Here is a 57,671-nt window from a genome sequence, read left to right as displayed (position 1 = left end):
CGTTTTACAGCAGCCAGGGAATCCACTGCGGTCGACAGGCCGCTGCCATGGATACCGAAATTGTTATATTTATTTCCCAGGGAAATATCCTTCGCCTGTGAAATACATCCTTCCATCATCAAAGACATCACCGGAGACGGCTCCAGATACAGGTTTTTATATTTTGAAACCATCTGCGCACACTGTGCCCGGATCTTCCCATGCACCACCTGCATGAAGTCTTCAAACTTCGTGCAGTCCGTCAGGTGAGACAGGGATTTTACTACTATATCAGCAAAGGAGAGGCCGTCGATATTGGGAATATCCATACCTTTCCCGGGTATGATGAATTCCCAGCAGGCTGCCACCACATACTGATATGCGTCCTCCGGTTCATATCCCCAGCGCAGAAGGGCCGGTATGACCACGTCATCGTTGGAATACTGGGGAAAGCCCAGCCCCTGTTTAGTCATCCGGGTTCCCTTTTCATATAAGCTAAGCGGCGTATTCTTATGCACCCTCAGATTAATCTTCGGATCGATCAGCTTTAATTCCAGGCTGGCGTCCATACACAGATCTGACAGGAGATTATAGCAGTCGCTCCCGTCCTGGGCACAGCCGCCCAGCACCATACTCTGTCCATTGTCCCCCTGCTGCATTCCGGTGTACAGATCGCTGTCCCGGTTAAAACTGATGAAGAACTCCTCCAGCAGTTCAAATGCCTCCTCCTTGGTGAGAATCCCGTTCGCCAGATCTCTCTCCAAATACGGATACATATATTGGTCAAACCTTCCGATCGTATTATGGTAATTAAAGGTGCACCACAGACAGTAGTGAAGAAACCGGAAGAACTGAAGTGCTTCCTCAAAGCTTTGTGCCGCCTGTGCCGGAATTCTGCGGAAAGTCTCTGCAACTTTTAAGTTCCCGGCTTTCTCTGCCGCCTCCCGGTAACGGCGGGCAAATGAGAGCATCTCGTCCGTCATGCAGAGCATTGCTTCCAGATAGGTATACTCCTCCCGCTCCTTTCGTTCTTTGGCTGCCTCCCTTTTTTTCATTTCAGACCGAATTTCTTCCTGTTTTTTTAAGAGACCAGTTCCAATCACCTCAGCATAGCAGGGGTTGATATTGCAGACTTTCCCCTGCTCGTGAATATAGTGCTCCCTGCCAATCGTTTCCTGTTCTTTCGGAGTGTGTATTTCCGGCAGCGTCACTACCGTACGGATCATCGCGATCCGTTCCCAGGGATAGACTACCGGCTGCTCCTTTTCCAGTACATAGGAAAAACGCCGTACTACCCGCTCCAGATCTGAATAACCTTCCTTTTCAAATTCCCCGGCCAGCCGGAACGGATCTTCCTCCTGCCGGCGGAATGCGTGATGTTCCTTGTTCCGTATAAAATAATCCAGCTGCTTCCTGATATTTTCTGTCATAAAGTACCTCCTTTCTTCCTTCTGACTGCCTGATGTCATGGTAACTTACTATTTCCTGTCCATGGATTGGCATCTAGCCATGGGCTGGCATCTAGCCATACCCTGTCACATGATTTTATAGGGAATCCCTCTTTTTTCAAATGGGCCGGTATGACATATTGGCCTCTGTTCCGTCTGGAACCCGGGCTGATAGACTTTTCCCACCATGCCGTATTTTGCACCCGCTGTCTTATGATAGGGGAGCAGTTCCACCCTGACCAGCGGCCCGGCATTCGTAAGCAGAGCGGCTGTCTGCTCCATATTTTTCTCCGTATCATTGACTCCGGGTATCAATGGGACCCGGATCATATACGGGGTATTTCCTGATTTAAGCTGTTCCAGATTAGCCAGAATCTTCCGGTTGCTGACACCGGTATAATAGCGGTGCCTTTCATCGTCCACCAGCTTGATATCCATGATTACAAACTGCAGCAGCCCGACGATCCTTTTGAACCGTTCCCCTTCACAAAATCCACTGGTTTCCACACAGGTATGCAGACCGTTTAACTCACGGATACATGCTTCCAAAAATTCCGGCTGGGCAAATGGTTCCCCGCCGGAGAAAGTCACACCGCCTTCATTTTTCACAAGGAAATCCCGGTCTTTCAGAAGCCGGCCGGCCAGTTCCCGGGGAGTCACCGCCGTGCCGCAGATTTTCCGAAGACGCATGGGGCAGACTTCGATGCATTTACCACAAACCTGGCATTTTGAAGGAGAAGGGCATACCTGTGTACACCGTTTGCAATGCAGGCAGCCGTTCGGACTGGTCATCAGCTCCGGTGCAAAGCTCATGCCCTCCGGATTATGGCACCACATACACTGAAGCGGACAGCCTTTGAAAAAAACAGTGGTACGTATCCCTGGCCCGTCAAATACAGCAAACTCTTTGATATCAAAAATTATCCCGTTCATTCTGTTCTTTTATAATTCCAGAATCCGATGCTCTTCTTCCGGGATCTCCACCTTATGGCAGTCATTAAAATAAGTCCGTTCCGGCAGCAGCACGATCGAAGTCACCGGTTTATCCCCCACCGGCATCTGCGCATAATGCCATACTCCCGCCCGAATCCAGATCATTACGCCACTGGGGATGTAGAACGCCTCCAGTTCATTAAGCGGGATCTGTTCATCCGCCGAAGCCGGTGCAAAAGCCATCACCACATCCCCGTCGAGCATCATGAAAGCCTCTCCTGTATGGGTATGGTATTCCATGATCTTAACTTTCTTCTCTCCTGGAAGCGCCACCCCTGCAGAGATCGAGACCTGTCCCCCGGCCTGGATCTGCATAATATCCCGGTAAAAACAAACGGGATCTTCCTCCGTGCCCAGATGAGGCGTGTCAGGATTCAGAACTTTTGCATAGCTTCCAAATTTATAGAAGCTCTCTAGTGTCAAAGATTTTACCTTAACCGATTTCATTTCGCTCCTTCTTTCCAGTCTTATTCACAGAACCATTCTGCCGAACCCTATCCCAGAATCGCATCGATTCTGGCCAGTTCATCAGCGGTAAATTTCTGGTTCTCCAGCATTTTCACATTTTCGATAATCTGTTCCTTACGGCTGGCGCCTAACAATACGGATGTGACTCCGCCCTCCCTGACATCCCAGGCCAAAGCCATCTGCGGCAGAGACTGGCCGCGTTCCTTTGCCATCTCATTTAACCGTATGACCTTATCCAGAACCTCAGGAGTGATATCCGCGCCATTTAAGAACGGGCAGTTCTGATTGTCAGCCCTGGACCCTTTGGGAATCCCGGCGATATATTTGGTGGTCAGTAACCCCTGCTCCAGCGGGCAGAACGCCACGGAACCGATTCCTTCCTGTTTCAGCACATCGAAGAGGCCTTCCTCCGGAATACGGCAGAACATATTATACCTGGGCTGATGGATCAGCAGTTTTACGCCCATATCCTTAAGCATCCGGGAAGCTTTCCTTGTATCCTCCGCATTATAATTACTGACTCCCACATACAGCGCTTTCCCCTGCCGGACAATATCGGCCAGCGCGCCCATCGTCTCTTCTAACGGAGTATTCTCATCCCGCCTGTGATGATAAAAGATGTCCACATAGTCTAACTGCATCCGTCTCAGACTCTGATCCAGGCTGGCCATCAGGGATTTTCTGGAGCCCCAGTTTCCGTAAGGGCCGTCCCACATCTCATATCCGGCCTTCGTGGTAATCACCAGCTCATCCCGGTACCCCTTCAGGTCCCGCTTCAGTACCTCTCCCAGCACTTCCTCCGCGCTTCCCGGAGGAGGCCCGTAGTTATTAGCCGCATCGATATGATTAATACCCAGATTAAAAGCGGTCAGAATCATTTCCCTGCTGTTCTCGTACGGGTAAGCTTTCCCGAAATTGTTCCAGATACCCAGACAAAGCTTCGGCAGATACAGGCCGCTGTCACCGCATTTTACATAAGACATCGTTTCATAACGGTTTCCCGCGATCATCTATACTCACTCCTCCGTCATTTTCTTATAATCTTCCACAATCCGGATACCGGAACTGGTTCCGATTCTGGAAGCACCGGCATCGATCATAGCCAGCGCCGTCTGTACGTCCCGGATACCGCCGGCTGCCTTCACCTTTAATTTGTCTCCGGCCACGGACTTCATCAGACGAACATGCTCCACTTTAGCCCCGTACTCGCCGAAGCCCGTGGAAGTTTTAATAAAATCAATTCCGATCTCCAAGGCGATCTCAGCCATCTTAACGATTTCCTCCTCCGTCAGATAGCAGTTCTCGAAGATCACTTTCGATGTCACCTGATATTTCCGGCATATCTTAACGATCCCGTCCATTTCTCTGCGGAGGTAGTCATAATTCTTATTCTTAAGTTCCACCAGATTCGCCACATAATCGATCTCACCGGCCCCTTTGCGGATCGCATCCTCCGTCTCGAATACTTTCGTTTCCATCGTGGACTGCCCAAGAGGGAAACCTACGGCGCTGTCCACCAGTACCGGCGAATCCTTCAGCTGTCCGTAGCAGATTTCTGTCGTCGCACAATTAATCGCCACAGTTTTAAAATTGTATTGCTTCGCCTCATCACACAGCTTCACAAACGCCTCATTTGGCACATACTGTTTCAGATTCGTATGATCGATCATGTTCGCCAACTGCTGCCAGGTCAAATTTTTGTCACTCATCCTTTTCTCTCCTTATCCAGATCCTTTTTTCTCTTTATCCCATTACGGATTACAAAGCTTTTTCTATTTTCAAATTCATATGCGGTTCAATTGATGATAAACCTGTTCCAGCGCAGCATACGCCTCATTGAACAGACGGTACATCTTCTCATAAATCTCATAATTCTCCGGCTGTGGTTCAATCACCCGCTCCACCGGATTCAGTGTATGGATCACTCTGAAATCCGGAAACGCGCCGATCCCCACTCCTGCGCATACGGCTGCCCCCATGGAGGTCGCCTCCTCCACATATCTGGGAATCAGAATCCGCTTCTGCCAGATGTCCGCCAGCATCTGTGCCCATACGGTACTGGAAGCTCCGCCGCCGATCAGCGTCAGTTCGCCCGTCGGAAGATTCCTCTCTAAGATATCCAGAATCACCTTCAGATTATAACCCACACCTTCCATAACGGAGCGGATCATATCATCTTTCGTATGAATCGCACCTAATCCGATAAAAGTCCCTCTCGCGTCCAGATTCCATCTCGGACTTCTCTCCCCCAGTAAATAGGGAAGAAACAGCAAACGGTTCGCCCCGGCCGGCCGGGCCGCCGCCCGCTCATTCAGATATTCCGGAAGTTTCCGCCCTTCCCTCTCAGCGAAATCCTTTTCATAATCACAAAGAGTCCTCATCATCCACTGAAACGAATATCCCGCGGCCTGCATGGTCCCACAGGGCGTATATAGGTTCTCATCCAGCGCTGCCCAGTTAAAAGTCCGCATCTCCCCGTCAAATACCGGAACCTTCGTAGCATTGGAAATCCAGGACGAGGACCCCAGCACATTATACATCCGGCCCTCTTCCACCGCGCCTGCGCCTGCCGCCGCACAGCTGCCATCTCCGCCGCCCATGATCACCGGAGTCCCTTCCAGCAGCCCGGTCTGCGCCGCAGCCTCCTTCGTGATTCCCCCGATCTGGTGTGTAGACTTATAAAGCTCCGGCAGCAGATCCATCCGCAAGCCATACGCATCCACCATCCGCCGGGACCATTCTTTTTTCTCCAGATCCAGCAGGTTCGTTCCCGAAGCGTCCGAATAATCCGTAGCGAACTTCCCGGTCAGCCTGCAGATCACATAATCCTTCGCATTGAGCAGTTTAAACGCTTTCTCATAGACCTTGGGTCTTCTGTCCCTGATCCACCGGCATTTAGCCGCAGAATAAGACGCGCTGAGCCGGTGTCCCGTGATCCGGTAAGCCTCACGGCCGTCCACCTGCTCCTCCACCGAAGCCATAAGTCCATCCGCCCGGGTATCCGCCCAGATCAAAGCCGGATGCAGATGCCTGCCTTCCTCATCCACCAGCACGCATCCCATCATCTGTCCGCTGAATGTCACGCAGGCCACCTGTTCTCCCCCGATACCCGCTCGTTCCATCAGCTCCTTCCCCGATCCGCAGACTGCCTTCCACCATTCCCCCGGATCCTGTTCCACGAATCCGTTCTCCGGCGTCTGTGTCTCATAAGGAACCGTTAAACTGGCCGCCAGCCTTCCCTCCAGGTCATACAGCGTAGCCTTATTCCCGCTGGTTCCCAGATCATGGGCCAATATATATTCCCGCATCCCTCACCACTCCTTCCACAACTCTCACTGAATCACAATTCCTCCATCATGCCACCCCAAAAAGCAATAAAGAAGCTCTTATCATCAATCGCTATTCCCTTCCACAGCCCACACAACGCCAGAACCATCATCCTACTTTCGCCCCTTCCCACTCTGCCGGTACCAAAGCAGGCGGGAAATAGGGCGGGCCGAGGGGGGCCAGGGCTGTATGCGGCGAAAAACATTGAGGAGCGGGCTTAGAGCTCTGCGGGTGACGGGAAAAGAATCCCCGTTTTTCGGAGCCTGTCTGAGCGAAGCGAGTTGGCGTAGAAAAATGTAATAAGGGATTCTTTTCCCGTCACCCGCAGAGCTCTTAGTCCGCTCCGAAGTTTTTCGCCGCATACAGCCCTGGCCCCCCTCGGCCCGTCCTATTTCCCGCCGGCCCTCCTATCTCCCTGCAGCCCCGTCAGAAAGTAACCATAACCTTAAACGCCTCCTGGTTCGCAGTCATCGCAAATCCATCCAGGATCTTTTCAAAGGGTACCACATGAGAATAAAATTCCTCCGGATTCAGGATCCCGGTCTGGATCCAGTTCATCACCTGTTGATGTGCCTGTGCCTCTTCCCATTTGGTGGGCCACTGAACGAACTGCAGCTGCCAGTTATACTCTGAATTCGTCCAATCCAGCTCCATCGAATTATTAGGAGAGATTCCGTAGACACAGATCTTACCGTTAAAAGTCACCAGATTCATGGCCTGATTAATGATCTGGCTGCGGCCTACCGCATCCACCACATAATCCACACCCTGAGGGCAGATCTTACGGATCTTTTGGAGTAATTCCGGATCGGTACTGCAGAAGGTTTCATCCGCTCCCAGAGTCCTGGCTTTCTGCATCCGTTCTTCGGTCAGGTCACACACGATAATCGGCCCCAGTCCCAGGATCTTCGCAAACTTGGTAAAGGAAGCCCCCACCGGTCCGCAGCCATAGATCACAATGCTCTTATTAGGCTGTAATGCAAAGGTTTTCATAGCGCTCAAAACTTCCCGGAACGTGATCATCATAGAACCATGGACCGGGTCCATGGTTTTCGGAATCACCTTCTGGGTATACGCGGACACAGGAAAATCCGGGGAATCCTGTGAGACCCCGCTCTTTACCAGCGCTTTCCAGTCCCAGCAGACCGCGTATTCCGCAAATGCGCCCCATCCGGAATGGTAAGGTCCGTTCATTCCCTCCTGGAACGGGCAGAGCACATGATCTCCCAGCTTAAAATTTTCTACATAACGTCCCATCTCCACCACTTCGCCGACACCTTCATGGCCCAAAATGGCCGGATATGTATGAAATCCTTTAAACTTACCATGAATGATTTTGGCATCGGTACCGTTACAAATTCCTCCGGCCAGCATCTTCACTAACACCTGATAATCATTTATTTTCTGTTTTTCTATCTCTACGATGTGAAGCGCACCGTTTTCTTCTACCGATAATGCTTTCATAACCATGCCCTCCAATGCCGCAATTTTACGGCCTGACAATCTATCTGATTTTTCTTGTTCCTATTATTCCGTATAATTCCGGATCACTTCCTCCGGAATATAGGCTGATTCCCGGATCACGATCTTCTGGGGCAGCACCTCATGGGCCGTCCGCTTCTTGCCCTTGATCACACTCTTGAACAGCTGATAGCAGCTGCGTCCCAAAAGTTTTTCATCCTGAGATACCGTTGTCAGAGAAGGATTAAAATATTCCGACACGGTGATATCATCGAATCCCACCACTGCGATATCCTCCGGCACACTGATCCCCATTCTGCGGGCCGCACTCATAAAACCGTGGGCGATCATGTCGTTGGAGGTCAGCACCACCTGAGGCCATTCCTCCCGGGGTATCGAATGCAGGAATTTTTCCAGCAGGGTATAGGAAGTCTGTACTTTTAAATGATGAAGCGTATTGTCCAGAATCGCCGTAGAATCCTTTTCATTGACCCGGCAAAGCTTCAGCCCTTCCAGATAACCGCGGTATCTGGCTTCCAGGTTATCCTGAACCGTAACCGGCTCTCCGGCATATGCGAACCGCCGGTATCCGGCGTCGTACAGCGCGCATACCAGGTTCTTCACCGACTGCTCATTGTCGAATTCCACCGACGGAAGCTCTCCGTGATGCCTGTCTCCTAAGACCACCGGTACATTGGCATCCAGGCAGTCTTTTATAATATCATCATCGTTCCCGCCGCCGATAAAGATCAGGCCGTCCACCCGCCGCTCGATCAGAGCATGGACTCCTTCCCTCACGTTATCGTTGTTAAAGGATGCGTCGCATAAGAGCACCACGTAATTATCTTCCCGGGCCGCTTCCAATATGCTGGCCGCACACCGGGCGTAAAATTCACTGGAGATATCCTGAAGGACCACTCCGATCAGACGAGTTCTCTTCTGCCGCAGCGCCCTGGCCAGCGCGTTGGGTGAATAGTTCAGCCGTTCAATGGCTTCCCACACCCGCTCCTGTGTCTCCGCCGAGATCGGGGCCGTCCCGTTAATCACATGAGATACTGTCGACGGTACTACCTGCGCCAGGCTCGCCACATCCTGAATGGTCGCTTTTTTCTTTTTCATCCCGGTTTTATCCAAATTTGCACTCACATTATCAACTCCATATTTCCTCATTTTCATTTATCCTAATACTAACATATTTCTTCGAATTTTCAAAGTTTACCGGACAAATGCCTGAAGAAATATCATACCGGTTTCATACAATGCTGTTTAACTATGGCAGATCTTCTCTGCTATCAGAATATGCGTCCGCTCCAGTATCTGGGTGCGGGCCTGTTCCATCATCAGAAAATGGGCCTGGCCTTCCACAGACGTCCCGGGATACAGGAAATCAGGAGAGCTGGCACAGTCCATCAAAAGTCCCTGATCCGAAACTTTATATAGTACCGCCTGCCGGATCTGATCCGCCCGGTCCAGATATTCCACAGGGAGATTCTCCTCCCGCACCGCCCGGTAGATAATATAGGCCACCATCTCGGATACTTCGGTTTCCTCAAAGGAGTCCGGCCGGTCCAGAATATCGTGGAACAGATGATTTTCATTTTCCCACAGCAGCATTTCATCCAGAAGTTCTTTAAAGTCCTGGTAAATCTCCCTTTTTTCCTCCCGGCAGCTGTCGGGAAGTTCCAGATAAAGCCGGTACAGGCCTGTCAGAATCCATCCGTTGCCGATTCCCCACAGTACTTTTCTGCGGTATTCGCCGGTGTCCTCACACCATATATGATAATAGAGTTTTTTTTCACAGTTATATAATTTTTTCAGATAACCCTTCATCTGCTCAAAGGCTTCCCTGTAATGTCCGGTACGAGCCAGCGCGGCCGGTGTAAATGCCGCGGAATCTGCCCAGATCTCCTGGGTTCCCAGCATATGGCAGATTACGCCATCCGGTGTCCTGGGCGCATGATACAGCAGATAATCCATATTTTTATCCACTGCCTCTATGTACTTGCTCTGCTGTTCCCGGCTGCCGATCTCCAGTACCGGCAGTACGCAGAAGGTGGAATCCGTGACCGCGGGTGTATTTTCCACATTACAAAGCCTTCCGTCCTCACTCTGTCTTAGTACCATATCCCGAACCAGAAGGCTTAACCGCTCATAATCCCCGGTCTCCAACAGCGCCTGCGCCGTAATCCCCTGTTCCCAGCATTGCCTCGTCATACATAACATTGCTTTCTTAACTTTCAAAACAACACTGTTTTCATTCATATTTCCCTCCATGTGTGCGTTTTCCCGTCTTGCAAACTATTTTCACGCCTTGGATTTGGATGAACGCAGAGCATCGATAAATACGGCGAATATCAATACAAGTCCCTTAACCACCTGCTGCCAGTAAGCCTGCACGTTCAAAAGAGTCATACCGTTGACCAGAACCGCCAGCACCAGAATACCGATCAGGGTACCGCCGACTTTTCCTTTTCCTCCGGCCAGGCCGATACCGCCTAAGATAACAGCAGCGATGCCGTCCATATCATTTCCGTAGCCATGGTTAGGCATAGCGGAGGATGTCTGGCATACGGTGATGATACCGCCCATGACCGCAGTCACACCGGCGATGATGTGGGAAATGAATTTTACCCGGTTTGCGTTGATACCGGCCAGCTTCGCCACCTGAATGTTGCCGCCCACTGCAAATACCTGACGTCCGTATTTGGTGTATTTCAGCAGGTACCACACAATGATGTAGGTGATCAGCATCACCATCAGACAGAACGGGATTCCGAAGATCTTACCGTTGCCGATGAAATAATACACGGGATCGTCAATCCGGATATACCGGCCGTCGGTCAGCAGGAATGCCGCGCCGCGGAAGATGAACTGGGTTCCCATGGTGGCGATGATGGGATTTACCCTCATGATCGTGATGATAAACGCGTTGATACAGCCGCCCAGGATACCAACCAAAATGGTTACGATCAGGGTAATGGGCACGGAAAATCCCGCTTCAATCATCATACCCATGATCATACCGGCCATAGCCGCCAGGGAATACTGGGATACATCCAGGCCTCCCAGCAGCATAGCTACGGTAAGGCCGGCCGCCATGGTACCCATAATGGAAGCATAGGTCCCGATGTTCATGATATTTCGGAAAGTAAAGAAATACTCCGACTGAACTCCAAATATGATACATAACACAATGAGCATAATGACGGTGCTGAGTTCGCTCTTTGAGTTTTTCAATAAATTTTTTACTTTCGACATGGTTAACACTCTCCTATCGCATATTTTAAGAGGCCTTCCTGTGAGTAGTCACCCTTACTGACCTCTCCGGTAATTTTTCCTTCACACAGTACGTAAATGCGGTCACTCAGCGCCATAATCTCAGGAAGCTCCGACGAAATCATGATTACGGCTTTATTCTGGGAGCACAGCTCATTGATCAGATTATAGATCTCTACCTTGGCGCCTACGTCGATCCCTCTGGTCGGTTCGTTCAGAATCATGACACTGGGGTCCGTATTCAGGCTTTTGGCTATAACCAGTTTCTGCTGGTTACCGCCGCTTAGTGTTCCGGCTTCTGTCATCACCGACGGGGTTTTTACGGATAATTTTTTCACCCATTCTTCCGCCAGCTGTGTTTCGTATTTGAGATCCAGTTTGCCTTTTCTTTTTATCTTATCCAGATTAGACAATGTGATATTGTCCCGGACCGGCGCCACCAGGTTGACCCCTTCCGTCTTTCGCTCCGCGGGTACATAGGAGATTCCGCGTTTCAGCGCTTCCAGCGGTGTCGCATTCATGAATTCCTGCCCGTTCATCACCAGCGTTCCCGCATCCGCTTTCTGCGACCCTACCACACAGCGGCATACCTCGGATCTTCCTGCCCCCATCAGCCCGAACAGTCCTACCACTTCTCCCGCGCGGACCTGGAGATTGATGTCTTTTAAATAGGAAGTAGACAGCCCTCTTACCTCAAAAGCCACATCGCCGATCTTACAATCCCTGGACGGGTACATGTCGTTGACTTCCCTTCCAACCATGTAAGCTACGATCTCATCTGTATTTGTCTCTTTTACATTCAGAGTTGTTATGTATTTTCCATCCCGCATGATCTCCACACGGTCCGCGATCTGGAACAGCTCCTCCATACGGTGGGATATATAGATCACGCCCACACCATCTTTTTTGATATCCCGGATCAGTTCGAACAGCTTCTTTGTCTCCACCTCATTAAGCGCGGATGTCGGTTCGTCCATCACCAATATTTTGACGTTTCTGGAAAATGCTCTCGCGATCTCAATGAGCTGCTTTTCCGCAACGGATAATTCCGATACCATATCCGTGGGTTTCCGATACCCTAATCCGACCCGCTCCATGATCCCTTTTGCCTTCTCAAACATATTTTTGTAATCGATCTTCTTTAGGGGGCCGGAGGTCGGGACCTGACCCAGTAATATATTCTCTGCGATCGTCAGGTCGTTCAGATAATTCAATTCCTGATAAATAATTCCGATTCCTAAATCAATTGCTTCCTTCGTGGTAAATTCCTTGTGAGACTTCCCGCCGACAATAATCTCTCCCTCGTCCGCTTTATACATACCGGATAAGATCTTGATCAGTGTCGATTTTCCCGCACCGTTTTCGCCCATCAGCGCCAGAACCTCGCCTCCGTACAGATCCAGATCCACCTTGTCTACCGCCACGACACCGGGAAATGCTTTGTAGATGCCTTTCATTTCCAGTACTTTTTCCACCACTCGTTCACCTGCCTTGTCTTATTTCCTTGTACCAAACCGGAATGGACATGTCCCTAACTGAAATGGACATGTCCCCGGTTAACCTTCTTGCTTATTGCATTGCGGCAATCGCAGCGTCTCTGTCTTTTACGTATTCATTTACATTGTCCAGTGTTACGATCGTCACTTTGGTGTATCCGTTCTGCTCTACTTCTTCTCCGTTCAGGATCTTGGTAGCCATGTCCATGATCTGCTCGCCGTACAGATGGGAGTTGTAGGAAGCGGTAGCCACCCATGCGGTATCTTTGTCCTCCACATGTTTCTGAAGATTTTCAATGGGAGCCGGGTCAGCGTTGTGGGAAACTACGATACAGTCATCTTTTCTGCTCTCGCCTTCTACCGCTGCGTTGGCTGCGTAACCCCTGTCATCATTCTGTCCTACGATTACGATCTTCGTGGCGTCGGGATGGGAGTTGAGCCAGTCTTTTGTCATGGTCTGGGATTTTACATCGTCCTGTTTGGAATCCAGCCATACCACATTGTCATCCGGCACGCCGTATTTCTCCTGAAGGACATTTACCACACCGTCGTTTCTCTTTTTGATCTCATCACCGGAAGCCGCATCGTATACATTTACGATATATTCCAGTTCTCCGCCGAATTTGGAGTCTACATACTCAGCGGCTGTCTGTCCCAGGATCTCACCGGCTTCCAGGTTGTTGACACCGAAGAAGTAAGCTCCGTCATAGATACAGTCTACACTCAGCATCGGGATGTCTTCTTTGGCCAGGTCAGAAGCGATCGCAGAACCTGCTTCAGCCATAACGTTAAAGTCGATGATGATGTCTGCGCCTTTGGTTACCAGTGCTTCAATGTTCTGTTTCATCTTGGTAGCGTCACGGTCGGAAATCGTCGTATTGTATACATATCCGGCATCTTCCGCCGCTTTGTGAATTCCGCCTTCTACCGTAATGAAGAAATCTTCTTTTAACTGCATATTGCTGTAGCCGATATTATAAGCTTTTCCTTCGGCGGAACCTTCGTCACCTCCGGTCGTATCTGCCGGAGCTTCTGTGGCGTCTGCTTTCGGCGCGCTGGTCTCTTCAGCAGGTGCTGCAGCCGGTTCTTCTTTCGATCCGCACCCCGTCATCATGGTAGCCACCATAGCTGCACACAACAATACACTTAATAGTTTTTTCTTCATCTGTTTTGCCTCCCTTGGACTTTTTGTTTGTTTTTCTGTTTTATATTGAATGCATATAGCATTAATACCTATTGTTTGAAATACTAGTTTTTGGGTATCTCCGTCAGTACCGTTTCGTATTCATGTATACCCGCGCCCGCCTCATAGGTCTGTATTCCCTGATCTGAGGGCAAAAGAATCTGTGCCTTTGTATTACCCGGGATCTTACAGGTAAGCTTCAGCCGTCCTTGTTCCCATATCCAATCCACGGCGATCTCGCCGTAATTACTCCAAAGAGCCGCCTGTGCCTGCGTGACTTCCCGGGATGGCCCCGGCTTCACAAGTATCCTCCGGAATCCGGGTGCTGCCGCGTCGATACCAGCCAGACCGCTGATCAGATACTCTCCCACTGTGGTAAAACCGATGTGGCTCCAGGCGTTCATTGGCTGCGGGTGCATCGTCCCGTCCTCAAACAGGGCATCCCAGCGTTCCCACACGGCGGTGGCACCCATGGCAATCATGTAGCCAATGCCTGGATAGCGGACGGAACTTAAAAACTGGTTGGCAATTTCTGTTTTCCCGTATTTTCTCATCACATATAAGAAGTAGGGGCTGGTGGATGTACCGCCTTTCCAGCGTACATAGCCGTCTTTTGTAAGCTCCCGGATCAGATGATCCACTGCCTGATGCTCGTACTCCGGCGGAATCAGTCCCGCTGCCAGCGCCATCACATAGTCTCCCTGGCCGCCTCTCCTCAGCGATCCGTCCCGGGCGATAAAGTTCAGGCTGTATGCCCTGCGGATCTCCTCATAAAGCCTTCCGTAAAACTCAGCCCGTTCCGGCTCTCCCGCGGCTTTTAAAAGCCTCTGCATCATACAGACTGCCACCGCGTAGTGAGCGGTACCGATCATACCGGCCGATCCGTCTCCGTAACCGTGCAGGGTATCTGAGTGGCCGGTATCTTCCAGGATTCCCAGCCAGTCACATCCGGTTGCGAACCGGATATGCCGATCCGCATTTCTTTCCAGAAATTCAAAATATTTTTCTGCCTGGCTCTGATACCTGCGGAAGGTACGGATGTCTCCATACATCTGCCAGAGCGCGTACAGCATGTGAATACCATGATTGGACTGAAGGTCTCCCACGAACTGCTCGATATCCTTCATCATCATCGACGGGGCGATGGCTTCCAGCCCGCCGTCCTCGTGCTGGCCATCCCAGATGTCCGTGGTCCACTTCCGGATAAAGGCTTCCTGATGGCTGAAATAGCTCATGGCATAGGTGAAATGGTTCCCCTCTGTCCCCCAGCCCAGCCTCTCATCCCTGGCGCAGCAGTCCGTAGGCACTTCGAATTCATTGCACAGCTGCGTGTTTTTTATAATCTGAAACACCTGGTTTACGGTCTCATTGGAACAGTGAAATTCCGTAGGCTTTATCAGTTTCGTGCTGATCCTGACCGCACGTACTTCCGTGATCTCTACTCCCGGTGTCAAAATAATCTCGGCATAGCGGAAGCCGTGATAGGTGAAACGGGGCTGACAGCTCTCTTCCCCGGTTCCTTTTAAGATATAGGTGTCCAGGCATCTGGCGGATCGGTTGCCCCGCAGATAGAGCTTCCGGTTCTTATCCAGCATTTCCGCATGCCGGATCGTCACTTTACCGCCCTTCGGACCTTTTAATTTCAGTGCCACGACACCGGTTAATATCTTGCCGAAATCCAGGATCATGCTGTGCTCTTCCGAAACGACAGTCTCTGCCGGAGGGATTCTCTCCTGTTCCACTACCGGAGGACCCGGATGTGCTATCGGATATACGCCCTCGGCCCGCTCATCTCCCGTAACCACCGGTATCCAGCCGCGGTCATCGAATCCCGCTTCTGAGAATCCTGTCAGTTCCCGGTTCGCGTCATAGGTTTCCCCCTGGAAGATGTCACTCTCCAGCAACGCTCCGTAGGAGGCTTTCCAGCTTCCATCGGTCACTATGGTCTTGGCCGTACCATCGCTAAAACACAACTCCAATTGTACCATTGCACGTGGTTTGCTTCCATACCATTCTCTGGAAGTTAACCCCATATACCCGGCATACCAGCCATCCGCCAGGATCACCCCGACTGCGTTTTCCCCTTCGCGGACCAGGTCGGTAACATCATAAGCCCTGTAGTATACCGTGTGCTTGTAGTCTGACAATCCCGGTACGAAGAGGTCCTCTCCCGCTTTCCGGCCATTTATCTGTACTTCCAGAAGTCCCAGTGCGGCCATGTAGATTCTGGCTTTTTTTATCTTCTTATCGGCCCGGAACTCATGCCTCATGTATGGGAGCGGCGGAAGATAATATTGGTTGCTGCCTTTTTCAAAATCGTCCGCGCAGTAAAATGTCCGGCTGGGATCATAGGGGTTCCCGTTATCTTCGTCGCAGCCGATCCAGTCCGCTTTCCATCCTCTTCCCATCAATCCGGTTTCGAACTGTGCCGTATCACTCCACTCCGATTCCTCATCCAACTCATTCCAGAATTTCACTTCAAACCGATATGTACTGAGACATTTAAGCGTCTCTTCCCCCCGATAGGGATTCTGGATACTCTCGCAGCTCTTTGTTTTCCCGGAATCCCAGATCATTCTCCACTCATTCGATTCGGTATCTTCCTGGTATAATCGGATCTGATATGATGACTGTGCCGCCGCATCCTCTGCCGGAAGTTTCCAGCCGAATACCGGAGCCCCGTCTTCGATCTGTATGGAATTCATCTGTCCATTACAAGTCAAATCAAATGCTTTCATTGTGTCTCTCCTTCAATTTCATGAAATCCTTTTTATTAACAAAAAATAAACTTTTTTCATCAATTATGTCTACTTTTTTAGTCTTTTCATGAAATCTATTTCATGACCATTCTTTATCTTTATAGCCATTTTAGGTCAATAATCTATTTTTATATCTTTAAAATCATGAAATGGATTTTATGGCTAAAAAAATATAAATTTTCTGGCCTATTTATTTTTTATAATGAAATGGTTTTCATGATCACATTATAAGATGGTTATTCACGGATGTCAAGAACTTTTTGTAATTTTTTTATATTTATATTGCGGTTCCTGTTCTTAAGCTATCCATATTCACGAAAAACCGGCTATGAATCCGGTCTGCCGTATACACAGTGACCATGTACAGGCCGGTTTGAGACTGTAACAAAGGGGGTAATTGTAATAGACTGCGGTATTCACCAGACAGAAACAGGAACCGCAAACCCGTTCCATCAAAATTCTATCCCCGCTATATCACCGCTCGTGCTAAGCATACATCAGCAGAACTATCAGGCAGCACCGGAGTTTTATCCTAATTCAGCACGTCCCTGATATTCACTTCGGATAATTTTCTCCATCTCTTCGGGACTTTCTTTACAGCCGCCGGCCAGCCACATTTTCACTATCGCATTCAACCCGTTTCTGAAAAACTCCACATGGTATTCAATATGCTGATTATCGAAATGGCGTTTGGCCTGCTGTATATCATAATCCTGAAGTTTGAACTTGCCAAACGCCCATGCCGTTGTATGTTGTATGCCGCATGGTCGTTTGGCACGTACCGCAAACCTGCCGGGTTAATCAGCTTTTACAGTTATAGATTCCTCACGGTATTTCAAAAACTCCACGATTTCTCCTGACGGTCCATAGACGGCTCCCAGATGCATAGGCTCTGGGATATCCACATCTTTGATTTCTCCCTTTAATCTGGCTCCATATTCCAGAGCACGTTCCACCGCGGCTTCTACATCTTCCACGATTAGTGCCAGGTGAATGAAGCAGCCGTTTCGCTCCTCGAAATTTTCAGGAAGATCTTCCCGGCCTTCTCCCAGAACTTCCAGTATCCCTCCTGCGTTCAGCCGGATCATACAGGCAGGAAATCCTTTCGGATGGTTCCATTGGGCATAGCAGGTGCCGCCCACCCCTTCGGTATAGAACGCTTTTGCCGATTCAAAGTCCTTCACCCGGACAGCCAGATGATGGATTCCCATTTTTTGTCCCATGTTGACTTCCTCCTGATCTTTTTGTACCCTAATTTTGACGATCACTTTTTTTACTTCTTGTTTCTCTTTTCCATTCACGTCACATCTGGTTTTATGGCAGTCTTCGGGAGTAAACACCGCATAGTCTCCCTCCTGCAGAATCAAAGCGACCGACTTTGGCGTCTCCTGGTAGAACACGATGTCTTCCTCAGGATGATAAGGGACAGCCTCCTCATGGAAATTTTCAATGTTACTGACGAGAATTTTCTCCGTTCCCTCAATTATGTACTGAACATCCAGATATGCGCGGTGTGCTTCGAATTTTATTTCCTCCTCACCAGAGGTTTTATACTCCTGTACGACTGCAAACATTCGGCTGCCGTCAATTTCCACTCTCCCTGAAGGCAGCGTTTTTAGGTCTGTATTTTTCAGATAGTCCAGCGCTTTGGCAAGCTCCTGACCCATCCAGCCGTATGTTCCGGCAGATTCCAGTTTTTCGATTATCATATTCTCACCTGATGGTTTTATTTAGATTCCTGTTGCTTTCATTTAGACGTCTATTGCTTTCATTTAGGCTTCTGTTGCTTTCATTTAGGCTTCTGTTGCTTTCATTTAGGCTTCTGTTGCTTTCATTTAGGCTTCTGTTGCTTTCATTTAGACTTCCATTGCTTTCATTTAGGCTCTAACTTTAACTACAGCTTTCCTGATCCGGACAGTCTCACCATTTTGGGGAAAGCAGATCATCTTGTGGGCATCCTCCGGAAACAGGATCGCCATTTCTCCCTCTGACAGCCTCACATGGGCAGCATTCTCCCGTGGCTCATAGAACTGTACATCCTGCTCTGTATCATATCTTCCAGTCGGTGTGAGCCCAGACCGGTCCTCTATCAGCAGTTCCAATTCTCCCTTTAATACATATTGGATATCGATGTATTTCCTATGTGTCTCAAATGCCGCATCGATAGGATTTTCGACACGGAAACTCTGCAGCATCATATAGATTTCTTCACCGTCTATTTCATAGGTACCGTCCTCCATGGCACACAAGTTGTGGTCTTTCAGATATCGTACCGCTTTATGGATGCGGGCGGTCAGATATCCATAATCCTTCTCCCTTAAAATACTTCCCGTAATCATAATTACCTCCAGTGCCGCATTAACTGCGGCCAAATTCAGGTATGCGCTTCTGCGCTTTCCTCCTGTGCCGCATTTACTGCGGCTAATTTCAGATATGTAATTTAAATCACCCGGCATTCTTTGGTTCCAGCGCCAGCGGTCCCCACTCTGTCGGCCGCCGCACCAAATGCAGCTCTCTGTGTTCATATATAACGATCTCAGCCAGGTAGATCACACGGCATCCCGGTTCCAGATGGCCGCCCACCGCTTTTTCTTTATCAGAGACCACGGCGTGAATATGGGCTTCCCCATCGGCAATGATACCGGTCATGGATACCAGCTCCAGCGGATAATCCTGCCAGGCCGGGAAATCCTCCTCTGCCGGAAAACGGTCAATGGTATGGATCATGTGCAGAGTACATCTGTCCAGCGTACCGTATCCACAGACGAGCGTACCGTCTTTGATTCCCTGTTCACGAATAACCTGTTCAATGGATTCTCTTAGCAGATCACCTTTGTTCAGACGGATCACAAAAACCCGTCCTCCGCCCTCTGACGCATAACATCTCATAAACATTTCTTCCTTTCTCATAAATTCAACACTTGTAGGGTATCCAAAATAATAAACGAATCCTGTCCGGCCAGAGTCCGACTGGTACCTGATACCGGACCATGAAATGTATCTGGGAAATAAAAGATTGGATTACCATCCGTAAAATATTAGAATCTCAGAGTAGTGATAAAAACGAAAAGTAGATCCACAGCCTTAGCTGTGAGAAGAAATAACAGGCAGCGTTAATATACAGAACAGATCCTGCAGGGATTTACCAGTCAGCCAAATCGTCGAACTCCGCGAAACAGCGGCATGCCGCCAAGCTGCCGGACTTCCTGCAGTGTCACGCCGCAGGGCCCGGAGATATCTCGCGTTAAGCTAACTGTTTTGACAGACCAAATAATGCCGGATCGAGCTTTTGACAGACTCATACTTCTGCCGGATTGAATCTCATACCAGACCAATTCTTATGGCGCATCAGCATTTCTGTCAGATCAATTCTTTCGCCTGGCCCACAATGTTATACAGATCTTCCACGATGCTGTTGATCGTATACTGGAAAATATTCTTCATAGGCCCGGCCAGACCGATCGACGCCAGGATTTGCCGATTGTGATCCAGAGCGGGAACGGCGATACAGGTCTGTCCATCGCTTTCCTGCTCAAGTTCGATTGCGTATCCATTATTTTGTATGGTATTAAACTCTCCGTCTAATGCTTCCCAATCCGTGAGCGTATTCGGCTTGAGCTTGACCAGCGGATGCTTGCGGTATTCCTGCAGAACCGCCTCCTCACTGTAAGCCATCAGGCATTTGCCGAGGGCGCTGGTATGACTGAGTACGATGGCGCCTTCCTCGATGGCATTGCGCGGCACATATTCACTCCGGCATACCTTCAGGGCGATCACATGCTGGGGAATCGCCGGAGACTGGTACGACGGAATCGCCACGTAGACCGTCTCCTGATACTTTTCCGCGATCCTGACAGCCATATTCTGAAATACATTCACCAATGGGATGTTTTCCTTGACGGTCTTGCCGATGGTGTACAAACGCAGGCCAAGACCATACTTCGCATTTTGCTCATTTTGGTAAACATATCCTCTGGCTTTCAGAGTGGAAAGCATGCGGTAAACCGTGCTGCCAAACAGCTCGGTCCCCTCACTGATCTCGCTGATGCTGGCTTCGTGCCCGCAATGGTATAAGAACTCTATGATATCTATGGCTCTGTTTAACGATTGGATAGGTGGATTCGATGACATGGCATTTCCCTTCAATAAGTGCATAAACCCTTATAATATACAGATTATACACTTTTCTGTAATATCTTGTCAACGAGAGCTCCCCCGAATTAAGCGCCTGTTTTACATTCCTTCTCTTCGTTTCTCTTTCTGATTTCCCAGAACAGCGCGTGGGCCGCATCCGGATTATACGGATAGGACAAAAGCACATCCAGCACATAAGGCCAGAATTCAAGCCCCAGCAGCTCCTTCGCAAAACTCATTGCAGCTATCTCACTCAGGCACTGGACGTGCGCTTTATATTCCAGTGCTTTTATTTTCCAAAGCACCACCGTTGTATTTCTTGTTATGATGTCCTGTTGATGAGTCATTTCGATCCAGTGAAAGATCTCATGGGCCAGAAGAATATCGGGAATTTTGTCTATCTCTATAAGCTCATCTATTTTTTCCTGCCGGAATACCTGATCTGCCCTGGTCAGGCAGTCTTGATAAACTTCTATCAGATCCGGCTCGGTAAATTGGGCAAAGAGCACCTGTGTTCCCTTCTCCGGTGTTTCCGGACAGGTAACCTGCAGCCCCAGAGTTTTGGCCAGAGCCTTCGGGTCCGCCGTCTGATACTGTTCCATGAAGCTTTCGGCGTATCCGGCCCCGCAGGCAGCTGCCTGCTTTGCAAGCGTCTCTCTTTGTTCCCCACTCAGGCGGTCCCGCATTTTCTCCCGGGCAAAGGCGTAGGCTCCCCAGGTGGCAGCGGGCACATCCAGCAGATACCGGCACATTTCTTCCAGCGAAAGCCTCTCCATAGCCAGTTCCGGCACTGCCATTTCCTGATATCTCTTCATATAAAAATTCCCGATTTGTTTAAACAATCCTTCTCCCATTATTTCCCTCCATGTGTGCGGTTTGGTACTATAATTGATTTCTCGCGCCCACCAACAGGATCTCATCTTCTTCATCCAAAATAGAAATCTCGATATCCATCAGCATCAGAATCTGGTCCAGATCGTTGGTTCCATTGAAATCCACTACCTTCCCGCCAACGCATATATAATAGTCCGGCCTTAGTATGCTGTCCGCATTGTAGGTCGCTATATTTTCATAATAATTCCTGACCGCATCCTGATAGTCCTTTACCTTGACCGTCATGGCATCCCCGTCAGTCCGCTGAACTTTAATAAAGCCTTTTTTGTCCAGTATCCTGATCGGATTCTTATTTTCCTTCACTCCGCTGTATACATAGAAATGCTCGTTGGAGGTCAGAAGTTTTATGTCTTTTACCTGATCCCCAAAATCCTTCGCTGCGATTTCCCGGGCTTCCTTTTCCGAACACTCCGACATCAGATCTCCAGTCTTTACCTCGGTGGACCCCAGAGCGATGGCCGTCACCTTGGAGGTCTGGGAGTCGATCTCGATATGGACATCCACACTTTCCGGGGTAGCGCCGCTTTCAATAGCTTTGTTTATAGCTTCCAGCTTAATGTTGCGTATATCATTTGCAGACGGGTTCGGAATGATCCGTTCCACCACGTCTCTGACCATGGCCAACGCCACGCCGATAGAGGAAATCACTTCGGCATTCTCAGGTATGCTGTACTGGACTCCCATCTTTTTCGCGAAATAGACGATCAGTGCCGCGGCTCCTCCGCCGACTCCCACCAGGGAAATCTGTTCGGTTTCCACTTTATATTTTTCCGCCAGTTCCAGAATGATCGGCTCGATCTTCCGGTATGACCGCTCCATGATCTGTGCCGCCAGTTCTTCCACCGTGACCCCGAGATACTCTGCCACTGGCGCCATGGCTTTTCGGGCCGCTTCTGCATTTCCATAAGAAAAATATTCCGGGTCTACCAGGCCCAGCACATTCGCCGCGCAGGAATTGGTGATGGTGATCCGTTTGCCATTTTTTAATTGAACAGCCACATAGTCTGCCGGGTCTCCGGGTTTCGGCGAGAACATTTTAAGCTTCGGCTCCTCGATTTCTTTTATATCGGTATAGACCGCATAGTCCAGCCCGGCGATATGGGCGCTTCTGGGACCCACATCGATCACACCTGACTTGTTCAGCCGCACCATACTGCCGCCGGCGCATCCCAACACGCGCACATCCAGGGAACTGATGTAGGTCTTATGGCCGCCAACGATGGAATAATCGATAGCAGGACGCCCGTTCTTGATCACTCCAATATTGGTTGTGGTCCCGCCCACTTCAAAATATATCCCGTTGGATGCCCGCAGATAGATCAGGGAACCCATGACAGAAGCGGCCGGACCGGACAGCATGGTTAGGATAGGGCGTTTTTTCACCTCATTGATCTCCATCACACCGCCGTCTCCGCGCATAATCATAAGCGGGACCTGGACTCCTGCCTGCCGCACGCTTTGTTCGGTACTGGTGGCCGTATTCAGCATTTTCGGCAGGATACTGGCATTGATGGCCGCGGTCCTGGTTCTTCTGGTCAGTCCGTACAGCTTCGTGATATCCGCCGCCGCCGTGGAAGGCAGTTCCATTTCTTTCGCTATATGTTTGATCCGCTTCTCCTGTTCACTGTCATCCACCCCAAAAGCCATGGAAGCCACCATTACCTGGGCTCCCTGTCCCTTCAGGCTGTTCAGCTCTTCTTTGATCTTCTCATCGGTCAGCTCTTTCTTTTTGATAAAGGTATTAAATATTTCAATCACTTTCCCGGCGGCTATATCGATGTCGGCGATTTTCAGCTGTTTTTTCGCCAGCAATCCCTCCAGCCCGCCTCCGGCCACTCCGACGATCCCCACCTTCGCTACATCGCCTTCTACCAAAGCGTTGGTGGCCTGCGTGGTGGAATGGGCTACAAAGATAACCTCCTCCGGCCTGATGTCATTATCAGCCAGACAATTTTGAAACGCCTGAACAACTCCGGCCGCCACACCGGCTTTATCGTCATGGGTCGTCTTGACCGAGGATTTTCCGATGATCTCGTGGGTGGTATTATCGATCGCCACCGCCTTCGTATGCGTCCCCCCCACGTCAATCCCTATTCTTACTAGTCTGTCGCTCATGCTTTCCTCCAGTGCCGCATTTACTGCGGCATTTATTCAGGTATGCGTTCTACGCATTTCCTCCAGTGCCGCATTTACTGCGGCTTTATTCAGGTATACGTTCTACGTATTTCCTCCAGTGCCGCATTTACTGCGGCATATAATTATTTTACCACAGATACCAGGCATTCCGCTTACTGTTTTGACAGCCGGGAAACGGAATGCCCCGGTACGATTCTCTTTGAATCCAATTAGAATGCCATAGATCCAAACATAAAGTATGTAATGACAGCCAGCACAATACAGATAATCCAACCGCACGGTATACTGTGTTTTAAATAATCCTTACTCTCATTTTTCGTGTAATTCAACCCCCACACGATCCAGGACTGGGTAATACAGCAGGATATATTCATGGTCATAGTCGGTGCGTAGAACAGCGGATACAGGATAATCGTGCTGAATCCAAGACCTTTTAAGATTCCCAGCATAGCCGCTCCGGAGCCTGCCAGGGTAAGAGGTCCGCGGAACAGTCCCAGAGGCGCGAATACGGCAAACAGAATACAGATGCCGATGACTGACTTCGGAATCACGCCGCCCAGTACCGCGTGGAAATACGGTGCGCAGATGCTGGCCGCCTTGTTGAACGCCTGGATGAACATCATAAAGCAGAGCAGCGGCGCGGTATCAATCACCCCATCGTTAAAGTTCTTAGTGATCACTCTCGCGGTCTCTGTAAAACTGGTCAGCCTGCCGCAGGCCAACAGCGCCAGAAATGCCGAAACCAGGAAGGCAAAACAGATCGGAATCTTTAAAATAATAACCATAGCTACCGGAAGGAACGGAATCAACAGAGCGATTCCCGGTACCTTCTTCTCCTGCGGAGCTACTGTCTGTGCCGCCCACGCGTGGGATACGGCTTTCTTTTTCTTAGACGCGATAATGGTGTAGACAATGCAGACCACCAGCTGAACGATCAATGCTGCAATACCAAATTTCAGGAACGGTCCGTTGTAGACATAGCTGTCATCCCCATAGTAGATCTGGTATTGGTTAAAGGGCAGGACATTGATATACAGACCTGCGCCGATCGCCAGCATAAAGGAGGTCAGCGCCACCCGCTTGTTGATTCCCAGAGATAACAGGATCGGCAGTACGATTACTCCGATGGCGATTACCGCGCCGGTTCCGAACATACTGCTGAAAATACCTGCAACCACTACGGACAGCAGCACAGAAGTGATAACCGGCTTGTCGCCGCCCAGCTCCACGGTTTTCCGGATCAGTGCCGCCGCGATACCGGTATCCAGCAGAACTCTGCCGAAGAAAGCGCCGAAGAAAAACAGGATCGTATTCGCGCCGTTATTCGTAAACGCGTTCTGGAACACCTCTTCTATAACCGACATGACCGACAGCGACGCAATTCCTTCATTGGCGCTTAAAAATGAATCGCTGGCAAAATAATGTCCCACTGTCGCGAAGATTGCCCACAGGGTGGCCATAACCAGAACACCCAGTGCCATATTGCCGCCCTTGACGGCGTATACTACGAGACACACAAATGTTAAAAGCAGAAGAACCCCAATAACAAATTCCATACTATTCTCCTTTTCTCATTCAAGTTTATGCATGTTTCAAGGAAGCATTGTATTCATCGATCTTTGCCTGACAGGCTTTCACGTGATTCGCGATAAAGTCATATTCCCCGCCCAGATTTATCATGCGGAATCCCCTGGCGATCACATCCGGCACCGCATCCGCGTCCGGTGCGTAAGCACAGCAGATTCCGGTTTCTTTGATAATTTTGGCAACCGCATCATCATTGATCTTTTTGGCTTCCGGATGTTCCGGGTGCCCGTAGTGCCCGTAAGCACTGGCCAGATCCCACATTCCGGTATGTACGACGTCGATGTCTTTCAGTGCGATAATGTGATCCAGATCATCAATGGCCGATACGCACTCCACATCTACCATGATCACGGTGTTATCATTACACCAGTTCAGATAGTCCTCCACGCTCATGCCGTGCATTCCGAAGTGGGCCGCTCTGCTGTTAAAGCAAACTCCCCTCTTCCCGACCGGCGCGAATTTTACCCCGTTGATGACATCCTGGCAGGCCTTCGCATCTTTTACCATGGTGGCAAATATTCCGCTGAGGCCGCAGTCCATGTAATGGGCAATCACATTGGGATCACAGCAGGTGGTTCTTAAAATAGCCGCTTTGCCCAGTGCTGTGATCGCTCTGGCAGTGTTGGAGATCTGTTCTGAGCTGAAGCATCCATGTTCATTATCAATACAGATAATATCACATCCCGCCAATGCCAGCGTCTCTGCCGTACCAGGATGCGTGGATTCCAAAAACACCAGGCTCACAGCTTCTCCATTTCGTAGTTTCTTCTTTAACTCACTTTCCCGCATCATTCCTTTGTCTCCTCCTTTTCTATTTCACAATGCGTAATGATATTACGCTTTTATTATTATACTTTTTTCATATTTTGTCAATAATATTCAGAATTTTTGATATAAACAGCATTTTATACATATTTTTATGTTGTTTTCGTTTGTCCTTGCCTGCATTTTTGTATAATATATACAATATTTTTATATATATGCAAAACATTCTATTTCGCATTATGAAATGAGTTCTTTCTGTTAAATAGATTTGCTTTCTCTTTCTAACATTTTTTCACCTAATTCAATAGTTTTTTGCCATAATTAAATCTTTTAAAGACTTTACTTCCATTTTGGAATTTATAAAAGGGTGTATCTATCGTCTCACCAGTTCATTTCACATTATGTAATATTCAACTTCTATTTTCCGAAAGATCATTCAAGTTTCAAACAATAAAAGTATATATTTGGACATGAGGGTGTCATATTAAATATGTTATACTAAGAAAGATAAGGGAAACCCAAAACAGTACAGAGGAAATTCACACTATGCAGGCGTACCGCCCACATCTTGTCTTATTTCTACATTTTATTCTTTCAGGAGGCAGAACATGAGCTTTATTACGATCAGCAACGAAACTATAGAACAGGAACATCTCTGCTGCGCAATTGCAGACAAAAAACACCAGGCGGGTGTAGACGCAAAAAGAGCCTGGTTAAAAGAACAGCTTTCCGAAGGACATGTTTTCCGGAAGTTAGATGAGAGGGGCAAGGTATTTATCGAATATGCCCCTTTAGAAAAAGCCTGGGTCCCTATCGAAGGGGATCATTATCTTTATATTTATTGCCTGTGGGTTGCCGGTAGTTTCAAAGGAAAAGGATACGGGGCCGGGTTATTGAATTCCTGTCTGGAGGACGCAAGGCAAACCGGCAAGTCCGGCATCTGTGTTGTCAGTTCGAAAAAGAAAAAGCCCTATTTATCCGACAAGCAGTTTTTTGCTAAAAATGGTTTTAAGACCGTGGACACCATCGGTGCAGACTATGAGCTGCTGGCCTTATCCCTTGACGGGACCGTTCCGCGTTTTACTGACAGCGCAAAATCACTGTGTATCGAAAGCAACGCGCTCACCATTTATTACAGCCCCCAATGCCCCTATATACTAAATTGTATCGAGCAGGTCACAGCTTATTGTCAGCAGAACAATCTCCCGCTCAACCTGATCAAAGTAGACACCCTGGAAAAAGCAAAGTCCGTTCCCTGTGTCTTTAATAACTGGGCCGTTTTCTATAACGGCAGATTCAAAACCACACAGCTGCTCAACGAGGGGCAGCTCAAAAAACTATTAGATCTTCCCGGGAAAGCATAGGGCGGCTGTGCAGCAGCTTAGTGAAATCAAAAATCCAGGTTCAGGATGCACGGCAGACTTCACGTCCGACGGGCAAGGGCCTATCCACCGGGAACACATCAGTGTCCCTGGTGAATAGGCCCGGTTCCGGAACCTGGATATTGATTTCATTTAGCTGCAGCCTGCCCAAATATGAGGCAGAACCATTTCTCAATTATCCGGCAGTACCCTTTTTTATATTCCATTCGAGTCAGACATCATGTTCCTCTTCCTGTCCGCTCCAGGCAATCAGCTCCTTTTCGTGAAGCGCATAATTGTTAAACTTGCGCACCACCTTCCCGTCTTCCACTACGACAATCACATCGCAGATACCCGCGACCTCGTGATAATCGTTGGAAATCAGAATAATTCCCCTGCCCCGCATCTTCAATTCGTTCATAATATTGTAAATATCGATCTTGGATACCGTATCAATGTTGTCCGTCGGATTTGCAAATATAAAAACTTCTCCTTCGGATAAGATATTCTTGGCAATCAGGATCTTTTTCTGATGGCCGGTACTGATATGTTCGATTTTATCTTCCGGCTTTGCTTTGATCGAAAGCTTGTCCAGGTAGCTTTGGCAGATCTTCGTCTGTGTTTCCAGATCCCTGCACTTTACACGGATGGCAAACGGAAGCATATTCTCCCTGACCGTCTGTCCGGGGAACAGATACTGGTCAATCACATTGGAATCCAGAAAAATCACTCCGGCTTTCATCGCATCCTGCGGGGTAACCAGGCTTATTTCTTTCTCCCGGAATAAAACATCGCCCCCCTGCTTCGGATGATATTTATCCGAAAAAAGCAGTTCCCCAAAGGAAGCAGGTCCCTCTTTTTCCAGGCCCACCACTCCGACGATTTCCCCTTCCCGTACATACAGAGAAAAGTCGCTGATCACATTATTGCTGATATGCTTCAGTTCCAGGATCTTCGCCTGCGGTTTTACAATCGTTTTGGGAGGATGTTCATTCGTGATCTTGAACATCATATCTATGACATTTTCAGGTTTCATATCGGCGACTTTCACCGTTTCCACCAGATGCGCGTCCATGATCGCACTGATTTCATCGGAGATTTCCATCACCCTTTGAATCTGATGGGAAATATACAGGACGGCCACTCCGTCATCCGCCATATCCCTGATAATTTTCTTAATCCGGTCCCGGAAGAACTCATTCACATTCGCGTCAATTTCATCCACCACCACAACCTTTGGCGAAAACAGCTTGATGCGGAGAAGTTCCAGAATATTGCGCATAGAGTTGGAGACCTGGCTGATCTGCCAATCCATATTACACTCCAGCCCATAATGCTCCAATTCACTTTTGAGTCTTTGGACAATCTTCTTTTTATTGCGTATGACACTTAGCAGATTACCGTCTTTTATGCTGTTCAAACCGTAGAGCATGTTTTCCCGCACAGTCAATTCCGGCAGCAGCGTCGAATGATAGTCCACGATAAACACACCCGACCGCATGGCCCTTCGCACATCCCAGTTGCTGCATTCCATGCGGTCCAGATGCATATGGCCGGAGTCCTTTTGTATTACGCCTCCGACAATTTTCCCTAACGTACTCTTGCCCGCGCCATTATAGCCCAGGATTCCGTGTACTTTACCCCCCTGTAATTCCAGGGATATATTCTCCAATACTATGTTGTCCCCATACTGCTTGCAAATCTCCGAAATTTTAAATACCATGTCCCGCGTCCCTATTCCTACAAATCAAATTTCTGATGCAAACGAATACCATTCTTATAAAAACATCTTTTATAGTCTTCCGGTATGCTGCTGTCCGTCACTACATAATCTCCGCCGCAGATATCATCCACTTTAATCAGTCCTATCTTGTCAAACACTTTGCCTTCCATGATGACAACCATATTTCTGGACTTGCTTTTGATTTCTCTGTAGATCCAGGCATCCTCTTGTTCATTCACCGTCAGGCCATACTCCAGGTCAGCGCCCTGTATATGAAGAAAGGCTTTGTTTACCCGAATATCCGGAAAAGGAATCCCAATACTGCTGTTACTCATTACTTTTTTTACATAATCCACTTCACCGCCGGTCAGAATCACTTTGTTCTTCCGGTCATGCTCCATGATCTGCAGCACCATCAGGCTGTTGGTAAACACAACAACCCCTGTGCGCTCGTATAATCGTTCCGCCAAAGCGCGATTGCTCTCACCACGGCCCAAAAAGATAACATCATAATCTTCCACCAGCGTCAGGCAGATTTCCCCCAGATCCCTGGCAGAATCCGAAATCAGCACAGGCTTCACGGCAGACTGCATTTGCTGCACCTGTCCCGTCTGGGAAGAACTGGCTGAGTCATTGTTCAGAATCGCTCCACCATAGGTTCTTTTCAGAAAACCTTCCGATTCCAGCTTTTCCAGATCACGCCGGATGGTTACTTCCGACACTTTCAGGTAGCTGCTCAGCCAAATGACATCCGCCGATTTCTGTTCCGTGAGTATTTGCTTAATTTTCTCTAATCTCTCTATTTGAAACACCAAAGACACCCTTCCATATTCAGTCCTACATAGTTTCGTTCTTCAGGTACTCTTTTTCAAAATTCAAAACCGCTTCTTTTGTCGGAAGACTGGGGCTCGCCCCCTTCTTTGTCACCGCGATTGCGCCGCACTTGGTCGCGTAATCAATCGCATCTTTTGTACTTTTATTTTCAAGGACACCCACCGCGAAGCCTGCGCTGAAGCTGTCGCCCGCAGCCGTCGTGTCCACCACATTCACTTTATAGCTCTTTTGGCGTATTCGCTCATTCTTGCTGATATAGAGGCAGCCGCTGCCCCCTAATTTCACCAGCACGCATTCCACATCCAATGCCAGAAGTTCTTCCGCCGCTTCCGTGATCTCCTCCTCCGTCTGCACTTTGCGTTCAACCAGTGCCCCCAGCTCCGTCTCATTCGGGCTGATACACCAGGCTCCCCGCAGCTGCTCCGCTTTACATCCACGGATCGGACCTGCATCCACAAATACTTTCACTCCATGTTCTTTACCCAGCTGCACAATCCGTTCCACACATTCCAAAGGAATCTCCAGCTGTGTCAAAATCATATCCAACTCTGGTATCAAAGGAAGGATAACCTGATCAATATCTTCTACCGTCATTTTCTCGTTGGCGCCTGGGGATACCAGAATCCGGTTTTGGCCGTCGCCTTCCACTATAATATAACACTGGCCGCTCCCGCCGTCTTTCACCTTCATATAGCTGGTATCGATACCACTGTGTTTCAATGTATCGATCAGCCGTTTTCCATTCTCATCCTGGCCCACACACCCGAAATACACGGTATCCAGTCCCAGCTTCGCAGTCGCTCCCGCCTGATTCGCACCTTTTCCTCCGCAAATCAGTTCCACATCGTTTACATACACATTCTCTCCACCAACCGGCATATGTTCCACACCAATGACGATATCCATATTAATGCTGCCGATCACAAGCACTTTACCCATGCATGCTCCTCCTTTAACCCGTTTTTATCTTCACCAAACCGCTGAAAACGGTAAAAATTACTCTTCCAAATAATCCGGTCTCTCTTCCAAAGGTCCGGAACTCTCTTCCGCTAACTTCTAAAACTCTTCCTTAAATATTCAGTAACACTTCGACAATCTCATGAAAATTTCGACAAAAACATTCTCTTCTTACTATAATAGAATAAGAGGTGGATTGCAAGAAGCAAATCCACCTCTAGAGATTCATTTCAATAGATCAGCCGCAAGCTGTGTTTCTATTGTTGCAACATGCAGTCACCTTAGAATCTTATTCATTATTTTTTCTCGTAGTCATCCGGAGGCCCCATAACGACGATCTTGTCATTTTCCATTACCAGAGGGCTGTCCCAACCGTCGATGGTAGCGCCGTTGGATAAGGTTTTTCCATCAAGCAGAGCTTTCGCACAAGCAACGGTTAAGTATCCAAGATTCTGGGTATTCCACAGCATACCACAATCCAGAGAGCCATCAGATAATACGTCCTGGCAGTCTTCTTCAACACAGGTACCAACTACAGTAACTTTATCCTGTAATCCTAACTCACGAACAGCCTGAGCGGTTCCGATCGGAGCCGGTGTGGACATACAGATGAATCCTTTCAGATCCGGGTAAGCTTTCATAACGTCTTTTGCAGTAGACAGAGCAACATCCTGTTTCTCGTCTGTCGGGTAAGGATCTGCAACTAATTTCAGGTTCGGGAATTTTTCTTCTGCATATTCTCTTGCATATTTGATCCATGCATTTAAGTTAGCAGCGGAAAGTCCACCGGTGATGATCGCATATTCGCCTTCCTCAGTTCCCATGTACTCAACCAGTTTATCTACGCAGTGCTCGCCAAGTTCTTTATCAGAAATCTGATGAATGGAAGCGTCTACAAGATCTTCGGTTGCAGGTGTATCCCAGTCAAGAACTTTGATGCCGGCTTCTTTTGCTTTTTTCAGAACCGGATCCAGAGCAGCGGGATCGTTAGGAGCTACACAGATAGCGTCTACGCCCTGTGTAATATAATCTTCAAGCATTTTAACCTGCTCTGCAGCATCAGCTGTGGTAGGTCCGTTGTAGATTACGTTAACGCCAAGGTCTTTACCAGCTTTTTCAGCACCCTCACCAGTCTGGTTGAAGTAAGGGATACCAATCAGTTTCGGCATAACTACGATATCATAGCTTTCGCCGGAAGCAGCAGGTGCTTCACTTTCAGCCGGAGCTGCGCTCTCTGCAGGTGCTGCAGGTGCTTCGCTTTCTGCAGGTGCCGGAGTCTCAGCCGGAGCTTCTTCTTTGCTTCCGCATCCTGTTAAGGACATGGTCGCAACCATTGCTGTTACCAGTGTTAAACTAAGTAACTTTTTCAATTTCATTTCTTTTCCTCCTTTTTTTGAATGAAAATTGTTGCTCATTTTATGTAAAGACCGCGGGAGGACTTAGCCTCCCAGCTGGCCTTCGAGCCTGTTCTGTTGGCTTATTTGGCAGCAGCCGCTGCTCTTTCTTTGATCTTTCTGTTATCTTCCATCACTTTGGTGATATAACGAAGTGCCAGAACTACGATCAGGATACCACCGGTTATGATATTGATGATATAGCGGTTTACACCCAGGATATTCAATCCTGTCGAGATAACCTGTACGATGGCGACAGCCAGAACGGTTCCTGCTACTGTACCATGTCCGCCGGAGATACTGGTTCCGCCCAATACTACCGCGGTAACCGCCTGCATCATGTAGGAAGAACCGTAATCCGTCTTCGCTGAATTATATCTGGAAGAAATCAGGATCGATGCAAGACCCGACATAATTCCTGAGTAAATATAAACCTTCATGAGTGTTTTCTTTGTATTGATTCCTGAGAACCGGGTTGCAATCTCATTGCAACCTACCATATATACTTCCGTCCCCCAGGCGCTTCTCTCAATCAGAAGGTAGCTGACGATAATAACCACAATGTAAAGAATGATGGGGAAAGGAATTCCCAGCACCGAACCGTTGCCCAGGAAGGAATATGCTTCCGGGAACCCGGAAATGGAACCGCCCTTTGTAAAGGCGAGGCCCAGGCCTTCAAACAACGTCTTGCTTCCCAGAGTAACCAGCATGGCGGCAACGCCGATATAGGCCACTACATAACCGTTGATCACACCGCAGATCACCGCTACTACCATACAGGCAATAAGTCCTAAGATAATTCCCAGCGCATTGTTGTTCTGGCTGAACTCACTGGACAGAATAAACGCACATACGATACTGGAAAGGGCAGCGCCTGTGGTGATGGAAAGGTTAATCCCGCCGGTCAGAACCGCGATCATCATGGCGATCGCCATAAGGCCGAATTCCGGCATCTGGAACATCATGGTCTTAATATTGTTTCCGGAAAGGAACTTATCCGGCGATAATATACTCATCAGGACAAAGATACCGATAAAGATAATTGCTAATGTCAATTCATTGGAATGTTTGGATCTCAAATTTTTATAAAATTTCATTTTATCAATTCCTCCTATTCCTCAACATCGACACGAACAAGTTTCGCCTGTTCACGTTTCCGGTTAATAACGTCTACAGATACAGCTATAATAATTACGAGACCCATAACAACTTTCTGCCAATAGTTAGGGATTCTGGCCAGGATCAGACCGTTTTTCAGAACTGCCATCAGGATCACACCTAAGGTCGTGCCAAAGACAGTACCCGTACCACCCATAACGCTGGCGCCGCCCAAAACTACGGTGGAGATAACATCCAGTTCATATCCGGTATAAGTATTCGGGTCAACCTGACCTACGATGGAGATATGAGCCGCAGCTCCCAGTCCAGCCATCATACCACAGAAAGCGTAGATAAAAATCAAAATCCGATTTACATTGTATCCGACACGAACTGCGGAAGACTGACTGCCGCCGACCGCGTAGATCCCACGTCCAACCAGTGTAAACTTCAGAATCAGCCATGTAACCAGTCCGGCGAAGATCAGCATAAAGAGCTGTGTCGGAATGATACCAAAGAGCTTAAAGGAGCCAAAGCTTACCCACCACTGGGGCAGCCCGGAAATCCAGGCACCGCCGGTTCCCAGAAGGACCGCACCGTTTACGATCGTCATAACACCCAGCGTCGTAACGATCGGAGGAATATTAAACTTGGTGATAATCAATCCATTGATCACACCTACTGCTGCTCCCACAATCATAGCCACCAGTATTACAATGACCGGATTGGAATTCGGGAATGCCAGCATAAACTTACCTATTACAACAGCGCTAAGTGCGATCGTCGCAGATACCGACAGATCGATACCGGCGGAAATCAATACCGGCAGCATTCCAAATGCCATAATACCATATACGGAATTACTCTTCATAAAGTCCATGATATTGGTTACGGTCAAAAATGCGCTGCTCAAAAATGTCAGAATTACGGATAAGATCACAACAATCAGTATAATACCGAATTCTTTTCTTTTCACAAAATTCTTAGCGAAATTCTTCACGTTTCCTTACCTCCCTATCTTTTCGTTAAACAACGGCCTTACTCATGATCATTTCCTGCGTCAGGTCTTTATTCAGGAATTCTCCTGCAATTCTGCCCTTACGCATGACTAGTATCCGGTCGCTGACAGATAAGATTTCAGGAAGCTCCGAAGAGATAACGATTACCGCCGTGCCCTCACTGGCCAGTTTTCTGATAATCTGGTGAATTTCTGCTTTCGCTCCGACATCGACACCGTTCGTAGGTTCATCTACGATCAGAATCTTTGCCTCGGTAGAAATCCATTTTGCCAGAACTACCTTCTGCTGATTACCACCGGAGAGCTGCATTGCCAGCATATCCGGGTCATTGGGGCGGACATCCAGCATCTCTACCCATTTATCAACGGAAGCGCGCTGAGTCTTACGATCGATTAATCCCATTTTATTTCTGTATTTTTTCAGTACCGGAAGAGTAATATTACTTTCAATTGTCTTCGGCAATACCAGTCCCTGGGTCTGTCTGCTTTCCGGAATATAGGCGATACCATGCTGCAGCGCCTGCGCCGGTGATTTGATATGTACTTCTTTTCCCTGCACGTAAACCTTACCGGAATCCGGAGGATTGATACCAAATATCGCCTGTGCCATCTCACTACGTCCGGCACCTACCAGACCAGTAATACCGATCACTTCACCTTCGTGAAGTTCAAAATTGATATTCTTGAAGTTACCCTTCTTCGAAAGTCCTTCTACCTTCAAGGCAACCGGACCTTTATTTTCCAGGTTCGCGTAGCTCTTGATCTCAACCTTACGGCCAACCATCATGGATACCAGATCATCCTCGGTAACATCTTTGGCGTTCACCGTATCGACATACTGTCCGTCACGGAAAATCGTAAAGCGGTCGGAGACATGGAACAATTCTTCCATTTTATGGCTAACGAACATGATAGCGATGTTCTTTTTCTTCAGATTATCAATGATGCCATATAAGGTTTCTACTTCGTTTCTGGACAAAGCCGATGTGGGCTCATCCAGGATAATCATTTTGGCGTCCTGCGCTACAGCACTGGCGATTGCAACCATCTGCTGTTTTGCCACCGAAAGGTTCTCAACGATTTCCTTCGGATCAATCTCGGCACCTACAATAGCCAGGGCCTTAACTGCTTTCTCGTTGATCTCTTTCCATTTCAGGACCGGGCGGTTTTTCTCGATGATCTCATTGATTCCGATATTTTCCGCAACGGTCAGGTTTCCAAACAAACTGAAATCCTGATATACAACCGATATACCCTGACGGATGGCATCCATAACACCGTTCAACTTTGTTTCTTTTCCCTCGATCACAATCTTGGCTCCCAAATCCGGTTGTTGGAAACCGGACAGGATTTTGATCAATGTCGATTTGCCGGCACCGTTCTCACCAACCAGTGCATGTACCTCACCGGGAACGATGTCAAACTTGACGTTATCAAGCGCCTTCACACCAGGGAAAGTTTTACTTACGTTTGATATTTCCAAAAACTTTTCCTTCACCTTTCCACCTCCGCGAATCATGAACAAACTTTTGCAATTATGTCTAGAATGTGCATTTGCTTTCGTTTGTGATTATTATAATTTCCTTCGGCAGTATTGTCAACAAAATAAATTGCCAAACAGGCTATTTTGCCTATTTGCCCAAAAACGTCTCCCTGTTTTTGTGTATTTTGACAGTCCCATTCCACAAATTCGAACTTTTTCCGGTTTTTTCTTTTTCGCTCAATGATTTATTTAATCTTCCAGCAATTGGATTTTCTCAACATTTTTCCCGTTTTTATTCACAACTCGTTCATATTTTATTTATTTTTTGTTTTGAATCGATCATAGTCGAAACTTTCGAAACGAAATTCTCTATATAAAAATGCCGCACTGTTAAGCAGTACGGCATTGAATATTTTTCCTGAATTCCCGCTTCCATTCACCGGTAAGGGAATATAGCTCCCTCCTGTCATCTTCTCCGGCCTGAGCAAGCACACGTTCCAATTCCCGGCCTTCCGCGCCTGACCGGTTCAGCTCCTGGAGTTCCTGAATCCGCTTCTCCACTTCATCCGCCTGTTGTTTCGTAGCCTGTCCTCTCTGGATCAGCCCGGCGTAAAGCTCTTTTGGAAGCCCCAACCGCAGGGCTGCTGTAAACTCCAGCATCACTTCCGGATCTTTCTTCAGGCGGTAGGAATGCATATAATACTCTGAGGCCTCTTTAAACCGGAACATTCTGGCACAGGCCGTACCCAGGTTATGGTACACCTGAGCATAAAAACCGTCGTAGGCCTCGGCCCCCTCATTCTCAAGGATCTGCCTGTATTCCCTGATCCCAGCTTCATAGCGGTGCAGTTCCACGTAGCGGTCGCCTCTTTTTTTTCGTTTTACACTCTCAGGCTCATTCAAGATCATCCGCAGCATTTTTCCGGCCTTCTGAATCTCCTGGGCATTCAGATATGGGGCGTCTTCGAAGATCCGTTCCATAATATGAATCAGTCCCGTATTCTGCCGGACCATCTCCCGGATATCACCGGCCAGCACCGGAAGTTCCAGGTCCCGGTCCAGCCAGCGCACAAAGTTCTCAGTCAGCATCTCCCGTTCGAACAAGTACAGATTATGATATAAAAAATAGCACAGTTCCTCATAGGAATAGAGTCTGACATCCGCCTGTTCCATATAATAGGGAACCACCGCTGTCTTTCCATGGCATAACCAGATTCCGCCCATCACTGTTTCCTCCTATATCGGGATGTCTTTTTCCCAGCTCAGTCCACTGGGCGCAAAGAATTCGCCGAATCCAATGTCTTCTACCAGCACGTGACAACATCCCACATTTTTGCAGGTAAAGGTAATCTTAAGTCTCGTAGTTCGCTTCGGCCGCCTGGGAAGGCCCGGAATGGGGATGACTTCCTGTCTGGATTCTCCCGTATAAGCCGACTGGACCACCAGGCCGATCTCTTCGGTATCATCCGCCATCACCTCGCACACCACGCGGCAGGTTCTCCAAAAAAGCCCCGCAGGCATCACTTCCCTGCACTCTCTTCCGATCTTCGCTTCGGTCAGTATACCGATAAAGCTCTTCGTATTCCGCTCCCCCAGATAGATAAAGGGCACTTCCCCGCCGCCGGATTCCCTTTTCTCCTTCGCAAATTCCAGGGCCGCATAGCAGGCACCCTTGGAAAACAGATTTTTCCCCTGAAAAACCCTTCTGCCGGCACACAGTACTTTTAAGGAACGTTTCATCCAGTTTCCTTCAAACTCTTCTCCTGACAGGAACACGGAAGACACCAGTTTTTTTCGGAAATAATTCATCGCCAGCTCTGCAAAAGCCTCATCCATACCGTCATTCCCGTCAAAAACCTTTAGCGGCCCCGGATAGACCTGTACCAGGTACGGCCTGGTCTGGCGTTTCATAATCATCTCATAACTTTTCAGCACTCCCTGCTCCAGCGTAAACAGAACTACCGCGTGGTTCCACAATTCCGGCTCCTGATGCACCACAAAGTGCACAAAGCTCTCCAGATGATCCTGCACGCAGATCACCGATTCCGGTATCCCGGCGCTTTGTATTTTCTTAACCCATTCCACTGTAATATCCGAATCGGGATCTTTAGCCGTCAGGACAAAAGCCTGCACTTGTTCCGGCTCACAGGCTCCCGCCACCGCACAGTCCTCTTTTTCATGATTGACCGGTATCGTGACAGTCATAGGTTCCTCATCGTTACCCACAAAGCTAAGCCGGATATCATCTTCCGTGATATTGCATCCAAAATGTCTTCTCTGCTGTTGTGCCAATCGTGTCACCCCGCTATTCCTTCAGCCCAAATAAATGTTCGGTCAGCATATTTACTTCCTGATATTCCTTCATCCTGTCCGCCAGCTTGTCCTGACGCTTCATTCGCAGTCCGTCTGGCTGTATGCCATCCGGCCCCTCCTCTTCTTCCGCCATCAGCACGGCATTCAGCATATCATACTTCATGCCGGCTGCGACGGTGTCCGGTCCGCCCTGCCGGTAGAATCTGGTATCGGATTTGGTCTTTGTCCCGTCACTCCTGATTTCGGTAAAATAGTACTGCAGTGTTTCCCCATAAAACAGGGGGATTCCTATTACAAAAATCCCTTCCAGCATATGCTTCATCTCTTCGCAGAAATACGCTTCCTCCCGGGCATCACCGCTGACTATTTTGTAGGAAAAGATTACGGTGCTTTTTTCCTCCGTCCGGTATTCCAGATAAGTGTTTCTGGACAGTTCCTGGGGCAGCCGGATCTTTTTTTTCAGTTCCTGGTATATGGCAAAATACATATCCCGGTCCGCAAACATCCTTATTATCCCCAGCACCATCTTCTGCTCTTCGTCTGACAGTGCTTCTTTTTCACCGGCCCAGGCCAGAATTGCCAAAAGGCATATATCCGCAAGTCTTTCCTTCTGCCGGTACTCCCTGGCCAGAAGATTCATCACTGAAGCATCCGGCTTCTTTCCCTGCATGATATAGAGCCAGGATTCCCATGCCAGATAAGCCGACTCAAGCCTGTGTTTCGGACCTTTTTGGCAGTAATCGAGAAACATGGCATCCCCCTGTTCACTCATCTGTTCCGTAAACAGGATCTGCATCAGTACCCGTTCTTCAAACTCATAGGTATCGATCTCAAACTTGCGGGCACAGTTCCAAAGCTCAAACAGCTGCTTTTGCGGCCCTTTTAAGCAGGCCAGAAGATACTGAAGGATCACCGTATCATACTTGCTGTTTTCCCATACATATGCACAAAGGCCCAGCAGATACCGGTCCTGTTCATAATCATTCATCATCACCAGCCTGGCACACAGTTTCACCAGCATCCGCAGAGGCACTCTCTCATAACCATAAATATTGACCGCCGTGTAAGCCTCCGGATATCTCCCTCGTTCGATCAGAAGCTCTGTCAGTTTATGGGCTTCTTCTGCCAGGAACATTTCCTCCCTGCAGGTATCCAGAAAGCCATCGGGATCACGGCCTTCCCTGTTTTCATAATAGTAATTCAGGATACCGCTTCGAAGCTGCCGGTAAAATGGCCTGCTGATTCCCGGCTGAACCGACAGTGCTTCATAAAACGCAATCGTTTCATCTTTATAACATAGCGGTCTGCCCTGTTCTTCACACACATGCAAAAGAATCCCCATGTGACCGCCCGCCAGTTCCTTGCATTTTTCAAGGAAATCTGTGTTCTTCATCACGCGGATACATTGTGAAGCGGTTAACGCCTCACACCAGTGTTCCTCCCCATCGTCCAGCAAAACCACTGCATTTTTCGTATACAGCCGGACATAGGCTGTCCCCTGCTGTACAGGCACCCGGCGTTCTTTTTCAAGCCCCGGGTGAAGAACGGTGGCATATTTTACCTTTGTATCCTCTGTGTTCAGCCTGCAGGTAAATAGTACATCCGCCAGCGCCCATGCCAGTTCGGCTGTGAACGGTGTCTCCTTCAGCATTTGCTGGTATACTTCGGCCAGATTCTCATTGATCCGCCTCTCCATCAGCTGTTCCAGGGCAAAGCGCTCCATCAGCGGCACAAACTTCTGATAAACCGGAAGGTTCTGCTCCCGGTATCGGATCACGTTCGCATAGAGCTGCGCCTTCTTCCGGTAGTCCAGCTGGCTGTGATAAGCAAAATATAACAGAATCTGCTGCGGCAGGGGCTGCGCAAAGTCCTGCGGGAGCGCATACATATAGTACTCATACAGCCTGGTAATCTTAAGCTCCTGTTCCACCCCCAGCGCATACCACTCAAATGCGCCGCTATCCGTCACATTCCCTTTGATCAGCAGGGAACAGATCGCCGCTGCCGTGTCCTTCATCCCGAACTCCCGATAACAGTAGACCAGGATACGGTATAGAATCTCCTCATATTTTTTGTATTTGGCCGCCAATAGAGATACCCGCTCCGCGATCTCCCTCGTAACTATCCCATGCTTCACCGCATAGCTTACTATCTGCAGTTCAAAATTCTTAAGTTTATTGAGCCGGCCCGGATTTTTCCGGATCAGATCATAGGCTTCCAGATATATCATAGGGCTTGCACAGCCCTGCGCAAAACGCTGTTCGATCAGTTCCAGTTTTCTCTCCTGATTGCGTTCCAGATTCTCATCCATATAGAGCAAGACCCACAACAGTTTCCAGCTTCCCTGGCACTTGCCGCAGAGCTCCTTGACCTCGAAAGACACTTTATTGATATAGCTTCTGTCCCTGGAATACAGACTCTGCAGATACAGATAATATCCCCTGGCCTCAGGCTGCGCTTTAATTTCCGCATTGCCGTCCAGCTTATTCAGCATATGTCTGGCCTCTTCGTTATTGCGTTCCGCCAGCAGCAGCTGGATCTTTACCAGGACATAGAATACATTTCTGTCGTCAGCCTTTTCCAGCCATTCGATCTCTTCTCTGGAATGGTCCGTCCAGGTCTTTAGCGGTATCTTCCGATGTTTAAAATCCATATACAGCTGCATAAGCCGTACCTGGCGCCGTTTTACTTCCAGCCTGCGTTCTCTTTTGCGGCGGACGTCCTCATACACCGCCTCCGCTACTTCCACTTCATAGGCAAGCTCCTGTCCCGGGGCCTTAAGGGTTATCCTTCCAAAATTCTTACCGCTGTGCAGCAGCCCGGCATCAATCCGGTAATGAAGTTCATATAAGTCATTATGGAACGTTCCGGAATGAATCAGTGATGTGTCAGGAATCAGCCAGGGCACGTCTGCCGATACCCGGACATTCTGGTATCCCGGCACACTTTTTCGGATCGGCAGTACTTTCTCCTCTTTGGTATCCGACTCGTAACAGCGGATTTTATAACTGTCTATGGAAATCCGGGCGTTTGGTTTCAGGCCTGCCGCTACCAGGAAACCTTCCAGGACCTGTTTTTCCGTCGTGGTTTTCAGGCAGCCCCGGTAGATTTCCCGGTACTTCTGATCCCTGCCTTGGAGCAGCTGTTCAAAATCCCTGCGCACAAAAAAACGGTAAGCTTCCTCATAATCCTCTGCCGCCAGTTTCACAAAGGCTTCCAGCGTATCCGCCGGCAGTACCGCCTTGTCCGCAGCCTGCTGTCTCACCGACGCCAGAAACGGCAGTTCATACTCGCCCGCATCAGAAACCACCCAGAAGCTGCCGGCTGCTTCTTCTTTGTCCATCATACCTGCAGCGTCAAATATGTATTCGATCTCAATCGTACTGTCCTTAAATTCCGGGTTCAGGACCTGCATTCTCGGCGAAGAGGAGTACACTTCTCCTTTCACCAGCCGGTCATGTTCCTCTTTCATAGAAAATTTACCCGTATAAGTCTCTGCTTTTTTTAAGACTATTTTTACCGGCTCCTCCGGCATTACAAGCTTCAGGGTTTCATACCGGAACACCCCTCTGGCCATCTGTTCAATTCGTCCGATCATGCAATCACCAAGCCTTACTCCAAGCCTTAGAAACAGTTGCTTTTTTATTAGAATCACGCTATAGTAAATTATACACTTTAAAACAATACCGCGCAACAAAAGATATACCATAGATATGGTATCGTGCGGCCGGAAAGGCAGATGTCATCTATGATAAAACATGTAGATCATTTTCACGGCAGCGATCTGGAAAAAATCGCTTCCGTATACGGAATTCAAAAAGAGGATATTGTAAGCTTCAGCGCCAATGTAAATCCGCTGGGAATATCTCCTAAGCTACGGGAAGCCCTGTCGGAAAAGATCGATGTGATCACCTCTTACCCGGACCGGGAATACACTTCTCTTAGAAAATGTATCGCCCGCTACGCACATACAGACCCCGGTAATATCATCGTAGGCAACGGTTCCACCGAACTGATTTCTCTGTTCATACAGATCGAACACCCCAAAAAAGCGCTTATCATCGGACCGACCTATTCGGAATATGAGCGTGAAGTATCCCTGGGCGGAGGAACCTCTTTATACTATCCGCTGCAGGAGAGCGAAGACTTCAAACTGGATGTGGAGCGTTTCTGCGGTAAATTAAACGAGAGCATTGATCTGTTGATCATCTGCAATCCGAATAATCCCACTTCCACCTCCATCACCCGCTCCGACATGCGCCGGATCCTGGACGTGTGCAAACAGCATGATATCTATGTTATGGTAGATGAAACCTATGTAGAGTTCGCGCCGGACGGCCTGGATGTCACTGCAGTACCACTGACGGAATATTATAACAACATCGTCATCCTGCGGGGCATCTCCAAATTCTACGCCTCTCCGGGCCTGCGTCTGGGCTACGCCATCACCGGCAATGACGATCTGGTCAAAAAGATCAACAACCGCAAAAATCCCTGGACCATCAACGCTTTGGCGGAAGCAGCCGGGGAGCTCATGTTCCAGGACACGGATTATATAAAGGCTACCAGACAGCTGATCTCCACGGAGCGCAGCCGGATCTATCAGGAATTAAGCAGTTGGGATACGCTGAAAGTATACGAACCCACCGCGAATTTTCTTCTGTTCCGGATACTCAGGGATTCTGTTACCGCACAGGATATCTTCGATTCCTGCATCCGCAGCTGCATGATGGTCCGCAACTGTTCCACCTTCCCGTTCCTGAATAATAAGTATGTACGGTTCTGCTTTATGAATCCTGCCCAGAATGACGAGTTGATCCGCTGCATCAAAGGGGTCTTAGATGGAAATGCAGTACTGTAAGTCCCGGCAGAAAAAGCGGCATCATGATTATACTTTATAGAGCAGCTATGCTGCGACTCCGCCCGTTAGGGCATGCATTAAGGGATGCTGTAAAGTATACCTTATAAAGTTATAGTCATACCGACTCCCGTTTCGGTTATTGGGATTGTTTGGTGGATTTTTGCCTTTGCCTTAAATGAGACGCAATGACTGGGATATAAATTTTTAAGCTGCAGGTTTTCCAGATACGTTATTGTACTTTCCAGCTGCCCATCTTCCTGAAACAGATGGAAACCGCCGAGAACGCCTGCTATTCTATGTATTCCCGTTACCTTTCGGGCATGTTCGATCATGTTGCAGATGCCGCTGTGAGAACACCCGGTTATGACGAACAAGCCGTCTTTTCCGATGTAGGCCAGAGCCGAGTCTTCCATTACCAGATCCGGAATGCGCCCCCGGGAAGTATATTTCCAACCAATCTGGCGGCGGGGTTCGAAATCATTGTATGATGGGATCTCTCCTAAAAAAAGCAGATTTGGCGCAAGCCAATAGGGCTCTGCCGTAAAGGTGACGCGGAATCGTTTGCGAAGCTCTTCTTCCCGGTATGGAGCGCCTATGGGTCCGCCGTCGTACTCTTTTTCCCAAAAGGTTTCGGGGTGGGCGATCAGTTCTAACTGGGATGTCTCCATCCATTCGCTCAAATATCTCAAGCCGCCGGTATGATCATTATGTCCGTGTGAAATAACCACCCTGTCAAGCTGTGTCAAATCAATTCCCATACTACAGGCATTCTTAAGAAAGACATTTGAATATCCCGCATCAAACAGGATTTTCTCTTCACCTGCTTCCAGATAAAAACAGGCTGCCGGTTCCCCTAAATAATACTGATCTATAAATGTATTGTTGTCCACCAACACAGTCAATTTCATGCTACACTCCCCCATCATTTTATTGCACTCCATAATTACTACTATCTTTTACCTTACTATTTTTTACCACTAATACCTTATATCACTAATACCTTTTATCACTATTACTTTTTATCACTATTACTTTTTATCGCTATTACTTTTTATCACTATTACCTTTTATCACTACTTCCTAAATATACCATCAGCCCCGAAAATCATCAACTGCGAAAATTCTGCACCAGTGCAGGGACTGGGGGCTGCGGAAGGGATGGGATGGTTAGGGCCCGGGCGGCGGGCATGGCGGAAGCGGCCTGCTGGAAACGGACAGGGGGCTGCCTGCGTCCCGGGAGAAAACGGACCGGTATCCGCGGCATTGGGCGGCCGGACGGCTGCTTAGCAAAAACGGACCGGTGGATTCAGGATGCGTGGCGGCGTTCCCCGCCGACACGCAAGGGGCTCTGAACCGAGAACGCCTCAAGCGTTCTTGGTGAATAGCCCCGGTTCCTGAATCCACCGGTCCGTTTTTGCTTAGCAGCCGCCGGCGCAAGCCCACAGCCGCGGATACCGGTCCGTTTTCTCCCGGGACGCAGGCAGTCCCCTGCCCGTTCCCAGCAGGCCGCTTCCGCCATGCCCGCCGCCCGGGTTCTAACCATCCCACCCCTTCCGCAGCCCTCAGTCCCGGCCCTCGATCCCCACAAACACTTTACCCCCGGAACAAATCGTTAAATGCCTCACTCATAGTAGGATGGGTATAAATCGCATCCCGCAGGACCGTATAGGGAAGTCCTGCGTCCATTGCCAGTTTTATCAGATTGATCATCTCATAGGATTCCTCGCAGAACAGATGGGCGCCCAGAATCTGTCCGGTACTCTGGTCGATAATAGCTTTCAGCAACCCTGTCGGTTTTTGCAGCACCTGGGCTTTGGGGATCGCCATGGCGGGCAGACGGACGATTTTTATCTGATGACCTTTCTCCCTGGCCTCCTTTTCACTCAGACCCACCCGTGAAAACGGCGGATCCAGGAATACGCTGTATGGTACCATTCCCCGGTTATCGGTGGTACGGCTGCCGTCTCCCAGCACAGCTGAACTTACGATCCGGTAATCATCCAGGGATATGTAGGTGAACTGGAGACCTCCGGTTACATCTCCCATGGCCCAGATGTTAGGAGCGGTAGTTCTCAGGTGGATGTCCGTTTTGATTGCCCCTCTTTCCGTCAGTTCCACACCGGCGGCTTCGGGATTCAGTCCGGCTGCGTTCGGCCTTCTGCCGGTGGCGACGAGAATGGCTTCCGCCTGCAGGGTCAACTCTTCCTCCCGGGTGGTTACATTGAGAATCGCATGCTCTTCGGTATCAGTGATTTTGGTCGTTTTAGAGGATAGCAGTACCCTCACGCCTCTGTCTCTTAGGCTTTGCAGAACGGCCGCTGCGATTTCTTCGTCCTCACGAGGCAGGAAAACCGGGCCATCCTGGATAACAGTGACCTGGGAACCAAAATTCTGATACATGGATGCGAATTCCATTCCGATGTAGCCTCCGCCTATAATCACCAGCCGTTTGGGCAGCTGTTCCAGATCCAGAAGCGTTTCGCTCAGATAGGCATATTTACTCTCTTTGAGGCCCGGAATCGGGGGTACGAAAGGGCTCGCCCCTGTATTCAGGAAGATCAGGTCTGTTTTCAGTTCTTCTTTGGTTCCCGCTCTTTCTACTATGACAGTATGTGCATCCTGCAGGCTTCCCCTGCCTACGTAGATTTCAACATTGGGCAGATCATCCAGCTTCTTATAATTTTTTTGTCTGAGTTTTGCCGTCAGCTTGTTTTTTTCCGCCACCGCCTGCTCATAACGCTGCGCTTTTTCTGTAAAGCTGCCGCCCATATTCCAGGATAACGCCGCACTATGGACCAGAGATTTGGATGGAATACATCCCACATTGATACATGTTCCGCCAAACATTTTCTCAGACCGCTCAATCAATGCCACATTTTTCCCGGCATCGGCCAGCTCCTGTGCCAGCGTTTTTCCCCCTTTACCAAATCCAATGATTACCGCATCATATTTTTTCATTTTCGCTTCCCCTTTTCCCTAACTGTATATTTATTAGTTTCAGTTCTATTTGTAATTATAATAGTTACAGTTTGGTTTGTCAATAGTTTCTGGAAAATTTTACACGAACCATCCTGACGGAACACTCTGCTATTCCTTATAACATTTGAAAATGATTTCGATGAAACCGGATTTTACCTTCATTTTGAAGTTTTCCCAGTTCACTGGATAAAGCGCTCCGGTCCACAGCCAGATAATCAGCCAGTTCCTGTCGATTAAAAGGCAGATCAAAACTACTGCCGTTTCGAAGCGCCTGCATAGACAGATAGGCCAGTACTTTTTCCCGTATGGACCTTTGGGTTACAATCTCGATCTTCCGATTCATCTCTATCGTCTTTCGGGCCAAAATCTGTACCATATTCCGGATCAGCCTGCTGTGATGTCCACAGGATGCCGGACAGGTGGTCATCACTCTCCCATAATCCAACAGTAGTATCCCGCTGTCCTCAGCCGCCAGTATATTGACCGGAATCTCTTTGATCCCTCCGCAGACGAATGCCTCTGCAAAAAGCTCCCCCGGCCCAAGCTGTGCCATAATCAACCGGTTTCCCCAGAAATCTTCCTTAAGAATCTGCAATTTTCCTTCCAGCAGCACCCCTATGCTACGAATTTCATCTCCTGCTGTAAAAACCATATCATTTTTGGAAAAATTCTTCTTTTCTACCCGCAGACATCTTAACAGTTCTGCTATTTCATCAGGTTTAATATTTTCAAACAGGGAACATTTCATCAGAATCTCTTCCATAATCATTTCTTCCTTTCCGCCGCTGTCCCATGCCGCGAAGGCTTTTATTCAACTGAACGCACCAGCTATTGAAAAAGCCGCCGGATCTCCTCTGCGGAAACCCAACGGCCTTCTTCAAATAAAAAAAGCGCGAGACGGGATTCGAACCCGCGACCCTCGCCTTGGCAAGGCGATACTCCACCACTGAGCCACTCGCGCATTTCACATCCAGCACTGCCGGACGCAATATTTAATATACTATAGGATAACAATTTTGTCAACAATTTTTCAAAATTTTTCCCTGATTTTTTCCATAGGTTCTTTACAATCTTGCCGCCTTCCTGTTCTCCGTTCTCTTAGCTCCTTAGTACGCCCTATCAAAAACTATTTCCCCAGCAATACACTAATCACATACTCATTGTTAGGCACAGTCTTATGAGTGATATTCTCCAGCCGGTTCATCACAGCGTCTATCCAAAGGTCATCAATGGCAATCATCAGGTGTGCAAGGACTATTCCCATGTCCACCCGTTCCCACTTCCTGCTTCTGTAGGACAAACGCCCCGATTTTCTCATAAATACATGGATCCGGTTCCTATACACCACAAATCTCCATGGCTGCCCATTCATGGCGGACGGTGCCAAACGGGCAGCCTCCAGCAGCTGCTTTTCGCTGAGGCCGGGTTCTTCTTTGTACACACACAGATCCTGCAGGTCCAGTCTTTTGGCATCGGAGGGTTTCCTGCGAAGTTCGCCTTTGGCCTGACCGAAGGCGATCACCAGCGCCAGAATCCGGCCCTGTTCGTCAACTTCACCTTCAGCTAATCTGGCCATTCCCTGATAGCAGCTGCCGATTCCCCTGGAAAACAGGTATAATACCATCTGCTGCGCCATATAGCCCGCGTTCAGCAGGTACCCTTCCTGTTCTTCGGAATAAAACAGCAGATAATAAGGAGCCTTTACTGTAAACATGCCCTTGATACCGGCCTGCTTGTCTAAATTGGAAATGATCTCAATATTCGTATCAATTTCCGCAAAAAGCGGAATCAGCTCTTCTTTATATCGGCTGATTCCGCTCATACTCTTTTCATTCAATGGGTCCATCCGGAAATTTCGGACAGATCTCCGTTCAAATATACTTTCATACAGAGTCATGCACTTTCACCACCGTCATAATTCTGTAATTATTATACTACAAAAATCACAAACATTATGACAAAAATGCAATGGAATTTAAAGAAATTCTTATTGATTTTCTCCCTCAGCATCGAGCCCACTCATATAGTCATCCACAGCAGTCAAATCTACATAGGCAGTTTCCACAGGCTGTTTCTGAACGATATCGTAAACGGAAAAGCCAACCCAGCCCAGAGCCGCGACCATAACGACAACCGCAACTACCTTTAAGACTATCCGCTCCACTTTTTGTTTTTTTAATATTTTCTGTCTGTTCGCCTTTTCTTTCTTATAGCGATCCACTTTTTCCTGGCTCATTCGTATTTCTCTCCTTGTGCATAAGTTCCAACCGCTTCGGCTGTTTATCTCGTATCAGTATACACTATTCGGGGGAATCTGTCCAGATTCTCGTGTAAAATTCAGATGTGGGAACTCATGTAAAATTCAGGTTCGGAAATGCTGCAGACCGGTTGGGATCTGTATGTACTGCTTCCTTCATCTTTTACTCTTCAGAGAACAATTCTTTGCCCACACCACAGATCGGGCAGACCCAGTCATCCGGAAGATCTTCAAAAGCTGTTCCGGGCTCAATTCCATTATCCGGGTCCCCTGCTTCCGGATCGTAAATATAACCACATGGATCACATACATATTTTTTCATGTTAAATCCTCCTGTTTTCTCTAAGTTTAATATCAGTAACTATTACTGTTATTATGATACCATATTTTTCTTTATTGTCAAGTGTATTCTGTAAATTTTTAATTTATTCACAGCCGGCTGGGAGGGTACTGTCCCCGGATTCCGGTCTGTTCGAAGAAATAAAGAGCCTGTTTCTCCGGAGGTGGACTATTCCAGTCAACATCCGGGGACAGGCCCCTTTCTCCACATAGTTGCTTGATGATTTGGCGTTGCTGCCGAAAGATGCCAGTCCCCTCCCGGTCGGCGGACTCAGACGGCTATAATGATACCTCCGTCATTTGCGTACAAACTGCTGATGCCGGCTGTGTCTACCACAAAGATACCTTTGGGCATATAGCGGGCAATGATCTCCTTTTTCACTTCCAACGCCCGTTCCGGACAGTTACAGTGGGCGATTCCCAGTACCCTGTTCTTAATATCCGGTGTTTTTTCTCCGATCTGTTCTACCATCTTCATCAGGGCTTTGCGCACCCCGCGGGCCTGGCCCAGCTGATAGATCGTTCCCTCATCCGTGGCTCCCATAACCGGTTTGATATTCAGAGCGCTTGCTACCAGCGCTTTGACACCGGTCAGCCGGCCGTTTTTGCGGAGAGTCTCCAGGGACTCCAATACGAAAAAGGTATTCATGGAATCCAGATAAGCCTCCACGGTTTTTACCACCTTTTCAAATGGCATCCCCGCTTCCTCACACTGCTGTATCTTCATGGCGGTCAGGGTCTCTCCAACGGACGCGGAACGGGAATTGAATATCCATATTTTCTTGTCGTCGTGTTCTTCTTTATATAATTTCTTAGCCAGCACCGCGCTATTGTGGGAACCGGATAGTTCTGCGGACAGGGTCACCGCGTAGACATGCTCCGCTTCTCCTTCGTAGGCTTCCACATATCTCTTGGGAGAAGGGCAGGAAGACTTGGGGCAGTTCGGGCTGGCCGCTACTTTTTTCAAAAAATCGGCCTGGTCAAATGTCTCGTCATCTACTATATGATACTCATCCACATCCATAGACAGGGATACCGTCTCAAAATGCGGATCTTTCTTTAAATTTTCAGGTAATTCCCCGCAGCTGTCGACAACAATTTTATAACTCATAAATTTCCTCCAAAATAATTACCATGATATGTAGTTTTCAATACCACATAATAGTAACATAGATGGCACTTTTTGAAAAGGGGGAAACTTAATTAAATCCAAAGAAATGCTGCGTGACTTTATAAGCCGCGATCGAAAGCTTTCGTCCACCCTTTCCCGGAAGATTACAGGCTCTTCCCAAAAGGCCGAATCTCAGTTTGATATACAGCCTGAGATTTTGCTGTTTTAAATATTTCCACAAATCATTTTTCTTATTCAGATTTTCTTCCGTTCCGGAACGGATCAGCATAATAGAAGATACCGTCATCATGATCTCCAGATAATTGATCATATATTTTCTGAGTTTCCGGTTGGGGATGCGGAATACGTCATAGGCGTCGATCATCAGCTGGTTGACTAAAAGCTGCTGGTCGATCCTGCGGATCATGACCTCCTCATTTACAGACTGGTCGTCCCTGCCGATAAAATAGCGGTAGAAATTCACGTCCAGGTAATACATCGTCTTTACATAGGGCAGCGGCTGGTATACAAAAATGTTATCCACATAAAAGGTATGTTTCGGCAGCTCTAATCCACATTCCCTCAACAGCTGTGTGCGGTAAATGACCGAGTGCATCAGAATATACTGGCCTCTGTGAAGATGCATCACGTCCTTCCAGCCAAACAGCTCGTCCACCGGAAAGGCCGTCTTATATCGCATGACCTTCTTGTGAACCGCGCCCTGTTTTTCGTAGACAAAATTACTGATCAGCATATCAAGCGTAGTTCTGCCTCCCGCCATCTGGTGAAGAACACTTAATATTTTCTTATAAGCAGCTTCATTTACCCAGTCGTCACTGTCCACCACTTTAAAATACAGACCGGTGGCATTCCTAAGACCGCTGTTCACCGCTTCGCCATGTCCCCCGTTCTCCTGGTGGATCGCTTTTACGATACCCGGGAACTGCTTCTGGTATTCGTCCGCGATCTGTGCGGTTTTGTCCGTAGACCCGTCATCCACGATCAGTATTTCGATCTCCTCTCCGCCGACTAACAGGGAATCAATACATCGTTTCATATATCCGTCAGAGTTATAGCAGGGTACTGTGATCGATAATAATTTCATTTTTTCATTATCCCCCTATGCATTCATTTAGTTGATCCATACTAACTGCATTATAAAGGCTTTTATCCGATATTCCAATGGACTTTTCCAAAAATTAATGAACATTCATATTTGTTTAAAGAATTCTTCCGTTATACGTCCTGCTTTGTCTCTTTTGGCGCCTCATACAGAAGCTCCCCTTCTTTTAATGTGGCCAGGACCCGTATCCTGCGGATCGCATCCGGTTCCGTCTTAAGGGGATTTTCAGACAATACGACCATATCGGCCAGTTTTCCCGGGCTTAGCGTGCCCTTCTCGTCCTCTTCAAAATACTGCCGGGCCGCATGGCAGGTTACCGCCTGCAAAGCCTCATACGGAGTAACCGCATATTCCGCTCCCAGGCTTTGGCCGCTTCTGGTTTTCCGATTGACCGCACACCAGACCGTCTCCAGCATATCCGGCTCGATTACCGGCGTGTCCTGGTGAAAGGTATAAGTCATATTCAGATCCGCAGCTTCCTTTGCAGGGCTGATTCTTTCTGCCCGGGCATCGCCCAGGTTTTTCCTGTGGATCTCACCCCAGTGGTAGACGTGGGCGACAAAAAAGGATGGGATAATCCCCAGCTCTTTCATCCGCACCAGTTGATCCCTGCGGACAGTCTGCGCGTGAATCATGACCGGACGCAGTTTGGCAGGCTTTTGGTAGGCCCTGATCATCTGCTCCGCCGCGGCATCCCCGTTGCAGTGAACCAAAAGCTGCCGGCCTTCCTCCTCAGACCGCGCCGCATAGGCATCCACCTGTTCCTGGGTATAGACCGGATATCCGCTGTATCCGTCCTGCGCTCCCTCATAGGGTTTGGACAGCCACGCGGTCCGTCCCTGGGGGGAACCGTCCAGAATAATCTTATATCCGCCGATTTTCAGATGCCGGTTATAATGCCGGTCATATTCCGGTTCTTTTTGAACCAGTCCCGGTGATTTTAAAAGATCCGCGTAGCAGACGATATCCGTCTTTAACCGGCCGGCCATGGCCGCCTCTTTTAATAGGGTAAATGAGGCTTCTTCGGTCAAACCGTCCTGAATCGTGGTAATTCCATAGCTTACGTACAGATCCTGCGCTTTTTCAAGGGCGTCTGCCGCGGAATCCGAAGAGGGCCTGGGTATCTTTGAAGAAAATGTCATAAAGGCTTTTTCTTCCAGATAGCCATCCGGCGTCTCCCCGTCCGCTTCCCGGCCGATCCGCCCGCCCGGCACTTCCGGTGTCTTAGCGTCGATTCCAAGCGTTAAGAGGGCTGCTGTATTAAGCACCGCCATGTGTCCGGATGCGTGGACCGCTATCACCGGTACGGTCTCGCTGACCCGGTCCAGCACGTCTCTGGTCGGATGCCGGCCCTCTTCCAGGCTGTTGTGGTCATAGCCAAACCCCATGAGGAATTCTCCGGGCGCCAAAGACCGCTCTTCCAGGAACTTCTTCAGGCAGCCGACCAGCTCATCAAAATTAGACGCGCTGCCGAGCCTGGCCTGGCTCAATATCTGGGCGTAGGCCGTAATATGGCTGTGCGGGTCCAGGAAAGAGGGCATTAGCGTCCTTCCCTGTAAATTCAAAAGCTTCGTATCCTTGCCCACAAGCTTTGTCATCTCACTTTTGGTTCCGGCAGCCAGAATCCTTCCATCTCTTACGAACAGAGCTTCCACATAGCGGGGTTCGTCGCCCTCCATAGTCAGAATATCTCCGTTAAAACAGATCGCATCACTCACAGATATCACTCCTTTTTTCTTCTAATTATTATCCAATCCCCATTTAATATTCATGTATTTGGTATAGGCTCCAAAGGCCGCCGGTATCGGATAATCCCTCCTGGTATCCTGGGGTTCGATAAAAATCCAGTCAGAGGTATCCATATCCTCCAACTCTTCCACCCGGACTACATAACCGATCATATGCCATTCGATATGGCTGAATATGTGCTTGGAGGGTTCTAACTTCTGAATCCGGATCGGAGACAGCTTCCTTCCTTTTAAAAAATCCAGCACCTCGCCGTCCGACAAAAACCCCTCCAGATTGGGGAATTCATACAAACCGGCCAGCAGTCCTTTCGGAGGCCTTCTGTGTATGGCCACCTTTTCACCGTCCCGGACAACCAATATTGTCCTGTCCTCAAGCTTTCTGGCTTTTTTCGGGGCTTTTTGGGGAAGTTCCATGACAATTCCCTGTTTTCTGGCCTCGCAGAGTTCCCGGAGCGGACAGCTGTCACATCTGGCCATGCCGTTCGGTACACATATCATTGCCCCCAGCTCCATCAGAGCCTGATTAAAAGCTCCCGGCCGTTCAGCAGGAATCACATCTCCCACCTGTAGTTCCATCCTCTTCTTTACAGACTGTTTCCATATGTCATCCCGGCTGGCCGTCAAACGGGAGACTACCCGCAGAACATTGCCGTCCACTGCCGGTACACAGATTTGATAGGCAATGGAAGCGATCGCTCCTGCTGTATAAGAACCGATCCCAGGAAGGGCCAGCAGCTGCTGATAGTCCGCAGGAAGCTCGCCTGCGCACTCATTTACCACCTTTTTCGCCGCCTTCTGCATATTGCGGACCCGGTTATAATATCCCAACCCTTCCCATAGTTTCAGCAGTCTGTCCTCCGGTACCCGTGCCAGAGCCTGCACATCCGGGAGTTCCCTGGTAAACCGTTCAAAATAAGGTTTGACCGCTTCCACGCGGGTCTGCTGCAGCATAATCTCGGAAACCCATACCCGGTAGGGGGTTGCATCCTCCCGCCAGGGCAGGACTCTGGCATTGCCGTCATACCACGCAAGCAGCGGCTTTACAATATCCGTTAATTCCATAGCATCTCCATTCTATCGCTTAAAAAAATAGTAACGTTTGAAAAGCCCCGCTGACTATTTTCCATGCATCGCACGTAAGTAATGAGGGTGTCCCGTTTTGCCAGCCCAAGACACCCCCATACCTGTTCACAGATCCGGTGGCAGCTGTATTTCCACCTCATCCCGGATTTTCAGTGTATCCACAGTAACCACACAGTCCCGGGCCATCAGACGCACTCCGGCCTTTTGGGCTCTCACCAGCGCTTGTCCGAACTCCGGCGCTGTCGCCATGTTCGGGATAAAACAGGCTGCTCCCTTCATCTGTATCACGAAAAGCACATAAGCCTCGTAGCCCTCCCGGATGCAGTCGCAGAGCTCATTCAGATGTTTGATACCGCGTTCTGTGGGTGCATCCGGGAACATGGCGGTCCCGCCCTGTTCCAGCGTCACCCCTTTTACCTCCAGGAAGATTTTTCTTCCCATTTCTTCTATATATAAATCAAACCGGGAGTTGTGATATTTCATTTCCCTTCGTACAAGGGACGCGGCGGGAAACAGCCCGCCTTCCCGGATCCACTCTTCCGCCACCTGATTAGGCGCCTGAGAATCCATATTGATCAGCCGCTCTCCCTTATAGACCCCGATCAGATCCAGCGCTGTCTTACGCTTTGGATTATCCCACCTCTGCACCAGAATATCAGCCCCTGGAATCAACAGTTCGGCACACCGCCCCGTATTCTTCACATGGCAGATCTCCCGGCCCGTATGGGTCTGAACATAGGCTACAAACCGGTTCGGCCGCTCCAGGAATATGGCCGGCTCCATTCTATCGTATTTCATCTTGCCCTCCATACGCACATTTATCCGGATACGGGGTATTCTGATTGCACAGGCATCTGGAATCTCTATTATTCAATATCAGACTCCCCGGAACGTCCAGCCGGGCAGCCACTCCAGCGCATCGGAATAAGCTGTGGAGCATTCCACCCCGGATATCACAGGGAAGAACAGAATAAACAGCGCCAGGGCCAGACCCATCCAGGCCCATTTCACCCAGGCCAGCTTCGGATATTTTTTCTCCAGTTCAAACAGCAGGCAGACTGTCGCCAGCAGGATGAACGGCACTGTGGCGAAGAAATGGTAGATAAAGATACAGCGGCGGATCAGCAGCCACGGCACAAAATTGGAGGCTATGCCCACCAAAGACAGAAAGATCGCCGGGTTTCCTTTTATTTTCCGCAGGCATAAAGCCACGATCAGCACAATGGTACCTGTGGAACAGATCCACCAGACCGCGGGATTACCCATGACAGAGATCGTAGCCACCGAGCCTTCCGGCTCAAAAGTCCCCATAAAATACCAGACCGGACGCAATATATAGGGCCACTCGACAGCCAGCGACTGGTACGGATGCGTCGCCTCCAATGTGGAATGATAGCTGTACATGGTCACCTGACAGTCCCAGATTCCCTTCAGATCATACCCGATATTAAAATACGGAATATAAGCCAGCAGATATACCCCAATGGGCAGCGCGATAAAGAAAATGACACACCATCCGATCAAAATCCAGGCATTCTTTTTAAAGATCCGCCCCACTTCCCGCGCGGTCTCATCCCCGGCGATCTTAAGCCGCCGGTATTTCAGATACCGCTGTACCAGCGAAGTGAAGAACATCACCGCCAGTCCGGCGCCCGCATAGATTCCGATCCATTTTACCGCCACCCCGATCGCAAAAAACACTCCCGAAAGCGCCAGGGGCCGCAGTGTCTTCTTTAAGCCGTCCCGGTAAAAATCCATCGTATAATATTCATACATAAAATAGAACATCAGCAGTATAAAAAATACCGCGAACACATCCAGGGTGGCGATCCTGGACTGTGTATAATGCATAAAGTCAAAGGTAAATAAAAAGGAAGCCAGCAGCGCGTATTCGGATTTCTTAAACAGCCTTTTACCGAATACATACATGACCGGTACCATAAAGATGCCGAACATCACTCCCATAATCCGCCATCCAAACGGATTCATGCCGAACATACGGATTCCAAAGGATATCAGCACCTTCCCAAGCGGCGGATGCACCGTCTCATAGGGTTCCATCCCATGAATATACTCATATCCCGTTCTGGCATGGTACAGCTCGTCAAAATACATCCCGTCCGTAAACGTAGGGCGCTCAGGCACATGGTCCGATTCATCCAGCAGGTTCTTTGCCTCCGGTTCCCCGGCCGCCAGGTAGCCCCTGATCTGATTTCCCTGAGTGTCCCGGAACACGATCTCCAGAATTTCCAGATCCCCGGATTCTGAAGAGAATGTCAGCTGTTTTGTATGAAAATCCCCGCCAATATCCACATAACGGTACATCTTTCCAAACTTCTGCTCGTAAACAAGCTCCTGTCCGTCCTCGGAAGTCACCTTCAGATTTCCTTCCGAGATGCCGGAATATACCCAGATCTGCGCGATATCCTCTTCCTGTTCAAATCCAATCACCGCAGGCGCTCCGTCCTGTTTCAGGGTATAGCCGTTCTCCGGCGTTTTATTGGAACCTACATTGGTCAGGGCAATACAGGCGTACAAAAGCGTCAGAGCGATACAAAAAATCCAGTCTTTCTTCGTAAATGTCAATATCATCAACTCCACTTTCTCGTTGGTATTCTGTTCCATTGTACCACATTTTCACTGGGTGGCAAGGGGGAATAAAGAGGGAACGAAATGGATGCCGGGCTTCAGCGGGCGACTGGCTGGGGTTTTGCAGCTGCGGGTTTGCCGGCCGGGGCGGGGGAGGGATTGCTCATGCGGAAAAAGACAACCTCATGGACAGCTCCGGGAGCCTCTGAAAGCAGTAAAAACGGAGGCGTGGGAGCCTCCATTTTTACTTGAGTCTCCCTCCGCTATTCGGCCATGTCTTTTTTCCGCATGAGCAATCCCTCCCCCGCCCCGGCCGGCAAACCCGCAGCTGCAAAACCCCAGCCAGTCGCCCGCTGAAGCCCGGCATCCATTTCGTTCCTTCTATCGCTAGACGGTGGTGCTTTTGGGGAGGTGTTTGGGAGGGCGGTTTTATAGAGTTATGTATTCTTGGTTTTTTCTCCTGAAGGGCCTGCATTTTTTGTTTTCATTCGTATTGTTACATTTATTAAATTATTGTTCTTCGTCGATTTTTAAACGGTGGTAGAAGGCGTAGAATTGGACAAACAGATAGGATATTACAAAGGGTAAGAGGATTTTGGGTGATACGCCCATGAAAGCGTATACAAGTAAGAGGGCTGAGAATACGTATGTCATCATGGTGAAGCCCTTCGCTTTTGATATGTTGGCGTGTTGGATGTTTCTTTCATCGTTTGCTTCTATATCTTTTTGTTTTGCCAGTATCGGGTCTCTTTCAAGGGCTTTTTTGTTGATTATATTACTTATGCCATGGCCGAACATTCCGCAGCCGATGCCGATACACACATAGGGCAGTGTCTGCATGAACCATTGAGGTTCTGTGGACAGCTTTACCAGGCAGAAGCCTGTAATCAGTAATATGATGCCTGAAATTAAGATGACGTATTGGTTTGCTTTTTTCATCTTTACCTCCTTGTGTGCGTTTTTCGTTTTTACGCACATTATGGGTGAATCTCCTTTTGTTCCATTATTTCTTCCTCATATAGGAAGATCTCTTCAATGCTCCTGTCAAAATACCGGGCGATCTTAAAGGCTAACAGTATGGACGGATTATATCGCCCATTTTCCAGGGAACTGATCGTCTGCCTGGAAACCTCAAGCTCAGCCGCCAGTTCTTCCTGTTTGATCCCCCTCTCCTTTCGGATTTCTTCCAAACGGTTTTTCAACTTGCTTTCCTCCTTTTGGAGATCTTTTGGAAAGTTTGCTTTCCATTTTAATTATAATGCTATTTTGCAAAATGTCAAGCTGACTTTCCATATTGTATTGGATTTTATGTTACGATTCACGGCCAACTTTGGTAAATGATTTTGTGGACTAAGGTCCGGGAAGGGAGGGAGGTGGTCCGGCCTTTGGAACCGGGCGGCGAATCCCGTGGGGCCAAATCACTTCGGCCGGACCTAAGAATGGCTAACTCCGAAGGCGGGAGAACCTCTTATTGGCAGGGCCCGGAACAAACTC

At 48.7% G+C, this 57,671-nt stretch carries 49 protein-coding genes and 1 tRNA gene (1 of these 50 running past the window's edge); 2 read left to right on the top strand and 48 right to left on the bottom strand.

Annotated features, from left to right (window positions below; genetic code table 11):
* From ABC831_RS02060 to ABC831_RS01955, 22 genes are all read right to left on the bottom strand, one after another.
* Positions 1-1,409, bottom strand: partial view of a pyruvate formate lyase family protein gene (locus ABC831_RS02060; protein ID WP_343246634.1) — the 5' portion only. Its footprint begins 673 nt before the window's first position; only the first 1,409 of its 2,082 coding nucleotides appear in the window; it begins with the start codon at positions 1,407-1,409; the stop codon falls past the left edge of the window.
* 105 nt (positions 1,410-1,514) lie between these two features.
* Positions 1,515-2,360 (bottom strand): glycyl-radical enzyme activating protein, encoded by an 846-nt coding sequence (locus tag ABC831_RS02055; RefSeq protein WP_343246633.1) that lies wholly within the window; start codon positions 2,358-2,360, stop codon positions 1,515-1,517.
* A gap of 9 nt (positions 2,361-2,369) precedes the next feature.
* The gene (locus ABC831_RS02050; protein WP_343246632.1) at positions 2,370-2,867 is read right to left on the bottom strand and encodes an ureidoglycolate lyase; all 498 of its coding nucleotides are present in this window, start codon (positions 2,865-2,867) and stop codon (positions 2,370-2,372) included.
* A 47-nt stretch (positions 2,868-2,914) separates the two neighbouring features.
* A complete protein-coding gene (locus ABC831_RS02045; RefSeq protein ID WP_343246631.1) occupies positions 2,915-3,898 on the bottom strand; it encodes an aldo/keto reductase in 984 nt (327 codons plus the stop codon).
* Between the two features lie 6 nt (positions 3,899-3,904).
* Complete coding sequence (gene deoC, locus ABC831_RS02040) at positions 3,905-4,597, bottom strand: deoxyribose-phosphate aldolase (RefSeq protein ID WP_343246630.1); 693 nt, start codon at positions 4,595-4,597, stop codon at positions 3,905-3,907.
* A gap of 75 nt (positions 4,598-4,672) precedes the next feature.
* On the bottom strand, positions 4,673-6,196 hold the full coding sequence (locus tag ABC831_RS02035) for a xylulokinase (RefSeq protein WP_343246629.1): 1,524 nt from the start codon (positions 6,194-6,196) through the stop codon (positions 4,673-4,675).
* Positions 6,197-6,641: 445 nt separating this feature from the next.
* Positions 6,642-7,679 (bottom strand): zinc-dependent alcohol dehydrogenase, encoded by a 1,038-nt coding sequence (locus tag ABC831_RS02030; RefSeq protein ID WP_343246628.1) that lies wholly within the window; start codon positions 7,677-7,679, stop codon positions 6,642-6,644.
* A 63-nt stretch (positions 7,680-7,742) separates the two neighbouring features.
* Entirely contained in the window at positions 7,743-8,795 is a 1,053-nt protein-coding gene (locus ABC831_RS02025) for a LacI family DNA-binding transcriptional regulator (protein ID WP_343246627.1), read from the bottom strand.
* A 147-nt stretch (positions 8,796-8,942) separates the two neighbouring features.
* Complete coding sequence (locus tag ABC831_RS02020; protein WP_343246626.1) at positions 8,943-9,938, bottom strand: glycoside hydrolase family 88 protein; 996 nt, start codon at positions 9,936-9,938, stop codon at positions 8,943-8,945.
* A 42-nt stretch (positions 9,939-9,980) separates the two neighbouring features.
* A complete protein-coding gene (locus tag ABC831_RS02015) occupies positions 9,981-10,934 on the bottom strand; it encodes an ABC transporter permease (protein ID WP_343246625.1) in 954 nt (317 codons plus the stop codon).
* Positions 10,935-10,936: 2 nt separating this feature from the next.
* Positions 10,937-12,427 carry a sugar ABC transporter ATP-binding protein gene (locus tag ABC831_RS02010; protein WP_343246624.1) on the bottom strand — a complete coding sequence of 497 codons (1,491 nt, stop codon included), beginning with the start codon at positions 12,425-12,427 and terminating at the stop codon, positions 10,937-10,939.
* Positions 12,428-12,521: 94 nt separating this feature from the next.
* Positions 12,522-13,613, bottom strand: a complete 1,092-nt coding sequence (locus tag ABC831_RS02005; RefSeq protein ID WP_343246623.1) for a sugar ABC transporter substrate-binding protein — start codon at positions 13,611-13,613, stop codon at positions 12,522-12,524.
* A gap of 83 nt (positions 13,614-13,696) precedes the next feature.
* The gene (locus tag ABC831_RS02000; RefSeq protein ID WP_343246622.1) at positions 13,697-16,369 is read right to left on the bottom strand and encodes a family 78 glycoside hydrolase catalytic domain; all 2,673 of its coding nucleotides are present in this window, start codon (positions 16,367-16,369) and stop codon (positions 13,697-13,699) included.
* Positions 16,370-16,917: 548 nt separating this feature from the next.
* On the bottom strand, positions 16,918-17,094 hold the full coding sequence (locus tag ABC831_RS01995; protein WP_343246888.1) for a TetR-like C-terminal domain-containing protein: 177 nt from the start codon (positions 17,092-17,094) through the stop codon (positions 16,918-16,920).
* A gap of 93 nt (positions 17,095-17,187) precedes the next feature.
* A complete protein-coding gene (locus ABC831_RS01990; RefSeq protein WP_343246621.1) occupies positions 17,188-18,099 on the bottom strand; it encodes a YhcH/YjgK/YiaL family protein in 912 nt (303 codons plus the stop codon).
* 168 nt (positions 18,100-18,267) lie between these two features.
* Positions 18,268-18,729 (bottom strand): NanQ anomerase/TabA/YiaL family protein, encoded by a 462-nt coding sequence (locus ABC831_RS01985; protein WP_343246620.1) that lies wholly within the window; start codon positions 18,727-18,729, stop codon positions 18,268-18,270.
* A 106-nt stretch (positions 18,730-18,835) separates the two neighbouring features.
* Positions 18,836-19,279 carry a PPC domain-containing DNA-binding protein gene (locus tag ABC831_RS01980; protein ID WP_343246619.1) on the bottom strand — a complete coding sequence of 148 codons (444 nt, stop codon included), beginning with the start codon at positions 19,277-19,279 and terminating at the stop codon, positions 18,836-18,838.
* Between the two features lie 471 nt (positions 19,280-19,750).
* Positions 19,751-20,545 (bottom strand): IclR family transcriptional regulator, encoded by a 795-nt coding sequence (locus ABC831_RS01975; protein ID WP_343246618.1) that lies wholly within the window; start codon positions 20,543-20,545, stop codon positions 19,751-19,753.
* 65 nt (positions 20,546-20,610) lie between these two features.
* Positions 20,611-21,339 carry a hypothetical protein gene (locus ABC831_RS01970; protein WP_343246617.1) on the bottom strand — a complete coding sequence of 243 codons (729 nt, stop codon included), beginning with the start codon at positions 21,337-21,339 and terminating at the stop codon, positions 20,611-20,613.
* Positions 21,340-21,406: 67 nt separating this feature from the next.
* Positions 21,407-23,533, bottom strand: coding sequence for a hydantoinase/oxoprolinase family protein (locus ABC831_RS01965; protein ID WP_343246616.1), 2,127 nt, complete (start codon positions 23,531-23,533; stop codon positions 21,407-21,409).
* A gap of 230 nt (positions 23,534-23,763) precedes the next feature.
* Positions 23,764-25,110 (bottom strand): citrate transporter, encoded by a 1,347-nt coding sequence (locus tag ABC831_RS01960; RefSeq protein WP_343246615.1) that lies wholly within the window; start codon positions 25,108-25,110, stop codon positions 23,764-23,766.
* 25 nt (positions 25,111-25,135) lie between these two features.
* The gene (locus ABC831_RS01955) at positions 25,136-25,933 is read right to left on the bottom strand and encodes an HpcH/HpaI aldolase family protein (RefSeq protein ID WP_343246614.1); all 798 of its coding nucleotides are present in this window, start codon (positions 25,931-25,933) and stop codon (positions 25,136-25,138) included.
* Between the two features lie 581 nt (positions 25,934-26,514).
* Between ABC831_RS01955 and ABC831_RS01950 the strand changes: the two genes are divergently transcribed.
* Entirely contained in the window at positions 26,515-27,270 is a 756-nt protein-coding gene (locus ABC831_RS01950; protein WP_343246613.1) for a GNAT family N-acetyltransferase, read from the top strand.
* Between the two features lie 229 nt (positions 27,271-27,499).
* Here the strand turns inward: ABC831_RS01950 and ABC831_RS01945 are convergent, their stop codons facing one another.
* From ABC831_RS01945 to ABC831_RS01900, 10 genes are all read right to left on the bottom strand, one after another.
* A complete protein-coding gene (locus ABC831_RS01945) occupies positions 27,500-28,990 on the bottom strand; it encodes an ATP-binding cassette domain-containing protein (protein ID WP_343246612.1) in 1,491 nt (496 codons plus the stop codon).
* Between the two features lie 17 nt (positions 28,991-29,007).
* Positions 29,008-29,802, bottom strand: coding sequence for a DeoR/GlpR family DNA-binding transcription regulator (locus tag ABC831_RS01940; RefSeq protein WP_343246887.1), 795 nt, complete (start codon positions 29,800-29,802; stop codon positions 29,008-29,010).
* 25 nt (positions 29,803-29,827) lie between these two features.
* Positions 29,828-30,763: a ribokinase gene (locus ABC831_RS01935; RefSeq protein WP_343246611.1), complete on the bottom strand. Its 936-nt coding sequence runs from the start codon at positions 30,761-30,763 to the stop codon at positions 29,828-29,830.
* A gap of 314 nt (positions 30,764-31,077) precedes the next feature.
* Complete coding sequence (locus tag ABC831_RS01930; RefSeq protein WP_343246610.1) at positions 31,078-32,157, bottom strand: autoinducer 2 ABC transporter substrate-binding protein; 1,080 nt, start codon at positions 32,155-32,157, stop codon at positions 31,078-31,080.
* Positions 32,158-32,258: 101 nt separating this feature from the next.
* Positions 32,259-33,272, bottom strand: coding sequence for an ABC transporter permease (locus tag ABC831_RS01925; protein WP_343246609.1), 1,014 nt, complete (start codon positions 33,270-33,272; stop codon positions 32,259-32,261).
* 14 nt (positions 33,273-33,286) lie between these two features.
* Positions 33,287-34,273, bottom strand: coding sequence for an ABC transporter permease (locus ABC831_RS01920; protein WP_343246608.1), 987 nt, complete (start codon positions 34,271-34,273; stop codon positions 33,287-33,289).
* A 25-nt stretch (positions 34,274-34,298) separates the two neighbouring features.
* On the bottom strand, positions 34,299-35,789 hold the full coding sequence (locus ABC831_RS01915; protein ID WP_343246607.1) for a sugar ABC transporter ATP-binding protein: 1,491 nt from the start codon (positions 35,787-35,789) through the stop codon (positions 34,299-34,301).
* Positions 35,790-36,164: 375 nt separating this feature from the next.
* On the bottom strand, positions 36,165-36,998 hold the full coding sequence (locus ABC831_RS01910) for a hypothetical protein (protein ID WP_343246606.1): 834 nt from the start codon (positions 36,996-36,998) through the stop codon (positions 36,165-36,167).
* A 12-nt stretch (positions 36,999-37,010) separates the two neighbouring features.
* Entirely contained in the window at positions 37,011-38,075 is a 1,065-nt protein-coding gene (locus ABC831_RS01905; protein ID WP_343246605.1) for a DUF5716 family protein, read from the bottom strand.
* A 4-nt stretch (positions 38,076-38,079) separates the two neighbouring features.
* On the bottom strand, positions 38,080-41,685 hold the full coding sequence (locus ABC831_RS01900; RefSeq protein WP_343246604.1) for a DUF5717 family protein: 3,606 nt from the start codon (positions 41,683-41,685) through the stop codon (positions 38,080-38,082).
* A gap of 150 nt (positions 41,686-41,835) precedes the next feature.
* On the opposite strand from ABC831_RS01900, the gene ABC831_RS01895 reads away from it, so the two are divergent.
* Complete coding sequence (locus ABC831_RS01895; RefSeq protein ID WP_343246603.1) at positions 41,836-42,948, top strand: pyridoxal phosphate-dependent aminotransferase; 1,113 nt, start codon at positions 41,836-41,838, stop codon at positions 42,946-42,948.
* A gap of 101 nt (positions 42,949-43,049) precedes the next feature.
* On the opposite strand, the gene ABC831_RS01890 is transcribed toward ABC831_RS01895, so the two are convergent.
* From ABC831_RS01890 to ABC831_RS01815, 16 genes are all read right to left on the bottom strand, one after another.
* Complete coding sequence (locus tag ABC831_RS01890) at positions 43,050-43,856, bottom strand: MBL fold metallo-hydrolase (protein ID WP_343246602.1); 807 nt, start codon at positions 43,854-43,856, stop codon at positions 43,050-43,052.
* Positions 43,857-44,254: 398 nt separating this feature from the next.
* Positions 44,255-44,491: a hypothetical protein gene (locus tag ABC831_RS01885; protein ID WP_343246601.1), complete on the bottom strand. Its 237-nt coding sequence runs from the start codon at positions 44,489-44,491 to the stop codon at positions 44,255-44,257.
* 50 nt (positions 44,492-44,541) lie between these two features.
* Positions 44,542-45,906 carry an FAD-dependent oxidoreductase gene (locus ABC831_RS01880; RefSeq protein ID WP_343246600.1) on the bottom strand — a complete coding sequence of 455 codons (1,365 nt, stop codon included), beginning with the start codon at positions 45,904-45,906 and terminating at the stop codon, positions 44,542-44,544.
* A 136-nt stretch (positions 45,907-46,042) separates the two neighbouring features.
* Complete coding sequence (locus tag ABC831_RS01875) at positions 46,043-46,690, bottom strand: Crp/Fnr family transcriptional regulator (protein ID WP_343246599.1); 648 nt, start codon at positions 46,688-46,690, stop codon at positions 46,043-46,045.
* A 126-nt stretch (positions 46,691-46,816) separates the two neighbouring features.
* Positions 46,817-46,888 (bottom strand) — tRNA-Gly (locus ABC831_RS01870).
* Between the two features lie 165 nt (positions 46,889-47,053).
* Positions 47,054-47,824 (bottom strand): nitroreductase family protein, encoded by a 771-nt coding sequence (locus ABC831_RS01865; protein ID WP_343246598.1) that lies wholly within the window; start codon positions 47,822-47,824, stop codon positions 47,054-47,056.
* 90 nt (positions 47,825-47,914) lie between these two features.
* Positions 47,915-48,163: a hypothetical protein gene (locus ABC831_RS01860; protein WP_343246597.1), complete on the bottom strand. Its 249-nt coding sequence runs from the start codon at positions 48,161-48,163 to the stop codon at positions 47,915-47,917.
* A 184-nt stretch (positions 48,164-48,347) separates the two neighbouring features.
* A complete protein-coding gene (gene rd / locus ABC831_RS01855) occupies positions 48,348-48,506 on the bottom strand; it encodes a rubredoxin (RefSeq protein WP_343246596.1) in 159 nt (52 codons plus the stop codon).
* A gap of 288 nt (positions 48,507-48,794) precedes the next feature.
* Positions 48,795-49,634 carry a DegV family protein gene (locus ABC831_RS01850; RefSeq protein WP_343246595.1) on the bottom strand — a complete coding sequence of 280 codons (840 nt, stop codon included), beginning with the start codon at positions 49,632-49,634 and terminating at the stop codon, positions 48,795-48,797.
* A gap of 88 nt (positions 49,635-49,722) precedes the next feature.
* Positions 49,723-50,739 (bottom strand): glycosyltransferase family 2 protein, encoded by a 1,017-nt coding sequence (locus ABC831_RS01845; protein WP_343246594.1) that lies wholly within the window; start codon positions 50,737-50,739, stop codon positions 49,723-49,725.
* 131 nt (positions 50,740-50,870) lie between these two features.
* Positions 50,871-52,475 (bottom strand): amidohydrolase, encoded by a 1,605-nt coding sequence (locus tag ABC831_RS01840; protein ID WP_343246593.1) that lies wholly within the window; start codon positions 52,473-52,475, stop codon positions 50,871-50,873.
* A 21-nt stretch (positions 52,476-52,496) separates the two neighbouring features.
* Positions 52,497-53,567, bottom strand: coding sequence for an A/G-specific adenine glycosylase (gene mutY / locus ABC831_RS01835; RefSeq protein ID WP_343246592.1), 1,071 nt, complete (start codon positions 53,565-53,567; stop codon positions 52,497-52,499).
* Positions 53,568-53,693: 126 nt separating this feature from the next.
* Entirely contained in the window at positions 53,694-54,386 is a 693-nt protein-coding gene (gene sfsA, locus ABC831_RS01830; protein ID WP_343246591.1) for a DNA/RNA nuclease SfsA, read from the bottom strand.
* 78 nt (positions 54,387-54,464) lie between these two features.
* Positions 54,465-56,213 (bottom strand): phospholipid carrier-dependent glycosyltransferase, encoded by a 1,749-nt coding sequence (locus tag ABC831_RS01825; RefSeq protein WP_343246590.1) that lies wholly within the window; start codon positions 56,211-56,213, stop codon positions 54,465-54,467.
* A gap of 474 nt (positions 56,214-56,687) precedes the next feature.
* Positions 56,688-57,116 (bottom strand): DUF6442 family protein, encoded by a 429-nt coding sequence (locus tag ABC831_RS01820; RefSeq protein WP_343246589.1) that lies wholly within the window; start codon positions 57,114-57,116, stop codon positions 56,688-56,690.
* 38 nt (positions 57,117-57,154) lie between these two features.
* Positions 57,155-57,379, bottom strand: a complete 225-nt coding sequence (locus tag ABC831_RS01815; RefSeq protein WP_343246588.1) for a helix-turn-helix transcriptional regulator — start codon at positions 57,377-57,379, stop codon at positions 57,155-57,157.
* Positions 57,380-57,671: the final 292 nt, after the last annotated feature.

The organism is Diplocloster hominis (genome assembly GCF_032380655.1).
Taxonomy (GTDB): domain Bacteria; phylum Bacillota; class Clostridia; order Lachnospirales; family Lachnospiraceae; genus Diplocloster; species Diplocloster hominis.
The sequence above is the reverse complement of the archived record's forward strand: the minus strand, read 5'-3'. Positions and strand labels throughout refer to the sequence as shown.

What these genes read in the sequence shown, in the direction of transcription:
- deoC (WP_343246630.1), bottom strand. Translation starts at nt 4,597, where the DNA reads ATGAGTGACAAAAATTTGACCTGGCAGCAGTTGGCGAACATGATCGAT.
- rd (WP_343246596.1), bottom strand. Translation starts at nt 48,506, where the DNA reads ATGAAAAAATATGTATGTGATCCATGTGGTTATATTTACGATCCGGAA.
- ABC831_RS01950 (WP_343246613.1), top strand. Translation starts at nt 26,515, where the DNA reads ATGAGCTTTATTACGATCAGCAACGAAACTATAGAACAGGAACATCTC.
- ABC831_RS01880 (WP_343246600.1), bottom strand. Translation starts at nt 45,906, where the DNA reads ATGAAAAAATATGATGCGGTAATCATTGGATTTGGTAAAGGGGGAAAA.
- ABC831_RS02015 (WP_343246625.1), bottom strand. Translation starts at nt 10,934, where the DNA reads ATGTCGAAAGTAAAAAATTTATTGAAAAACTCAAAGAGCGAACTCAGC.
- ABC831_RS02000 (WP_343246622.1), bottom strand. Translation starts at nt 16,369, where the DNA reads ATGAAAGCATTTGATTTGACTTGTAATGGACAGATGAATTCCATACAG.
- ABC831_RS01970 (WP_343246617.1), bottom strand. Translation starts at nt 21,339, where the DNA reads ATGAAGAGATATCAGGAAATGGCAGTGCCGGAACTGGCTATGGAGAGG.
- ABC831_RS01875 (WP_343246599.1), bottom strand. Translation starts at nt 46,690, where the DNA reads ATGGAAGAGATTCTGATGAAATGTTCCCTGTTTGAAAATATTAAACCT.
- sfsA (WP_343246591.1), bottom strand. Translation starts at nt 54,386, where the DNA reads ATGAAATACGATAGAATGGAGCCGGCCATATTCCTGGAGCGGCCGAAC.
- ABC831_RS01980 (WP_343246619.1), bottom strand. Translation starts at nt 19,279, where the DNA reads ATGAGATGTTATGCGTCAGAGGGCGGAGGACGGGTTTTTGTGATCCGT.
- ABC831_RS01990 (WP_343246621.1), bottom strand. Translation starts at nt 18,099, where the DNA reads ATGATAATCGAAAAACTGGAATCTGCCGGAACATACGGCTGGATGGGT.
- ABC831_RS02020 (WP_343246626.1), bottom strand. Translation starts at nt 9,938, where the DNA reads ATGAATGAAAACAGTGTTGTTTTGAAAGTTAAGAAAGCAATGTTATGT.
- ABC831_RS01865 (WP_343246598.1), bottom strand. Translation starts at nt 47,824, where the DNA reads ATGACTCTGTATGAAAGTATATTTGAACGGAGATCTGTCCGAAATTTC.
- ABC831_RS02005 (WP_343246623.1), bottom strand. Translation starts at nt 13,613, where the DNA reads ATGAAGAAAAAACTATTAAGTGTATTGTTGTGTGCAGCTATGGTGGCT.
- ABC831_RS01985 (WP_343246620.1), bottom strand. Translation starts at nt 18,729, where the DNA reads ATGATTACGGGAAGTATTTTAAGGGAGAAGGATTATGGATATCTGACC.
- ABC831_RS02030 (WP_343246628.1), bottom strand. Translation starts at nt 7,679, where the DNA reads ATGAAAGCATTATCGGTAGAAGAAAACGGTGCGCTTCACATCGTAGAG.
- ABC831_RS01860 (WP_343246597.1), bottom strand. Translation starts at nt 48,163, where the DNA reads ATGAGCCAGGAAAAAGTGGATCGCTATAAGAAAGAAAAGGCGAACAGA.
- ABC831_RS01890 (WP_343246602.1), bottom strand. Translation starts at nt 43,856, where the DNA reads ATGAAATTGACTGTGTTGGTGGACAACAATACATTTATAGATCAGTAT.
- ABC831_RS01885 (WP_343246601.1), bottom strand. Translation starts at nt 44,491, where the DNA reads ATGGTTAGAACCCGGGCGGCGGGCATGGCGGAAGCGGCCTGCTGGGAA.
- ABC831_RS02035 (WP_343246629.1), bottom strand. Translation starts at nt 6,196, where the DNA reads ATGCGGGAATATATATTGGCCCATGATCTGGGAACCAGCGGGAATAAG.
- ABC831_RS01965 (WP_343246616.1), bottom strand. Translation starts at nt 23,533, where the DNA reads ATGAGCGACAGACTAGTAAGAATAGGGATTGACGTGGGGGGGACGCAT.
- ABC831_RS01825 (WP_343246590.1), bottom strand. Translation starts at nt 56,213, where the DNA reads ATGGAACAGAATACCAACGAGAAAGTGGAGTTGATGATATTGACATTT.
- ABC831_RS01895 (WP_343246603.1), top strand. Translation starts at nt 41,836, where the DNA reads ATGATAAAACATGTAGATCATTTTCACGGCAGCGATCTGGAAAAAATC.
- ABC831_RS01820 (WP_343246589.1), bottom strand. Translation starts at nt 57,116, where the DNA reads ATGAAAAAAGCAAACCAATACGTCATCTTAATTTCAGGCATCATATTA.
- ABC831_RS01845 (WP_343246594.1), bottom strand. Translation starts at nt 50,739, where the DNA reads ATGAAATTATTATCGATCACAGTACCCTGCTATAACTCTGACGGATAT.
- ABC831_RS01955 (WP_343246614.1), bottom strand. Translation starts at nt 25,933, where the DNA reads ATGATGCGGGAAAGTGAGTTAAAGAAGAAACTACGAAATGGAGAAGCT.
- ABC831_RS02025 (WP_343246627.1), bottom strand. Translation starts at nt 8,795, where the DNA reads ATGAAAAAGAAAAAAGCGACCATTCAGGATGTGGCGAGCCTGGCGCAG.
- ABC831_RS01900 (WP_343246604.1), bottom strand. Translation starts at nt 41,685, where the DNA reads ATGATCGGACGAATTGAACAGATGGCCAGAGGGGTGTTCCGGTATGAA.
- ABC831_RS01935 (WP_343246611.1), bottom strand. Translation starts at nt 30,763, where the DNA reads ATGGGTAAAGTGCTTGTGATCGGCAGCATTAATATGGATATCGTCATT.
- ABC831_RS01850 (WP_343246595.1), bottom strand. Translation starts at nt 49,634, where the DNA reads ATGAGTTATAAAATTGTTGTCGACAGCTGCGGGGAATTACCTGAAAAT.
- mutY (WP_343246592.1), bottom strand. Translation starts at nt 53,567, where the DNA reads ATGGAATTAACGGATATTGTAAAGCCGCTGCTTGCGTGGTATGACGGC.
- ABC831_RS01975 (WP_343246618.1), bottom strand. Translation starts at nt 20,545, where the DNA reads ATGCACTTATTGAAGGGAAATGCCATGTCATCGAATCCACCTATCCAA.
- ABC831_RS02045 (WP_343246631.1), bottom strand. Translation starts at nt 3,898, where the DNA reads ATGATCGCGGGAAACCGTTATGAAACGATGTCTTATGTAAAATGCGGT.
- ABC831_RS01960 (WP_343246615.1), bottom strand. Translation starts at nt 25,110, where the DNA reads ATGGAATTTGTTATTGGGGTTCTTCTGCTTTTAACATTTGTGTGTCTC.
- ABC831_RS02050 (WP_343246632.1), bottom strand. Translation starts at nt 2,867, where the DNA reads ATGAAATCGGTTAAGGTAAAATCTTTGACACTAGAGAGCTTCTATAAA.
- ABC831_RS01910 (WP_343246606.1), bottom strand. Translation starts at nt 36,998, where the DNA reads ATGGGCGGAATCTGGTTATGCCATGGAAAGACAGCGGTGGTTCCCTAT.
- ABC831_RS01945 (WP_343246612.1), bottom strand. Translation starts at nt 28,990, where the DNA reads ATGGTATTTAAAATTTCGGAGATTTGCAAGCAGTATGGGGACAACATA.
- ABC831_RS01925 (WP_343246609.1), bottom strand. Translation starts at nt 33,272, where the DNA reads ATGAAATTTTATAAAAATTTGAGATCCAAACATTCCAATGAATTGACA.
- ABC831_RS02055 (WP_343246633.1), bottom strand. Translation starts at nt 2,360, where the DNA reads ATGAACGGGATAATTTTTGATATCAAAGAGTTTGCTGTATTTGACGGG.
- ABC831_RS01930 (WP_343246610.1), bottom strand. Translation starts at nt 32,157, where the DNA reads ATGAAATTGAAAAAGTTACTTAGTTTAACACTGGTAACAGCAATGGTT.